This is a genomic window from Flavobacterium sp. (assembly GCF_031537875.1).
GTDB lineage: Bacteria > Bacteroidota > Bacteroidia > Flavobacteriales > Flavobacteriaceae > Flavobacterium.
In genome coordinates this window covers 57,672-115,342 of sequence record NZ_JAVKNB010000007.1, presented here as the reverse complement: position 1 = coordinate 115,342, position 57,671 = coordinate 57,672, and the positions used below count along the sequence as shown (strand labels likewise).

Here is a 57,671-nt window from a genome sequence, read left to right as displayed (position 1 = left end):
GCGGAATTTCGTTTTCATTTGTCTTCTCATCAAGTGGAAGAAGTTAGCTGGAGTAGTACAATCAGCTACATACATATTATGACGAGAACACAATTGTAAGTAACGCTCCATTCTAGCCGAAGAGTGCTCAGCACCTTGTCCTTCGTATCCGTGAGGCAATAACATTACAATTCCGTTTTGGTTATTCCATTTATCTTCACCACAAGAAATGTATTGGTCAATCATAATTTGGCAACCATTAGAAAAATCCCCAAACTGCGCTTCCCAAATCGTTAAGGCATTTGGATTAGCCAACGCATATCCATAATCAAATCCTAAAACTCCATATTCAGAAAGGAAAGAGTTGAATACATTGAATTTTCCTTTTTTCTCTTTTACTGCGTTCAAAAGAATTACTTCTTCCTCGCTATCTTCTACTTTTACCACGGCATGACGGTGAGAAAAAGTTCCTCTTTCTACGTCTTGTCCTGACAAACGAATATCATATCCTTCTTGTAACAACGACCCGTAAGCCAATGCTTCGGCAGTACCCCAATCAATTTGATTGTTGTCGTACATCGTTTTTCTGTCCGTTACAATCTTAGAAATTTTATTGATGAATTTTTTATCCGATGGCAAAGTAGAAATCGTTTCTAAAATACCGTCTAATTTTTTCTTATCGTAAGTAGTATCTACTTTTTGCAACATTACATCATCAGAAACCTGTACAAATCCTTTCCATTCATCTTGCATAAATGGCTTGATGATAGTCAAGTCTTTCTTACGGGATTCTTGCAAATTTTCATCCAATTTCGATTTGTAATCACTTTCGATTTTGTTTACATACGCTTGGTCGATAATGCCGTCAACAATTAATTTCTCAGCATAAATATCTCTTGGATTTTTATGACGCGCGATGATTTTGTATAAAACAGGTTGGGTAAAACGAGGCTCATCCCCTTCGTTATGTCCATATTTTCTATATCCTAAAAGGTCGATGAATACATCGCCTCCAAAAGTCATTCTATAATCTAAGGCAAACAACATCGCATGAACCACGGCTTCTGTGTCATCTGCATTCACGTGTAATACTGGCGAAAGAGTAACTTTGGCCACATCCGTACAATAGGTTGATGAACGTGCATCTTGGTAATTAGTTGTAAAACCAACTTGGTTATTAATCACTAAGTGAATAGTTCCTCCTGTTTTATAACCGTCCAATTGTGCCATTTGCACAATTTCGTACACGATTCCTTGTCCTGCTACTGCAGCATCCCCGTGAACGGCGATTGGCAATACTTTTGAGAAATCGTCTGGAAAATATTTGTCTTGTTTAGCACGGGTAATTCCTTCAATAACGGCTCCAACAGTCTCTAAGTGAGACGGGTTTGGCGCCAAATTAATATTGATTGATTTACCAGATTTCGTTTTTCTTTCTGAAGTTAACCCTAAATGGTATTTAACGTCTCCGTCAAAATATTCTTGGTCGTAATCTTTTCCGTCAAATTCCGAGAAGATGTCTTGAGTTGCTTTTCCAAAAATATTGGCTAAAATATTTAACCTTCCACGGTGTGCCATTCCCATTACAAATTGCTCCACTCCTTTTTCGGCAGCTGCTTCAATCAAAGCATCAAGTGCAGGGATAATACTTTCTCCTCCTTCTAATGAGAAACGTTTTTGACCTACATATTTGGTATGAAGAAAGTTTTCAAACGAAACCGCCTCATTTAATTTATCAAGAATATTTTTCTTTTGCTCTACGTTAAAGTTTGGCAAATTGTCATTAACATTCAAACGGTCTTGAATCCACTGTACCACTTCTGGCTTACGGATGTACATATATTCTACACCAATCGATTGGCAATATAAGTTTTCTAAACGACGGATGATCTCTTTTAACGTAGCAGGCTGATGTCCTAAAATTTTAGCTGCATCAAATACCGTATCCAAATCAGCGGTTGACAATCCAAAATTCTCAATGGCTAGGTTAGGCGAATAGGTTCTTCTATCACGAACTGGATTGGTTTTAGTAAACAAATGCCCGCGAGTTCTATACCCATCAATTAATTTAAGAACGTTAAATTCTTTTAGCACTTTTTCAGAAACTTGTCCTGAAGCTACTGCTCCTGAAGAATAATTTGCCAATTGTTCTACGGCATTTTCTTCATTGTATGTAGCCATTCCAAAATCAAACCCTTGGAAAAAACTTCTCCAACTTGGTTCAACACTGTCTGGACTGGTTAAATATTGATCGTATAATTGGGCAAAAAATTCGGTATGAGCTGCGTTTAAAAAGGAAAACCTATCCATAATTATTGATTAATATGCTTTTTGTTTAATTTGTTGACAAAAGTACAATAAACCAATCTATATAATCCTATTTTTAACCTACTTTTACGTTAAATTTTGTTAAAAATCTTTAAAATAATCATGAAAAAAAACGTTTTCGACCTCGTTTTGAACCCAAAATTAATTCTGTCCGTCCTATTTGCGTTTTGTTTTTCTTTTTCGTTTTCGCAAACGATTGCGAAAAACACGCCAAATGATTTTTGGAAACAAGTCCAATTTGGAGGTGGTTTTGGATTGAATTTTGGAACTGGATATACTGAAATCACATTGGCTCCAAGTGCTATTTATCCTGTAAATGACTATGTGAGTTTAGGCGCTGGACTATTAGGTAGTTTTACCAATTCGAAAAATTACTATACTACAGGTGTTTACGGTGTAAGTGCCATCAGTTTATTTAATCCCATCGAAAAAATACAGCTTTCATTGGAAGTCGAACAAGCAAGAGTCAATACCCAATTGCAAATGATTCCAAATCCTGTTACCAAGAACTACTGGAATACGGGATTGTATGTTGGAGCGGGTTATCGGAATGGCAATGTAACTCTTGGGGCGCGTTATAATTTGCTTTTTGACAAAGACAAAAGTATTTATAGCGATGCGCTAATGCCTTTTGTGCGGTTTTATTTTTAATGAATACCGTTAATATTTATTCCTGAACCAAACTTTCATCCATTCGCGTTTCAATACTAAGAAAGCGACTTGCTTTGACAATTCTGCAATATCAGAACCATCTAGTTTTTTGACTTGATCTTCGGGGACGTCTACTATATATAATAGGTTTAAATATTCAGCGAATTTATACTGAATCAACCGATATATTTTTTCATGCAATTCAGATTTCAACTCCTCCGGCTGAATCGTTAAAGGCAAATCAATCGCTTCATTAGCAAAATTAAAATCCTTATTAATTTGCTCAATCAATTTTAGGTACAAGTCTTCCTTTTCTGCTTCAGAAAGAAGTCCATCTGTAGTTACAGGCGGAGTGAACACAATACTATTAGACATTGCGATTCATTAAATTTTCTCCAAACGCCTTTAACATGGCTTTTTTATCTGAGCTGATATTCATTTTATCTAAAGTAGCAAATGCTTTCAAAGTATAGTCTTGGATCGCTTGTTGCGTCGCTTTTGACGCTCCCGTAGCATTGAAAAGAGTTTTAACTTCTTCGATTTTAGACGAATTATCTTCTAGTGAAACCGAAAACAATTGAAGTAACTGCTTTCTTTCTTCGCTTGACGCAAATTCAATGGCTTTAAGGTACAAATAGGTTTTTTTATTCTCAATAATATCCCCTCCTACTTGTTTGCCAAAAGTGGCTGGATCGCCAAAAGCATCTAAATAATCATCCTGTAACTGGAATGCCAATCCCAAATTCAGTCCAAAATCATAAATTAAATCACCATTTTCAGCAGAAGTTTGAGCTACAATGGCTCCCATCTTCATCGCTGCTGCAACCAAAACTGCCGTTTTGAATTCAATCATTTTTAAGTATTCTGGAATAGTCACATCCGAACGCGTTTCAAAATCCACATCCCATTGTTGTCCTTCGCAAACTTCCAATGCCGTTTTACTAAACAATTTAGCTAAATCTCTAAAAACAACTGGCTCATAGTGTTCAAAATATTGGTACGCCAAAATCAACATCGCATCTCCTGAAAGAATTCCCGTATTGACATTCCATTTTTCATGAACCGTTATGTTTCCTCTTCGCAAAGGTGCATCGTCCATAATATCATCATGAACCAAAGAAAAATTATGAAATACCTCAACGGCTAATGCTGCTGGAAGTGCTTTTGCATAGTTTTCATTAAAAATTTCAGCACTCATCAAAGTCAATACTGGACGCATTCTTTTACCACCCAAATCTAATATATAGTGTATTGGTTCGTACAAATTCTTAGGTTCTCGAACACAATGTTGCGCCTTTAAATAGTCCAAAACAAATTCTTGGTATTGCTGAATAGAATGCATAACTAATTTAATTCCTGTTTACAAAGGCTCAAATATACAATTCCATTGCGAATAAATGGGTTGAAAAGCACCACTGATTACTCGATTTATACTCTTTTTTCAAAAAAAACAATAAAAACATTGGAAACTTTTTTGGTATTCAAAGTTTCCGACTATATTTGCAAACGAAATTTAACAGTAAAAATGATGACAAAAATCGCTCTGGTTACAGGAGGCAGTAGAGGATTAGGTAAAAACATGGCTCTACGATTAGCAGAACAAGGAGTAGACGTTATAATTACTTACAATACTCAGAAAGAAGATGCTCTAGCAGTTGTGAAATCAATTGAGTCAATAGGAAGAAAAGGAATAGCACTTCAACTTGATGTCAATTCTATTGATACGATAGACGCTTTTGTTAATGAAATTACTGAAGTATTAAAGACCAACTGGAATGTATCTACTTTTGACTTTTTAATAAATAATGCTGGAATTGGTGCTACAATTCCTTTTTTAGAGGCAACCGAAGCTGACTTTGACAGAATGATGAATATTCACTTCAAAAGTGTTTATTTTTTGACTCAAAAAGCACTACCAATACTTAATGACGGTGGAAGAATTATAAATATTTCAAGTGGTACAACTCGTTTTTGTGTTGCAGGTTATTCTATTTATGCTTCTATGAAATCTGCCATTGAAAATTTCACAAAATATTTAGCTAAAGAAGTCGGATCGAGAGGTATCACGGCCAATGTTGTGGCCCCAGGTCCAATAGAAACCGATTTTAATGGAGCTGCAATTAGAAACAATCCACAAATGAAAGGATATTTAAGTAATCTAACTGCTTTAGGAAGAGTAGGAGAAGCGAATGATATTGGTGGAATTGTTGCCTTTTTATGTTCAAAAGATGGATACTGGATTAATGGTCAAAGAATAGAAGCTTCTGGAGGAATTTCTTTATAAGACAAAAAAAATGAAAGATAAAATCATATCTAAAGCAAGTAACCTATTTTTAAAACTCGGTTTTAAAAGTGTAACAATGGATGACATTGCCAACGAAATGTGTATTTCTAAAAAAACGATTTACAAATATTTCTGTAACAAAGAAATCCTAATTGAAGAAACGACTGAAACTGGATTGAAACAAATCAACCAGACTATTGCCAAAATTGTGGCTAATAACCACAATGCCATCGAAGAAAATTTTGAAATCATCAAAATGTTCAAGGAAATGTTCAATTCAATCGAGACTTCGCCATCCTATCAATTAAAAAAGCATTACCCTGAAATTTATCAAAAATTAATTTCGCAGTCCAAAACAGAATGTCATTCGATGTTTCAACAAAATATTGAAAAAGGCATCCAAGAAGGTTTGTATCGAAATGAACTAAATATTCAAAGCCATGTCTATTTCTATTACGCCTTAATTTCATCTATTAATGAAAATATTGTATCAGAAAAGGAATCAAAAAAATTAGAATTAGAAGCCTTAGAATACCACATTAGAGCTATGGCAACCCCAAAAGGAATTATTGAACTCGAAAAACATTTAAAAACCCCTCACCTATAATTGTATAATGAAAAAAACACATTTAATTGCGCTACTTGCTTTTACCGTAAGTATAAGTGCACAACAAAAAAGCACCAAACAATCCTATTCGTATAATTTAAACGAAGCGATTGAATATGCATTAGCACACAACTACAGTGCTATTAATGCCGGAAGAGATATCGATGCTGCCAAAGCAAAAAAATGGGAAACAACCACTATTGGTTTACCTCAAATCAACGCAGCTGTTGGCTATCAAAACAATATTAAACTGCAAAAATCGTTGATTCCTGCTGAGTTTTTTGGAGGACAACCGGGTGAATTTGCGGAAGTAGCTTTTGGAACCAAACAAAATATGGCGGCAACTGCAACATTAAGTCAGCTTATATTTAATGGATCGTACTTAGTGGGACTACAATCCGCCAAAGTGTATTTGCAAATTTCTGAAAATGCAAAAATCAAAACCAATCAAGAAATTCGCGAAATGGTAATTAACGCCTATGGAAATGTATTGTTGGCAGATGAAAGTAGCACTATTTTAGAAAAAAATAAAACTAACTTAGAAAAAACCTTAAACGAAACCAACCAAATATTTAAAAATGGTTTGATTGAGGAAGAAAATGTAGAGCAACTCCAAATTACATTGGCTACAATAAAAAGTGCTCAAGAAAATGTAAAACGCCAAAAGACGATTGCAACCAATATGCTAAAATTAGTATTGGGAATTGCAATGGAAAACGATTTGACTTTGACTGATAAACTGAGTACGTTAGCACAAAACAACATCAACTTAGGATTAACTCAAGAGCCCTTTTTAGTAGAAAACACTATTGATTATAAAATCCAACAAAACGTAGTTGAAAGCAACAAACTGTTAGTGCTTTTACAAAAAAGTAATGCTTTACCAACCTTGGCAGCCGCTTATAACTTTGGATACAATGCCTTTGGAAACCAATTCCAATTCTTTAATTCCAACCAACACTGGTTAAACTATTCTAACGTAGGATTAAGTTTAAACGTCCCTATTTTTAGTAGTTTGGGTAGAAGCGCTAAAACACAACAAGCCAAAATTGCTTTGGAACAGTCTAAAACAAAAATGCTACAAGTGGAGCAAACGCTTAAATTACAATTCGAAAAAGCAAAAAGTGATTACGAATACAGTTTAGAACAATTAAATACTACCAAAAGCAGTTTAACTCTAGCGGAACGTATTGAAAATAAGCAACAAATCAAATTGAAAGAAGGCTTGTCGTCTAGCTTTGATTTGAGCGAAGCACAACGTCAATTGTACACTGCACAACAAAATTATTTACAAGCTATGCTTGACGTTATCAATAAAAAAGCCACTTTAGAAAAAATCGTAACTAAGAACTAATCTCAACATCAATATGAAATCTAATAGAACACTTATGACTACTAAAATACTTCCACTAATCATTGCATCAGCACTAGTTGTTTCTTGTGGTGATAAGCAAAACAATCAAACGGTTGACCAATTGATTGCATCAAAAAACAATAAAGAATTACAAGCTAAAAAAGCTTTAATTCAAGCTGACTTAGCTAAAATTGACGCGGCCTTAGCTACTTTGAATGTAAAGAAAGAAGAGGCGTTAGTTTCAGTATTAACTTTAAAAGACACTCTTTTTAATCATTATTTGGACATACAAGGAAGTGTAAATACTAAAGAGAATATCTTGATTCAGCCAGAAATGCCTGGAACTCTGGTAATGTTAAATGCTAAAGCAGGTCAGCATGTAAGCAAAGGACAAATTTTAGCACGTGTTGACGACGGAGGCTCTAGCCAGCAAGTAGCGAGTTTAGAAACACAATACCAATTAGCTAAAACCACTTTTGAAAGACAAAAAAATCTTTGGAATCAAAAAATTGGTTCTGAAATCCAGTACCTACAAGCGCAAACACAAATGTTGAGCTTACAACGTTCTGTGGCACAAGCCAAAGCGATGTTAGCTAAAACCGTAATTCGTGCACCGTTCTCAGGAACAATCGACGAGGTATTTGTAGAAAGAGGACAGGTAGTTTCAGCAGGCGCTCAAGGGTTAATGCGTATCGTGAATTTGAATAATATGTACGTTTCAACTTCTATTCCAGAAAGCTACATTGGCAAATTAAAAGTAGGAACTCAAGTAGATGTTTTCTTGACTTCGTTGAATAAAAATTACAAAGGGAAAGTACGTCAAGTGGGTAATTTCATCAATCCAAACAACAGAAGTTTCGGAATTGAAGTAAGCATTCCAAATCCAGAAAATTTATTGCGCCCTAATCAAGTAGCAAAACTAAAAGTAATTGACTACAGTTCTAAAAATGCTATTGTAGTCCCAACCAATGTGATTCAAGAAGATGGTGATGGAAATAAATTTGTTTTTGTAGCCATCAATAGCAACGGAAAAACAGCAACTGCTAAAAAAGTAATTGTAACTGTTGGGAAATCATCTGATAATGTAACTGAAATCCTAAATGGTTTATCAGCAAATGATATCCTTGTAACCGAAGGAGTAAATACGATTTCTGAAGGAATGAAATTAAATTTCTAAATGTAAAACAGTTGTCATTTTGAGTTGTCATTTTTTCCGACAACCAACAACCGACAACCAACAACTATAATTATGAGTCATCAAAATAAAGAATTCAGCATTTCAAGTTGGGCAGTAGACAACCGAGTTACCGTCTATATCTTGACCTTCATTATTGTTATTGCAGGGTTGACTGCATATATCAATATGCCACGTGAAGATTTCCCAGAAATCATCGAAAATAAAATTTATATCTCGTCTGTATTTCCAGGAAACTCAGCCGAAGATGTAGAGAAATTGGTTATCAAACCCTTAGAGAAACAAATCAAAAACATCAGCGGAGTTGACAAAGTAACTTCAAGCTCGTTCCAAGATTACGGAATGATTATCGCTGAGTTTTCAGATGATGTTACTATCGAACAAGCCAAACAAAAAATAAAAGACAAAGTAGACAATGCTAAAGCCGATACCGATTGGCCCAATATGGACAACGGAAGCAAGGTAGAGCCGAATGTTTTTGAATTGAACATTTCAGAAGAAGTGCCTATTTTGAACATCAATTTGCAAGGTAATTACACTACCCAACAATTGAAAAAATACGGAGAATTATTGCAAGATGATATCGAAGAAATTTCGGAAATCAAAAAAGTAGACATCCTTGGGGTAGACGATAAAGAAGTGGAAATTGCGGTGGACATTTTTAAAATGACGGCTGCACAAGTTACTTTTGACGAAATTCAGAATGCGGTGAAATATGAAAATATGACGCTTTCTGGAGGTAATTTAACTTCGCAAGGTTCTCGAAACAACATCCGAATCGTGGGTGAATTTAAAGAGCCTAAAGAATTAGAAAATATCATTGTCAAATCGTTTGGTGGCCCTGTATATCTAAAAGATATTGCAACAATTCGTTTCAAAGAAAAAGAAAAAACCACCTACGCTCGTGAAAAAGGTGCCGAAGTGGTGATGTTGAACGTGAAAAAACGTGCCAACCAAAACATGATTTCGGCTATTGATCAAGTGAAAGAAGTAGTTAAAAAAGCACAGGAATCTTATTTGCCTAAAAACTTAAAGGTAGAATTAACCAGTGATCAATCTTCGAGAGTAGAACACCAGGTAGACGAGCTATCGAACCACATCATTTTCGGAATTATTTTAGTAATGATTGTATTGATGTTCACCATGGGATTGCGTAACTCTTTATTTGTTGGGGCGGCCATTCCGTTATCAATGATGATTGCTTTTGCTATTTTATCTATGTTTGGATTAACCCTAAATACGATGGTATTGTTTGGGTTGGTAATGGGATTAGGAATGCTCGTAGATGATGGTATTGTGGTGGTTGATAATGTGTATGCCAATATGCAAAAAGGAATGACCCGAATTCAGGCTTCAAAAGTGGGAATTGGAGAGATTGCTTGGCCAGTTATTTCGTCTACAGCGACTACTTTGATGGCCTTTTTACCTTTTGCCCTTTGGCCGGGAACTATGGGTAAATTCATGAAATATTTCCCAATTACATTGACGGTAACATTAACCGGATCTTTGTTTGTAGCTATGGTGATTAATGCGGCTATGACGGGAGGTTCAATGGCTTTAGAAGATAAAAACATAAAGAAAAAAAGCTTGCGCTTTTACACTATTGTATTTGTCGCATTGGGAATTTTATTTGCTGTTCCAGGCAATCTTTACGACAGTAAATTATTGAGAGGAATTGGCCATTTATTATTAATCTCTGTCGGATTAATGTGGTTGTATTATTGGAAAGTGTTCCAATGGACACAAGATTTTCAGTACAGCTTCTTCCCAAGAATGGAAGAGAAATACAAAATCTTTTTAGCTAAAATCTTAACGGGTAAAAATGCTTGGAAAGCCTTGGGTGGAATTATCGTTTTGTTATTCTTCTCCTTCATTCTTTTAGGAATTTTCCCAAGAAAAGTATTGTTTTTCCCTGATAATATACCGAATCAAGCGATTGCTTATATCGAATATCCTCAAGGAACTTCTATCGAAAAAACAAATAAGGCTACTTTGTTTGTAGAAAAACAAATTATCCAAATTTTAGAAAAATATGTCGATCCAAAAACCAACAAAAACTTCATGGCGGAATCCATTATTTCGCAAGTAGGTGTCGGTGCTGGAAATCCAAATGTAGATGCTGGTTCGGCTTCAGAAACACCATTTAAAGGAAAAGTAACCGTAAGTTTCTCCGAATTCAAATTTAGAAAAGGGGTCAACACTTCGGATATTTTAGAAGAGATCAGAAGGAATGTAACTGGAATTGCTGGCGCAACTGTTACCGTTGAAAAAGATTCTAACGGACCTCCTGCGGGTTACCCAATTAGTATCCAATTAACTGGTGCTGATTACGATCAGATGTTGAAAGAAGGTGATAAAATGATTGCGTTCATTGATTCGAAAAACATTCCAGGTATCGAGAAGTTAAGTATCGATATCAATAAAGAAAGTCCAGAATTAGAAGTAAAAGTAGATCGTGCCAATGCAGGAAGTATGGGAATTTCTACAGGACAATTAGGTTTCAATTTACGTCGTTCCGTTTACGGACAAGAAATCTCGACTTATAAAGAAGGTGATGACGATTACAACATTGTAATGCGTATGCAAGACGACCAACGTAAAAATGAAAATATTCTTTTCAACCAATCGTTGACGTTCCGTAACCAAAACAATGGTCAGATTATGCAAGTACCAATTTCTGCAGTTTCAAAAACAGAAAAAACAATGACTTATAATCAGATCAAGAGAAAAAACCACAAACGAATTATGACTATTTATTCGAATGTGTTGACTGGATATAATGGAGATGAAATCACCAAACAAATTAAGGAAGAATTAAAAAATTATGAGCTTCCTAAAAGTGTAACTTATTCGTTCTCTGGAGTGCAAGAAGAACAAGGCAAAAACCAAAGCTTCTTGATGTATGCTTTATTTTTAGCACTAGCTGGAATTACCATCATCATTGTATTGCAGTTTAATTCGGTTTCAAAAACATTGGTGATTATGTTTACCGTATTACTAAGTTTTAGTGGTGTATTTTATGGTTATGTGATTGCTAATATGGATTTTGTCATCTTAATGACGATGATGGGAATCATTTCGCTCGCGGGTGTTGTGGTGAAAAACGGAATCGTATTAATGGACTTCTTTGTATTATTATTAGACAAAAAAGTGGCCGAAAACAAGTTGGAAAATCACGACGATTTATCACTAGAAGACATCAAAGAAGTAATTATCGAATCAGGTAAATCAAGATTACGTCCAGTACTATTGACGGCATTAACGGCAATCTTAGGATTAATTCCACTGGCTATTGGATTGAACTTTGACTTCTTTACTTTGGTAACTGACTTTAATCCGCATTTCTTTATGGGAGGAGATAACGTAATGTTCTGGGGGCCTTTGGCTTGGACTATTATCTTCGGTTTGACTTATGCTACGGTATTGACTCTAGTAATGGTTCCTGTAATGTTCTATTTAGTAAAACGAACTAAATATTGGTTGAGAGACCGAAGAAACAAAAGAAATCAAGATGCAATAGCGGAATAAAAATTGTTTTAAATAGAGTGAATGAAGAACCTGCAAAGTAAAATTTGCAGGTTTTTTTATTCTGATAACTTTATCCTTAATATATTCATAATTAGTCCTAAATTTGCACACAAATATTTTTAATCATGTACAGAAGTCATAACTGTGGCGAATTGAACGCCTCACATATCAATACAGAAGTTACACTAGCGGGTTGGGTTCAAAAATCGCGCGATAAAGGATTTATGAATTGGGTCGATTTACGCGACCGTTATGGAATAACGCAATTGATTTTTGACGAAAGTCGTACTGAGAAATCGGTTTTTGAATTAGCCAAAACTCTTGGACGTGAATTTGTTATTCAAGTAAAAGGAACAGTTATTGAGCGTGAAGCCAAAAACAAAAATATCCCAACAGGTGAAGTAGAGATTTTAGTTTCAGAACTAACTATTTTAAATGCTGCTTTGACTCCTCCTTTCACTATCGAAGATGAAACAGATGGTGGTGAGGATATCCGAATGAAATACCGTTACCTCGATATTCGAAGAAATCCAGTGAAAAACAGTTTGCTTTTTCGTCACAAAGTGGCAATGGAAGTACGTAAATACCTTTCGGATTTGGATTTTTGCGAAGTAGAAACACCTTATTTAATTAAATCAACTCCCGAAGGAGCACGTGATTTTGTAGTACCTTCTCGAATGAATGAAGGACAATTTTATGCTTTACCACAATCGCCACAAACCTTCAAACAATTATTGATGGTGGGCGGAATGGACAAGTATTTCCAAATCGTGAAATGTTTCCGTGACGAAGATTTACGTGCTGACAGACAGCCTGAGTTTACTCAAATTGACTGCGAAATGGCCTTTGTAGAACAAGAAGATATTTTGAATATTTTCGAAGGACTTACCCGTCATTTATTAAAAGAAATTAAAGGTGTTGAAGTAGAAAAATTCCCAAGAATTACCTACGACTATGCCATGAAAACTTACGGGAATGACAAACCAGACATTCGTTTCGGAATGCAATTTGGTGAGTTAAACGCCGTAGCACAACATAAAGAATTTCCTGTTTTCAATACTGCCGAATTAGTGGTTGGAATTGCCGTTCCGGGTGCTGGAAATTATACTCGAAAAGAAATTGACGGATTGATTGATTGGGTCAAACGTCCTCAAGTAGGTGCCTCAGGAATGGTGTATGTAAAATGCAACGAAGACGGTACTTTAAAATCATCAGTAGATAAATTTTACGACCAAGACGATTTAACGAATTGGGCAAAAGCAACGCAAGCGCAAGCTGGCGATATGATTTTTGTGTTGTCTGGCCCTGCTGACAAAACTAGAGCACAACTTTCCGCTTTGCGTATGGAATTAGCCACTCGCTTAGGATTGAGAAAAGCAGATGAATTTGCTCCATTATGGGTAGTCGATTTTCCATTATTGGAATTTGACGAAGAAAGTGGCCGTTATCATGCAATGCACCACCCGTTTACCTCTCCAAAACCAGAAGATATCCGTTTATTAGAAACGGAACCAGGAAAAGTACGTGCTAATGCGTATGATATGGTATTGAACGGAAACGAAATTGGTGGAGGTTCTATTCGTATTCACGACAAAGCCACACAAGAATTGATGTTCAAATATTTAGGATTCACTCCTGAAGAGGCTAAAGCACAATTTGGATTCTTGATGGATGCTTTCCAATTTGGCGCTCCACCTCACGGCGGATTGGCCTTTGGATTGGATCGATTAGTCGCTATTTTAGGCGGTCAAGAAACCATTCGTGACTTTATCGCTTTCCCAAAAAACAATTCGGGAAGAGATGTTATGATTGATGCGCCTTCAACAATTGACGAATCGCAACTAAAAGAATTACACATTCAATTGAACCAATAATTGTAGTTGAACGAGTATTTTGGTCAGAAAACGTTGAATATCAATATTTTTACAAAATAAAAACCAAAGAACGCATTTCGTATTATATTAAATGCTACATTTGTCTTATTATAAATTATTATTACTATTACAATGCGTACAGGTACAGTTAAATTTTTTAATGAATCTAAAGGTTATGGATTCATTACGGACGAAGAAACAGGAAAAGACATCTTCGTTCATGCATCAGGAATCACAGCGGAAGAATTACGCGAAGGTGACAGAGTGAGCTACGTAGAAGAAGAAGGAAGAAAAGGAAAAGTAGCTGCACAAGTAGCTGTTATCTAAGCTGAAAAAGATATTTTTTTAGCCTGAGAATGGTCTAAACGCCTCGATTTACATCGAGGCGTTTTTTTTGTTTATTATTTTTTAAAACCCCTTAAACACAATTGAAATTCATTCTTTATTTATAATCAATAAAAATAAGCTATTTTTTAGATTTACAGTACTATTAAATTCCGATTTCTGCTTGTGTTTTAAATACTTGAAAGTTATCTTTGTGGCTAAAATTCAATAAAAATACCAAATAATTATGCAATCAGAACAATTGAATTATATTCCAATTTTCATGCAGCTGCTTTTAGCTGTTGGTTTTGTGGCAGGTACCATATTTGTTTCAGGAAAATTAGGTCCAAAAAGAAACTCTCAATCTAAAGATAAAAACTTCGAGTGCGGTATTGAATCTGTTGGTAATGCACGTATCCCGTTCTCTGTAAAATACTTCCTAGTAGCTATACTTTTCGTCTTATTTGATGTGGAAGTTATTTTCTTATACCCTTGGGCAATTAATTTCAAGGATTTAGGAATAGAAGGAATGATCAAAATGGTAGTTTTTATGCTTTTGTTGTTGGTTGGATTTTTCTACATCATCAAGAAAAAAGCACTAGACTGGGAATAATTAATTATAAATTCAAAATTACGAATTCAAAATGAGTGATTCAAAAACTAAAATGGTAGCACCACCGGAAGGAGTTGTAGGAGAAGGATTCTTCGCCACAACGCTAAATGATGTAGTAGGTTTGGCTCGTGCCAATTCGCTTTGGCCGTTGCCTTTTGCAACCTCTTGTTGTGGAATTGAATTTATGGCCACAATGGCTTCGCATTATGACTTAGCTCGTTTTGGTTCTGAGCGTGTGAGTTTCTCTCCTCGTCAAGCCGATATGTTGATGGTAATGGGAACTATTTCTAAAAAAATGGCGCCAATTTTACGTCAAGTATACGAACAAATGTCTGAACCTCGTTGGGTAATTGCTGTTGGAGCTTGTGCTTCTTCAGGAGGTGTTTTTGATACATATTCTGTTTTACAAGGAATTGATAAAGTAATTCCTGTTGACGTGTACGTTCCAGGTTGCCCTCCAAGACCAGAACAAATCGTAGACGGTGTAATGAAGTTACAAGAAATCGTTAAAAACGAATCGGTTAGAAGAAGAAGTTCTCCTGAGTACCAAGAATTATTAGCTTCTTATAATATCAAATAACAAGATGGCTTTAGAAACAAACGAAATACAAGAAAAATTAGTAGCTACTTTTGGTGCAGACGTTTTTCAATTCAATCAAGAAAAAGATATTTTTTCATTTGAAGTAGCCGCTGATAAAATTACAGCTGTTATTCTCTTCTTAAAAAATGATCCCGTTTTACGTTTTCACTTCTTGACTGATTTATGTGGAATTCATTTCCCAGATAACGAAGAAACAAGACAATTTGCAGTGGTATATCATTTGCATAATTGGTACGAAAACAAAAGAATTAAAATCAAAGCGTTCATCAGCGGGAACAATCCTGAAATCAAAACCGTATCGAATATTTTCTTAAGTTCTAACTGGATGGAAAGAGAAACCTACGATTTTTACGGAATCAATTTCATTGGTCACCCACAATTGAAACGTATTTTAAATATGGATGAAATGGTTTCTTTTCCAATGCGAAAAGAATTTCCAATGGAAGACAGTGGAAGAACCGACAAAGACGATCGTTTCTTCGGAAGAACAACAGCAAATTGCTAAAAAAACAATATATAATTTTTCACATTCACTAAATGTCAGAACTATTATTACCACCAGAGCATCGCTATGCTAAAATAATCAAAGAGCGCCATAACGAAGACGGAAGTGAGCTTTCTATTCTGAACTTGGGGCCAACTCACCCAGCAACACACGGTATTTTTCAAAATATCTTGTTGATGGATGGAGAAAAGATCTTGGAAGCAGAACCAACAATTGGTTACATTCACAGAGCATTTGAAAAAATAGCTGAAAATAGACCGTTTTACCAAATTACACCGCTTACTGATAGAATGAACTATTGCTCCTCTCCTATTAACAATATGGGATGGTGGATGACTTTAGAAAAACTATTGGATATTGAAGTGCCAAAAAGAGCGCAATATTTACGCGTTATCGTAATGGAATTGGCTCGAATTGCCGATCACTTAATTTGTAATTCAATCCTTGGTGTAGATACTGGAGCGTATACTGGTTTCTTGTATGTATTCCAATTCAGAGAAAAAATCTACGAAATCTACGAAGAAATTTGTGGTGCTCGTTTAACAACTAATATGGGACGAATTGGTGGTTTCGAAAGAGATTGGTCACCAGAAGCTTTCCGTAAATTAGAAGTGTTTTTAGAAGAATTTCCAGTAGCTTGGAAAGAATTTGAAAACTTATTCGAAAGAAATAGAATTTTTATTGACAGAACGGTTAATGTAGGAGCTATTTCAGCTGAACAAGCTATGGCGTATGGTTTTACAGGGCCCAACTTGCGTGCTGCAGGTGTTGATTATGACGTTCGGGTAGCACAACCTTACAGTTCTTACGAAGATTTTGACTTTATTGTTCCTGTTGGAAAATCAGGAGATACTTACGATCGTTTTTGCGTTCGTAATGCCGAAGTATGGGAAAGTATTAGTATTATTCGTCAAGCTTTGGCGAAATTACCAGAAGGACCTTACCACGCTGATGTTCCTGAATATTACCTTCCTCCAAAAGAAGATGTATACCATAATATGGAATCGTTGATTTACCACTTCAAAATTGTAATGGGAGAAGTTCCAGTTCCAGTAGCTGAAATTTACCACCCTGTTGAAGGTGGAAACGGAGAAATTGGATTCTATTTAGTAACTGATGGAAGTCGTACTCCTTATAGACTACATTTCCGCAGACCTTGTTTTATATACTACCAAGCTTATCCTGAAATGATAAAAGGCGCCATGCTTTCGGATGCCATTGTAATTTTATCAAGTTTAAATGTTATTGCCGGAGAATTAGACGCATAAATTATGGAACGTACCTTTCACAAACAAGAAATAAACATGACCGAAACCTTGATGAATCGCATCAATGAATTGATTGGTCATTATCCTGAAGAAAATAGAAAATCAGCTTTGATTCCTGTTTTACACGAAGTACAAGATGCACACCAAAACTGGTTAAGCATTGAATTGATGGATAAAGTTGCCGAAATACTAAACATTAAACCTGTTGAAGTATACGAAGTCGCTTCCTTTTATACCATGTTCAATTTGAAGCCAATTGGGAAATACATGTTTGAGTTTTGCCAAACTTCTCCTTGTTGTTTGAACGGAGTAGAAAACCTAATGGATTACACTTGTGAAAAATTAGGCGTAAAAGTGGGCGAAACTACTGCAGACGGTCTTTTTGAAGTTCGCGGTGTTGAATGCCTAGGTGCTTGTGGGTATGCCCCAATGATGCAATTAGGCGATTTCTATAAAGAGCATTTGAACGAACAAAAAATCGATCAAATTATTGAAGATGCAAGAGCGGGTAAAATAATCTTACACGATAAATAAGATGTCACAAAAAATATTATTAGACAAAATCAATATTCCAGGGATTAAAACCTACGAAGTATACCGTCAAAATGGTGGATACGCTTCTGTAGAAAAAGCCTTAAAAACATTGACCCCTGACGAAGTAGTTGAAGAAGTAAAAACTTCTGGTTTACGTGGTCGTGGTGGTGCAGGATTCCCTGCTGGAATGAAATGGAGTTTTATTGATAAAAAATCAGGAAAACCAAGACATTTAGTGTGTAATGCTGACGAGTCAGAGCCAGGGACTTTCAAAGACCGCTACTTGATGGAATACATTCCGCACTTGTTGATTGAAGGAATGATTACTTCAAGCTACGCCTTGGGTGCTAACCGTTCGTATATCTACATTCGTGGAGAATACATGTGGGTTTTCAAAATTTTAGAAAGAGCCATCGCCGAAGCTAAAGCTGCTGGTTGGTTGGGTAAAAATATATTAGGTACTGGTTACGATTTAGAACTTCATGTTCATTGTGGTGCTGGTGCCTACATCTGTGGTGAAGAAACCGCATTAATTGAATCATTGGAAGGAAAACGTGGAAATCCACGTATCAAACCACCTTTCCCTGCGGTATCAGGACTTTGGGCTAACCCAACAGTAGTAAATAACGTAGAAACTATTTCGGCTGTGCCTTGGATTGTCAATAATTCAGGTGCTGATTATGCTAAAATAGGTGAAGGACGTTCTACAGGAACTAAATTAATATCCGCTTCGGGACATATTAAAAACCCAGGAGTATATGAAATTGAATTAGGATTGAGCGTGTATGAATTCATGAATTCTGACGAATATTTAGGAGGAATGAGTTCTGACCGACCTTTAAAAGCATTTGTGCCAGGAGGAAGTTCTGTGCCTATTTTGCCAGCCAATTTAATTTATAAAACCGCCAATGGCGACGATCGTTTAATGACCTACGAAAGTTTGTCAGATGGAGGTTTCGCCACAGGGTCGATGTTGGGTTCTGGAGGATTTATCGTGTATGATGATACTGCTTGTATTGTTCGTAACACCTGGAATTTCTCTCGTTTTTACCACCACGAAAGTTGTGGACAATGTACCCCTTGTAGAGAAGGAACAGGTTGGTTAGAAAAAGTATTGCACCGAATCGAAAACGGTCACGGTCGTGAAGAAGATATCGAATTGCTTTTGAGCATTCAAAGTAAAATCGAAGGAAACACCATTTGTCCTTTAGGTGACGCTGCTTCTTGGCCTGTAGCCGCTGCAATTCGTCATTTTAGAGAAGAATTTGAGTACCATATTCGTTTCCCAGAAAAAATAAAACATAGAGACCATTTTGTCAATGAACCATTTGAAAAAGTGAGACATTTAGTAGCAAAACAAACAGTATAAAAGTTGAAGGATGCTAGTTGCTAGTTCAAAACTAACAACCAACAACCAACAACCAACAACTAATAATATGAAAGTAACAATAGACGGTCAGTCAATAGAAGTAGAACCAGGAACAACGATCCTGCAAGCCGCTCGTATGATAGGTGGAGATGTAGTTCCGCCAGCGATGTGCTATTATTCTAAACTAAAAGGAAGCGGTGGAAAATGCCGTTGTTGTTTAGTGGAAGTTTCTAAAGGAAGTGAAGCCGACCCAAGACCCATGCCAAAATTAATGGCGTCTTGTGTAACGGGATGTATGGACGGAATGGAAGTGAACTCTAAATCTTCGGAACGAGTTACTGAGGCTAGAAAATCAGTTACTGAATTCTTACTGATTAACCATCCTTTGGATTGCCCAGTATGTGATCAAGCGGGTGAATGTGATTTGCAGAACTTAAGTTTTGAACACGGAAAATCAGAAACACGTTATATTGAGGAAAAAAGAACTTTCGAACCAGAAGATATTGGTCCGAATATTCAATTGCACATGAACCGTTGTATTTTATGCCAACGTTGTGTTCAGGTTGCTGATCAATTAACAGATAACAGAGTACATGGTGTAATGGATCGTGGCGATCACGCTAACATTTCGACTTGTATTTCTAAAGCAATCGACAATGAATTCTCTGGAAATATGATTGATGTATGTCCAGTTGGTGCTTTGACTGACAAAACATTCCGATTCAAATCGAGAGTTTGGTTCAGCAAACCGTACAACGCACACAGAGATTGTGATAAATGTTGCGGAAAAACAACCGTTTGGATGTTTGGAGATGAAATCCAAAGAGTTACTGGAAGAAAAGACGAGTACCACGAAGTAGAAGAATTCATCTGTAACGGATGTCGTTTTGACCATAAAGAAGTAAGTGATTGGACTATCGAAGGCCCAAGAGCTTTTGAAAAAGATTCGGTTATCAATCAAAATAAATACAACCACAAATTAGAAAAAGTGGTCATCAATACCGAAGAGAAAATCCTTTTAGGTAGAGAAGAAGATCGTAAAAAAATCAGTATGGCTGAAATTCCATTGGATACCAACAACAAAAAATCATAAGAAATGGATAGTACGTTTATTATAGAAAAAAGTGTTGTTATTGTAGTAGTTTTTGCTGTAACCATGATTATGGCGATGTACTCTACTTGGGCAGAACGTAAAGTAGCTGCTTTTTTACAAGATCGTGTTGGTCCTAACCGTGCTGGTTTTGGAGGGTTATTACAACCGCTTGCGGATGGTTTGAAATTATTCTCAAAAGAAGAATTTGAACCGAATACACCCAACCGTTTTTTATTCTTCGTTGGGCCGGCCATTGCAATGAGTACGGCTTTAATGACGAGTGCTGTCATTCCTTGGGGAGATAAATTGCATTTGTTTGGGCGTGATATTTTATTACAAGCTACCGACTTAAATATTGGTTTGTTGTACTTCTTCGGAGTAGTTTCTGTTGGAGTATACGGAATTATGATTGGAGGTTGGGCATCGAATAATAAGTTCTCTTTGATGGGAGCGGTTCGTGCTGCTTCGCAAATGGTATCGTATGAAGTAGCCATGGGATTATCCATGATTGCTTTATTAATGATGACAGGGTCTTTAAGCTTACGCGAAATTTCGGCGCAACAAGCGGGAATGAACTGGAATGTATTTTATCAACCCGTTTCGTTTTTGATTTTCTTGATTTGTGCTTTTGCCGAAACAAATCGTACTCCTTTTGACTTGGCAGAATGTGAGAGTGAATTGATTGGGGGTTACCACACCGAATATTCTTCGATGAAGATGGGATTCTATTTGTTTGCTGAATACGCGAACATGTTTATCTCTTCTACCATTTTAGCCATTTTATTCTTTGGAGGATATAATTATCCAGGGATGAATTGGGTAGTTGAAAATGTAGGTGTAAACATTGGAAATATCATCGGAATTGGAGTGTTATTTATCAAAATATGTGGATTTATCTTTTTCTATATGTGGGTGCGTTGGACTATCCCAAGATTCAGATACGATCAATTGATGCATTTGGGATGGAGAATATTAATTCCGCTTTCCATTATTAATATTATGATTACAGGAATTGTAATTTTAAGAGCGGATATCGCTGCTTATTTAGGATTCTAAACTATATCAATTTTAGGGGTGCCAATTGAAAACACCTTAAGAAATAAAAAAATAAAAAATGTCAATAGAAACAATATCCTTATCGGGAAGAAAAAAAGTGGTCTCCAACAAAGAGATGACTTTTTTGGAAAAAATGTATCTTATCGCAATTGTCAAAGGATTGTTCATTACGATCAAGCACTTTTTTAAGAAAAAGGCAACGATTCATTATCCAGAGCAAGTGCGAGAAATGAGTCCGGTGTACCGTGGCCGTCACATGCTAAAACGTGACGAACAAGGCCGAGAAAATTGTACGGCTTGTGGACTTTGTGCCTTGTCTTGTCCAGCTGAAGCCATCACGATGAAGGCTGCAGAACGCAGACCAGACGAAAAACACTTGTACAGAGAAGAGAAATATGCTGAAATCTACGAAATCAACATGTTGCGTTGTATTTTCTGTGGATTGTGCGAAGAAGCTTGTCCGAAAGATGCTATTTATTTGACTATTTCGAAAGAATTAGTTCCTTCTAATTACGATAGAGAGGATTTCATTTTTGGAAAAGATAAATTGGTCATGCCTTTGGAAATGGCAATTCAAAATGCTCAACTTAAAAACGCGAACTAATGTCTATATTACTTATCCTTTTTTGCGTATTAGCCGCAATTACATTATCAACCGCATTTTTGACCGTTTTTAGTCGAAACCCTATTCACAGTGCTATTTACCTTGTGATTTGTTTCTTTTCTGTGGCGGGACATTATTTATTATTGAATGCACAATTTTTAGCGATTGTACATATTATTGTGTACTCAGGTGCTATCATGATTTTGTTCTTATTTACCATCATGTTGATGAATTTGAATAAAGAAAACGAAGTGCACAAACCAAGAATTACCCGTTTAGGAGCAATTGTTTCTTTCTGTTTGGTATGCTTGATTTTGATTGCGATTTTCATCAATTCAAAACCAATTGCTGGAGAATACATTGCTACTGGCGAAGATTATCAATCGATTCAAGTCTTGGGTAAAATCCTATTGAACGAATATATGGTTCCTTTCGAATTTGCATCTATCTTGCTATTAGTAGCGATGATTGGTACAGTTCTATTGTCTAAGAAAGAAAAATTAGAGAAATAAAATGAATAATATTTTAAATCAAATTGGTATAGAAAACTATATCTTCCTGAGTGTTATCCTTTTTTGTATTGGAATATTCGGAGTTTTATACAGACGCAATGCCATTATCGTTTTTATGTCCATCGAAATTATGTTGAATGCGGTGAACTTATTGTTTGTTGCTTTTTCAACCTATCACCAAGATGCACAAGGACAGGTTTTCGTGTTTTTCTCGATGGCTGTTGCTGCTGCAGAGGTTGCTGTTGGATTAGCCATTTTAGTATCGATATTTAAAAATTCAGGTTCGATTAGTATCGATACCCTAAAAAACTTAAAAGGATAAATGGAAATGAATACCAATATAGCTTTACTATTAGTCCTAGCTCCTTTTGCAGGATTTTTAATCAACATTTTCTTCGGGAAAAATCTAGGGAAAACCGTTTCTGGAATCATCGGAACACTTGCTGTAGCGATTTCTTTTGCTACTGCTATCTATTTCTTTAGTGCTTTGTCTGCTGAACCAAAAGGATTCAACATTACCCTTTTTGATTGGATTCATGTGAGTAATATTAAAATCGACTTTGGGTTTTTATTAGACCAATTGTCTGTTTTATGGTTGCTTTTCGTTACTGGAATTGGTTCGCTAATCCATTTATATTCGATTAGCTACATGCACGACGACGAGAACATGCACAAATTCTTTGCTTACCTCAACTTATTCGTTTTCTTCATGATTACGTTAGTAGTAGGTAGCAACTTGCTAGTTTTATTCATCGGTTGGGAAGGTGTAGGATTGTGTTCTTATCTATTAATTGGATTTTGGCACAAAAACCAAGACTACAACGATGCGGCTAAAAAAGCCTTCATCATGAACAGAATTGGAGATTTAGGATTGTTAATCGGAATCTTCATCTTAGGTCATTTGTTCTCTACATTAGATTATGCTACTTTAAAAACAGCTATTGCTGGCGCAACCAACCTTGATGGCTATTGGCTTTCAGCTGCTGCTTTGTGTTTATTTATTGGTGCGACAGGAAAATCAGCACAAATACCTTTATACACTTGGCTACCTGATGCGATGGCAGGACCTACACCAGTTTCGGCATTAATTCACGCAGCTACAATGGTAACAGCGGGTATTTTTATGATTACGCGTTTGAATTTCATCTTTGATTTAACGCCCGACGTTCAAAGTATTATTGCTGTAATTGGAGCTATAACTGCTCTAGTAGCCGCAACGATTGGATTGGTACAAAACGATATTAAAAAGGTCTTGGCCTACTCTACTGTTTCGCAATTAGGATTAATGTTTTTAGCATTAGGATTAGGTGCTTACGAAGTAGCTGTTTTCCACGTAATTACTCATGCGTTTTTCAAAGCGTGTTTGTTCTTGGGTTCAGGATCAGTTATTCACGCTTTGCATGGCGAACAAGACATGCGCAAGATGGGTGGACTGAAAAAAGTGATGCCAATTACGTTCATCACCATGTTAGTTTCTTCATTAGCGATTTCAGGGGTGCCAGTGTTTTCAGGATTTTTCTCAAAAGACGAAATTTTATTAACGGCTTTTCATCATAATATTCCGTTATGGGTAGTTGCTTCTGTAGCTTCCATTATGACGGCTTTTTATATGTTCCGTTTGATGTTCTTGACTTTCTATAATGATTTTAGAGGAACAGAAGAACAAAAACACCACTTACACGAAAGTCCTGCTTTAATTACTTTTCCTCTAATTGTTTTGGCTATTTTGGCAACTATAGGAGGATTGATTAGCTTACCAGGGAATTCTTGGTTAAATGAGTATTTGATTCCAATTTTACCAAAATTAGCTTCAGAAGAACACCATTTAGGCAACACAGAATACCTTTTAATGGCTATAGCTGTTGTTGGAGGTTTAGTAGGAATTGGCATTGCTTATTCAAAATACAACAAACAAAACACAGTTCCTGGAGACGATGCAAGCATCACAGGATTTGCAAAAGTATTGTATAACAAATACTACTTAGACGAAATTTACGATTTCTTGTTTGTTAAATCGATTAACGAATTGTCTAAATTCTTCAGAGATCAAGTAGAAACTGCTTTGTCTGCTGTAGTCTTTGGATTCGGTAAAATAACCAATGAAATTAGTTTACAAGGGAAGAAAGTACAAAACGGAAGTGTGGGATTATATCTTTTTGCTTTTGTTTTAGGTCTTTGCGCCATTATTTCCTTTTTATTTTTAGCTCAATAACTACTACTATGAACGTATCTCTTATATTAATTATCCTTTTAATTGGTGCTTTAGCAACCTATACTGTAGGTGATAAATTTGCATCCAAAGTAGCCTTACTTTTTGGACTCGTTTCCTTGGGCGCTTCGATTGTATTATTGAACCACTATAATTTGGGCGAAAATATTGGATTCATTTCACAATGGATTTCAAAACCGAATATCTCTTTTGCATTACAAGCTGATGGATTGGCTTTGGCAATGCTGTTGTTGACTACCGCTTTGACACCAATAATTATCTTTTCAACTTTTGGTAACGAACCAAAAAATGCGAAAACATTCTATGCTTTGATTTTATTCATGGCATTTGCTATGGCGGGAACTTTCTTAGCGGCAGACGGGTTGTTGTATTACATCTTCTGGGAATTGTCATTATTGCCAATTTATTTCATTGCTCTAGTTTGGGGGAATGGCGATGCCGAAGAACGTAAAAAAGCAGTAGTAAAATTCTTTATCTACACATTAGCTGGTTCGTTGTTCATGCTAGTAGGTTTTGCCTATTTGTACCAAAAAGCAGGAAGCTTATTGATTGAAGATTTATACCAATTGAACTTAAGTGGAACAGAGCAAGTTTGGTTGTTTGTTGGGTTTTTCTTGGCGTATGCCATTAAAATTCCGATCATTCCTTTTCATACTTGGCAAGCCAATGTGTACCAAAAAGCCCCAACTGTTGGAACCATGCTTTTATCAGGTATTATGTTGAAAATGGGATTGTACAGTGTCATTCGTTGGCAACTGCCTATCGTTCCATTAGCTGCCAAAGGTCATGTAACTATCATGTTAATCTTAGGTATTGCGGGAGTAATTTATGGATCCATTGTTGCTTTAAGACAAAAAGACTTGAAAAAATTATTGGCGTATTCTTCCTTGGCACACGTGGGATTGATTGCTGCAGGTGCTTACACTTTAACTGCTGATGGTATTAGTGGTGCAGTATTACAAATGATAGCACACGGATTTGTAGTAGTAGGTTTGTTCTTTATTGCTGAAATCATTTACAGAAGATACGAAACCAGAGTCATTGCTGATATGGGCGGCATTCGTTCTCAAGCACCAAAATTTGCTTCGCTATTTTTAATCTTGGTACTAGCATCTGTTGCTTTACCAACTACTTTTAACTTCGTTGGAGAATTTACCGTTTTATACAGTTTATCACAAGTGAATATTTGGTATGCCGTATTTGGCGGTACCACCATCATTTTAGGTGCTTACTACATGCTAAAAATGTTTCAATCAGTTATGTTAGGCGAAACCAATGCAAAACTATTTGCTGATGTTACGGTTAATGAAGGTATTGTTTTGGTAATCATAATTGCAGTATTGTTCTTTTTTGGATTGTATCCAAAACCAATCGTAGAATTGATTGCGCCAAGCATCGAAGGAATTTTAAACCAAATTAATAGAATCAAATAAGTCCACCACAAAATGAATACATTAATAGCTATAATAGGATTAGGTGTTTTATGCCTTTTATTTGAAATTTTTAATTTAAGAAAAGCCATTGTGCCTATCACCATTATTGGATTATTGGCCGTATTGGGATTGAATATCTCTGAATTTGGTTCTACTCAAAGTTACTATGGTAATATGATTGTAGTGAGTAAATTCTCAACTGCTTTCTCATCTTTATTCATAGTCTTGACTATTTTCTTAGTGGCATTGGGACATAATTTTTATGAAAATCATCAAAACAAAATCTCCGATTACATTGCCATCAAAGTGTTTTTGTTATCTGGAGCGGTTGCTATGGTTTCTTTTGGCAACTTAGCCATGTTCTTCTTAGGCATCGAAGTATTGTCTATTTCTTTATATGTTTTAGCAGCAAGCGACCGTTTACTTTTAAAAAGTAACGAAGCCGGAATGAAGTATTTCTTGATGGGATCTTTTGCCTCTGGGATTTTACTTTTCGGAATTTGTTTGGTCTACGGAGCAATGGGAAGTTTTGATGTAACTGAAATTAGCGAATTATCACAATCAGCAGAATTGCCAGTTTGGTTCCCAATTGGAATTGCCTTATTAACTGTGGGAATGTTCTTCAAAATCGCAGCGGTTCCTTTTCATTTTTGGGCACCAGATGTGTATGAAGGTTCTCCAGCTTTAACAACGGCATTGATGAGTACGTTAGCGAAAGTAGTAGCCATGGCTACCTTATACAAACTATTGTCTGTGATGAACGCTGATATCTCTGATGCCTATAAAATGGTAATCGTTGCCGTTTCTATGGCTTCTATGACCGTAGGAAACATCATGGCATTGAAACAAACCAATGTAAAACGTATGTTAGCCTTTTCAGGAATCTCACATGCTGGTTTTATGTTGATGACTTTATTGAGTTTGTCGACTTCAGCAAGTAGCTTGTTATATTACACTACAGCCTATGCTTTAGCGGGAATTGCTGCTTTTAGCGTGATTTTATACGTTTGTAAAAACAAACATAACGAAGACATTACCAACTTCCACGGACTAGGAAAAACGCATCCCTTTTTAGCAGCTGTATTAACGGCTTCTTTGCTTTCTATGGCCGGAATTCCAATTTTCGCAGGATTCTTTGCGAAATTAGTTTTGTTTACTCAGACTATCGAAAATGGCTTTATAGCTTTAGTGATTGTTGCGGTAATCAATTCGATTATTAGTGTAGGTTACTATTTCAAATTGATCTTGGCTATGTATACCAAAGAATCTAACGAAGAACGTACTGGAAAACCTTTCTTACTTTATGCCGTAGCGTTTACTGCTATTGCTTTGAATATCATCATTGGTTTGTTCCCTTCTTTGGTATTGGACTTATTAGGATAAAATATTTTACTATTATAATGAACAACCCGTCAAGAGTAATTTTGATGGGTTTTTTATTTTGCCACGAAGTCGCTAAGGCACAAAGTTATTGCTGGGAGAAACTATGATGCAAACTAACTACCGATTCGCAGAGTAATAGAAATTTGAAGTCATTTTTAAAATTGATATTTGAATTGATTATCAGCAAAATAGTTATTATGAAAATACTGGAATCTATATTTTCTTTTGATTTTGTATAAAAAACAAACAATTTATTATTACTTTTCCTACTTGCAATTTTTATCCCCAAAAAATGAAACCAAAACAGATACCATTTTTAGTTATTGCTATACTATTTTCGTTTGCTAGTTATACACAAACCTGGAACTTCAATGACCGTGTAATATTGTTTATTGAAGCAAAATCACAAAAATCGATTGTATTTGTAAACGACTCACTATTCTATAAAAATGGAAAACGTTTTCAATTAAAAACAACCGAATTTCCAGGAAAAATAAGTGAATATCTAGCCTTTTCCATAGCTAAAAAAACGTATTTAGTTCACTCAGGTTGCGGACCCGTTTTAGAATTTAGAAATGATTCTTTAGTTAGAATAGATAATTCGTATCTACACAATAGCCAGTTTGGCACTACACCGTTTGTTTACAACAACCAGATTCATTATTTTGGAGGGTATGGGCTTTTTACCTATAAAAATATCATTACTCGTTTTGACTTTAAAAGTGGTGAATGGAATCAAGAGCAAACCTATGGAGAAGAATTTCCTGAACCTAGATGTTGTGAAGTGTTTAGTTTTAGAAAAAAGAACAGTTTGTATTTATTTGGCGGAATCGCCAATGACCCAAAAAATATAAGAGAGGTTCATGATGTAAAACCACTATTTTGGAAATTAGATTTAGCTACAATGACTTGGAAAAATATCGGCTCTTACAACAATAAACTGATTACCTCTAATTACAATTCCATCCAGATTAAAGACAAATTATATCTATTTAATGAAATTCTTCTAGAGGTAGATTTTGAACAAAATAGTGTAAAAAAGTACGACTATACAAATCATATAGTTCCAAAAAAAATGTTGGCAAAAAATGACACCATTTATGGCATATTTGAAAATAACAAACGAAAAATTTATTTTTCAAAAAAGACAATTCAAGATATAAAAGGCAAATATTTAGGTAGCGAACCCTTTATTACATCATATGAAGGATTGATTGATAAAAAATATATTGTGTGGTGCGCATTCTTTCTTATCTTAAGTATTATAATTATAGTTTACACTAAAAAAAGATTCCAGAGAAATTTTGACATTGCCATTGTATACAATTCAAAAACAAACGAATTTGAATTCAAACAAAAGAAAATAACTTCTTTTGAAGATAATGAAAAGAAAGTCCTTTACTTTTTGTTAGAACATCCGAATGAATTTGTTTCGTTGAATCAACTAAACGAACTCTTTGAAAACTCTAAACAAACAGAATCGGTAACTACTATTATTAAAAGACGGGAATTAACAGTTAATAGCTTGATTGCAAAAGTGGCACTAATAACTGAAATTCCAGAATCTAATTTACTGTTAGAACGTAAAAATGCAGAAGACAAACGCTTAAAGGATGTGATGTTATTACCTAATTTACTTAAACAAATCTAAGCACAACAAACCGTTTTTTTAATTAAATCCCTACCAAAACTTCACATACAATGCAAAAATAGTTAAGACTAATAAAACAATTAAGATGGTAGTTTGTGGTTTCATTTTGAACATGGCTTTATCTAGTTCAAACGCTTTTTCGTTTATTTTAGGCCCAGCCAGACTCACTCCAATCATTAGGATCATGGTGAAAATAAACGACAAGCCCATACAAATCAAAAATGGAATTTCGTAACTGCCTTTACCGTTAGGGTAAGCCGTGTATAACCAAGTATCGTTACCAAACCATGCTGGTGCCAACTCATTAAACACCACTGACAAAACAAAACCAGCTAAAACTCCTACTACTGCTGCTGCTCCTGTAGTGCGTTTCCAAAACATTCCTAAAATAAACATAGCAAACACACCCGGGCTAATAAAACCCGTATATTTTTGAATATAGGTAAATCCACCTACTCCACCAATCCCTAAAGTATCATTCCAAGTAAAAAGTACCGCTAAGAACATCGCAGCAAAAACGGCATATTTTCCAATATTCACTTGACTGGAATCCGAAGCTGTTTTTTGAATGTATTTTTTATGAATGTCTAAGGTATAAATGGTAGAAATACTATTGACTTTTCCTGCTAAAGAAGCTACAATCGCTGCAGTTAATGCCGCTACTGAAAGTCCTTTTAACCCTGTAGGTAAGAAGGTCAATATTGCTGAATAGGCACCGTCTTTTCCTCCTACTAATTGTGGTAAATGACCACTTTCGTGTAAAACATAAGCAGCTATTCCAGGCAAAATCACTATTAAAGGCATGAACAACTTAATAAATCCGGCAAATAGAATTCCAGAACGAGCAGTATCCAAATCGGCACCCAAAGCGCGCTGGGTAATGTATTGGTTACATCCCCAATAATTTAGATTAATTATCCAAATTCCTGCCAAATACGCCATCAATCCCGGAATGGTTAAATACTTATTGATTTCCTCTTGTGAGGAAGTAGCGGTTGGCTCAGGCATAATCATTTTAAAATGCTCAGGCGCTTGTTCCATCAAAACTTGAAAACCGGCAATAGCATCTTGTCCAAAACCAAAATAATGACTCACCGTAGTTAATGCAATATACGAAGTCACTAAACCACCAATAATTAAAACTGCTACCTGAATCACATCGGTATAGGCCACCACTTTCATGCCGCCGAGCGAAATTAACAAAGCAAAAAATGCCAAGCCAATCATAATTACATGTAAGTATTGACCGCCCGCCAAACCGTTAATGGCAACTGCACCTAAATATAAAATGGAAGTCAGGTTCACAAAAACATACAAAAACAACCAAAACACCGCCATAATCAAAGCAGTCGATTCATTGTATCGCGTCTTTAAAAACTGTGGCATGGTATAAATCTTATTTTTCAAATAGACTGGTATGAACCAAATCGCAACAATAAGCAACGTAATGGCTGCAATCCATTCGTAAGCCGCTACTGCAATACCTAAAAAGAAGCCTTCTCCACTCATGCCGATGAATTGTTCGGCAGAAATATTTGAAGCAATTAAAGAAGCGCCAATAGCCCACCAGGTGAGTTTACCTTCAGCTAAAAAGTATGCTTTCGCGTCATTTTCATTTTTTTCGCGTTTGCGGTAAATGGTGTATCCATAAATTGAAACTACTAAAAAGTAGATAATAAATACAATATAATCGGTTAATTCAAGGCTGTTTTGGTTCATAATAGTTATAGGTTAAATAGCGGTAATAAATATAGTGGTTTTTGGTTTAAAGTTCGTTAGATTGTATTCTTTTTAGTTCGTAAATCCAATATTGTATGTCGGAAATCATCTCAACTTATAATGCACATTGGATTGTTCCCTCAGCATCGCGGCGCTTTTTTCTGGTATGATGTCACGTTGCGATTCGCCCATCATTTCGTACCCCACCATGAATTTTTTTACTGTTGCCGAGCGCAACAATGGCGGATAAAAATGCATGTGAAAATGCCATTCTGGATGTTCTATACCATCAGTGGGTGCTTGATGAATCCCAGATGAATACGGAAACGAGGTTTCGAATAGATTGTCGTATTTCGTAGTCATTTGTTTTAAAATTAGAGCAAAATGACTCACTTCCTCAGCAGTAAAATCCGTGATTTTAGCAATAGCACGTTTACTTACAATCATCGTTTCGAATGGCCAAATCGCCCAAAACGGCACCAAAGCTACAAAATGATCGTTTTCAATCACAATGCGTTCCTCTTGGCGCAACTCTTCCTGAATATAATCGTGCAAAAGAGTGCGTTGATGCTGGTCGAAATACGCTTTTAAATTGTTTTGGGTTTTCTCGACCTGTGTAGGCAATGACGATTGCGCCCAAATTTGCCCGTGTGGGTGCGGGTTGCTACAGCCCATTACACTTCCTTTATTTTCAAAAATCTGAACATGATTGATGTAGTCTATTTTTCCTAAATTGGTATATTCTATTTGCCAAGTCTGGATGATATTTTCAATCGCCTCAGCTGACATTTCTGGTAACGTTTCATTATGATTGGGCGAAAAGCAAACTACTCTTGAAATGCCTCTTTCGGGTTGTGCTTTAAAAAAAGTAGCTTCCTGATTGGCTTCAAAAAGAATTTCATCTTGCTTTAAAGCGGCAAAATCGTTATCAAAAACAAAAGCTTCCTGGTAATCTGGATTGTGCATTCCATTAGCACGAACATTGCCCGGACACAAATAACAACTTGGGTCGTATTGTGGTAGAGCCGTTGTAGCCAATTTTTCGTTTTGACCTTGCCAAGGGCGTTTAGAACGATGAGGGGATACTAAAACCCATTCGTTAATTAATGGATTATACCTTCTGTGCGGATCTTCGTTTATGTCAAATTTTCTCATTATGATGGGTGGTAAAGTGAGGTTCCATTACTAATAGTTACCTCGTATATTTTTAATTCGATGCCAAAAGTTTCTTGGTACAATTGAGCTAACTTCGTTTTAATAGCTTCTTCTTGTCCTTTTTTAATTAAGTTGATGGTGCAACCGCCAAAACCGCCACCCATGACGCGCGAACCCACTACGGCAGGTTCTTTTTTAAGGGTATCAACAATCATGTCTAATTCGGCACAACTCACTTCATACTCTTTAGAAAGTCCTTCATGCGTTTCAAATAGCAACTGCCCCAAAGTCTCAATATCGCCTCTATCTAAAGCTTCACAAGCTAAAGTAACTCGTTTAATTTCTTTAATAACATAGTGACTTCGTTTGAAAACATCCTCAGTCATTGTATCTTTAATGCTTAGCAGTTGAACTTCTGTAGCCTCTCTAAAACTTTTTACTTCTGGAAAATGAGAAGATAAAATAGCCAATCCTTGTTCGCATTCTTCTCGACGTTGATTGTAAGCCGAACTGAAAAGCGAATGCTTAACATTACTATCAAACAACACTAAAGAATAATCACTAAAATCAGCCTTATGGTATTCGTATTCCAAGGTACGACAATCAATTTTAATTACTTGATTGGTTTTTCCCATCACACTCGAAAATTGGTCCATAATGCCGCAGTTAATTCCTACCCAATGCTCGGCGCTTTGTCCCATTAAAGCAATATCAACAGGTTTTATATCAAGATGAAATAATTCGTTCAAACCAAATAAAAAGCCACATTCTAAAGCTGCCGAAGAAGACAAACCTGAACCTACGGGAATGGAACTGCTAAAGACACAGTTGAAATTACCAATGACTAATCCTTTATTTTGTAGTTGTTGTAGTATCCCTCTGAAATAATTCGTCCAAATCGTATCTGAAAGTTTGGAATCGGCCGTTACGTCAATTGTAACGCTTTCGCCCAAATCAATCGCAACAATTGTTGAGGTTGTTGAATTGGTTTTCTCAAAAGCAAAACAAATCACTTTATCAATGGCAGCGGGCAATACATAGCCGTCATTATAATCAATATGTTCTCCAATAATGTTAATTCGACCAGGAGAAAGCACTATTTTTTGTGGGGTGTTCCCAAAAGTCTTTTCGAAAAAAGCCTTTGTAGATTGTATTAATTGAGTATTCATCTTAGGGTGTTAGAGTAAGTGTATTTGTTGTTGCCAATTTTATCGTAATAAATTATATATTCAATAGGTATAATTTAATATCATATATTACTTAAAAGCGTCTAATGCTGGAGAGGGTTTACCATCCGATTGCCAAGCGCTTAACGAATAGCCGCTCCAGCTTTTCTCTCCTTGTGGTTCCCAATACATTACTCCTAACCCTCTGTTATTAGGTACATTTTTTACCGCTTGAATGGTGGCGCGTAACATGTCAAAGGTATTTTGCACTTTGTCATACTCACCTCCCACTTCAACTACCATCACATCTTTGTTATAGCGAATTACCATATCGTTCAAATTAGCGGCTAAATCGCCAATTGTTTCTTTATAATCTTTCTTAATCCAATACGGGTAATAAGACAGTCCAATTATATCGTATTTGACATTTTGATCAGTCGCGGCATCAAAAAACCATCTGAATTTCGCACCATTGTTTCCTTCATCTACATGAACTACCACTTTAATTTTAGAATCGACAGCTTTGACTGCATCGTAACCACTATTTAAGAATTGCGCCAACTGACTCCAATTATTGGTACTGCCCTCAGGCCATAACATTCCTCCAGGAATCTCATTTCCCACCTGAACCCATTCAGGAGTAACTCCTGCCGTTTTCAAAGCAGTTAACACTTCAAATGTATGATTATAGACATCTTGCTTCAATTGAGCTACGGAATGATTGGCCCAAGCCAAAGGTTTGTTTTGTTTGGCAGGATCAGCCCACGAATCGCTATAATGAAAATTAATCATGATACGCATCCCCATTTTTTGAGCGCGAACTGCCATAGCCACAGTTTCTTCTTTGCTGCAATGCCCATCAATTTTGTGATTAGAAGGATTTACCCAAACGCGCAAACGAACTGAATTAATTCCTCTGTCTTTTAGCAACTGTAAACCATCTTTTGGCGTACCGTCTTGATCCAAAAATCGATACCCAGTAGCTTCCATTTGGGGTAGCCAACCTATATCAGCGCCTTTTACAAAAACATTAGCCCTGTTTTTTGATTGTGAAATTCCCATAACACAAGTCAACAAGATTATTATATTTAAGAAATTCGTTACTAAACGTCTCATATTAAAAAGATTGAAATTGGTAAATAGTTTTTTGAAAATAGATTTCTCCTTGCTTTAATACAGCACTAGGAAAATGAGTATGATTAGGTGCGTCAGGGAAATTTTGGGTTTCAAAACAGACACCACTTTGCGAATGGTAAGACGTCCCTTCTTTGCCAATTATCTGATTAAAACAATTTCCTCCTACATATACATGAACTGCTGGTTGATTTGTAAAAACCAACATCCTTAAATTATTTTTTTTACTTAATAGTGATGCTACCTGCACTTCTTTTACATCCAAAGCAAATGTAGTATCAATAGATTCTGGGCAAGATTTTGAATTTCTAAAATCAAAGCTGGAATTGGCTGTAGGTAGAAGTTTGCCTGTTGGAATCATATCTTCAGTCTCAAGAAATTGAGAAGCATTGATTTGTAGGTCTTGGTCCAAAACACTGGCATATTGCCCATCCAAATTAAAATAACTATGATGGGTTAAATTCACTACCGTGTCTTTGGTGGACAAGCCTTTATACTCTATAACCAATTCATTTTCTTCGGTAAGTAAATACGTGACTTCTACTTGTAATTCTCCCGGAAAACTTTCTTCTCCATCTACACTAATATAACTCAACGTTATCGAAGGATTAGTCCCTGTAGTCAATTGTTTTAGCTGCCAAACCTTCTGACTAAAGCCTTCTACTCCGCCATGTAAAGTATTTCCATTATTGTTTGGCTGTAACGAAATTTCTGTTCCATTCAACTCAAATCGAGCTTGAGCAATACGACCAGCATAGCGACCTATAGTTGTACCAAAATAAGGAGCGCTTGGCAAAGAATACGAATTCACATAATCATTCAAATTGTCAAATCCCAAAACAACGTCTATAACTTCTCCATTTTTCAATGTTTTTTTTAAGGCAACTAATGTCGCACCATAATCCATTACATTCAGAATCATTCCTTTGGAATTCGAAATTTCATATGCATGAATTTCTTGTCCATTTGGCAAAACCCCAAATAATGAAGTACAAGATGCAGATGTAACCAGTGGTTTTGATTTCATAACAATCCCATTTTAGAAGATAGTGATTTCAAAAATAGGAGGTATTTTATAAAAAACATACCAGTACCTACCAGTTTTTAGTATCTTGCAAAAAAAATAAGCATGAACTTGATTAGCATTAAGAACAATATTGGAATTCCAAAATACAAACAAATTGTGCTATCTATTGAAAAGGCCATTGAAGGAGCACTACTTCGTAAAGACGAGAAATTGCCTTCCATAAACAAAGTATGCCTCGCCCACTCATTATCGAGAGACACTGTCCTACAAGCCTATGATGAATTAAAAAAAAGAGGTGTAATCTACGCTATATTAGGCAAAGGGTATTTCGTAAAAAGCACCGAAATAAAACCCAAAGAACGGCTGTTTTTACTCTTTGACGAGTTGAATATTTTTAAAGAAGATCTCTACAACTCCTTCTTAAACGCAATGGGTACAGAAGCTGAAGTGGATATTTATTTTCATCATTTTAATGTTTCTCTTTTCCGAAAATTAATTCAAGAAAGTAAAGGAAATTACACCAAATACATCCTCATGCCAACTAATTTATCTGGAATAACCCCTATAATAAAAACCCTACCAGTACAGGAGGTGTTTATATTAGACCAAACTAATCCTGAGCTTAAAAACTACCCTGCCATTTATCAAAACTTTGTTAAAGATATGTATGAAGGCTTGTTAAAAGGAAAGTCACAGCTCGCCAAATACACTAAATTAATCTTATTATTTCCTGGTTTTAGAGAGCCTATCGGTATGAAAATAGGGTTTGAAAAATTTTGTAATGAGTTCCGTTTTAATTACGAAATAATTGCTGAATTCACCCATGAAAAAATAGAGCTAGGAAGCGTTTATATCATACCCAGCGACCGAGATTTAGTTCAAGTTATCGAACAAGCCAAACGACAACAATTGGAATTAGGCAATGACTATGGAATCATTTCTTATAATGAAACCCCTCTCAAAAAATTAGTTGAAAAGGGTATCACAACAATCTCTACCGACTTTGAAGCAATGGGAAAAACACTTGCTGAAATGATTTTGAAAAACAAAAAAATACAAATTGAAAATCCGAGTCAATTGCTTTTACGGAATTCTTTATAAACTTAAGAATCAAAAATGTAGAAAATTTTCAACAAACTAACTCATTTAAAATACAATTTATTGTAAGTTTGACTACTTTAGTTCCTACTCCAAAAACATAACATTCAATGGACAAAAAACCAGACAATATCGTATATTCTGAAGAGCAAGGATACAACGCCAGCCTACTTCCGTATGCTACGAATGTGGGAGCACCTGTCATTAAATCAGATGATCTTGTAGCTTGGAAAACTCGTGGCATTCACAATGTCAACAAAGCATTTGAAAATAAGTTTGCCGAATTGAAATTGGAATACCAAAAATTAATGGAAGAATACCATTGGAATGAATTAGTGTACAATGCTAAGTTCTCATTTGAACCCGTAATTGGCGAAACGTATCACATGTATTTAGGAGATGATGGAATAGAATTCTTATCATTAATTGGCCCTAACGAATGGAACAAAGAGTTTATCGGTTCGTTTAAACTCAATAGCGATAAAAAATGGATTGTTGTTGAAATCAAAAACAGCGACCTCTTTTAAATGGCTAACCACAATTTTCGAAACTCCATTTTTTTGTCATAATCGGCTGCTTGTTTCTCAATATTGAAGTAGCGATGTCCTCTTGGATCATTGCCAACTCCAGCCAAGTACGCCCAATTACCCCAATTGTTACACACATCATAATCAATTAGTTGTTGTTCAAAATACGCAGCTCCAATTCGCCAATCCATGTTGAGTTCGTTGCAAAAATAACTGGCGACGTTTTGCCTGCCGCGATTACTCATAAATCCTGTGAGCTGCAATTCCAGCATATTGGCATTGATAAAATCCGATGGAGTTTCACCATTAATCCATTGATTAAGCAATTTTTCGTTCAAGGATTTCGAATTCACTTTTTCCGTTTTTATACCTTCATACAAGAAAAATTTCGTTTGGTATTTTTTAAACATGAATCTAAAAAAGTCCCTCCAAAGCAATTCGAAAATTAACCAATAGGTAGAATCATTGGCTCCAAATTGTGCTTCATATTGCTTCACTTCGGCATGAATATACCTTGGCGAAATACATCCCAAAGCCAACCAAGCTGAAAATTTAGACGAATAATCAGCGCGTATCATTCCGTTGCGGGTCTCTTTGTAAGTAGACAAACACTGCGTATCATAAAAATAATGTTGTAATCGTTGAATCGCTTCCGTCTCGCCACCTTTAAATTGAAGTACCGCACGAGAATCCATATTGATTTTTGTCAAACCTAATACTTCTAAAGTTGGTAATTCCAAAGGAGAAATTTCAGGCGAATTGATTTTCGTGGGGGCATCAAATGGTTTTCGTATTTCGGAATCTTTTTCTGTTTTTTTTCTAAAATTGGTAAATACATCCGGAATGTCTTTGATAGAAAAAGGCAAATCTTCAGCATGGTACAAAGTGCTGGTGCTGAACGTTTCCAATTCACATCGCAATTTGAATAATTCACTTTGTACTTTTTTCTCGGTTTGTTTTTCTTCAAAAGCCACTTCGCGCTTGGCAAATACTTTTTGTACTTTGTATTCTTGTACCAATTTAGGTATTTCTATTTCGGGCTTGCCCTTTACAATTAGCAATCCCGAACCCAATGCTCTTAGACTAGCATCCAAATCGTGAAGTGATTCCAATAAAAATTGCGCTCTAAAACTACCAGTTTTCTTGAATCCATATGACGTGGTTTCAAAATGAGATTCATCAAAACAATAAACGGGAATCACTTTTTCGCTTTGTGCAATGGCTTTTAAAAGTGTTTCGTTATCTTGAATTCGTAAGTCGGTTTTAAACCAAACTAGTGCATTCTTCACCATACTTGTGTTTTTTTCGTCACTGATACATATTTATTTAACCATTTTGGAATAAAGGTTATCAAGATATTTTAAATACTTTTCTAATTACTATTAACTATTCACTTCGAAGACCTACATTTATCACTACAATATTTTACTTCGTCCCAAACTTTTTCCCATTTTTTGCGCCAAGTGAATGGTTTTTGGCAAACCAAACAGATTTTAGTTGGTAGGCTTTGTTTTTTTACTCCTCGCATTTTTAGGTTTATTGGGGTTACTCACGTGTTTTTGTAAAATTCGTTTTCCTTCTATTTTTACTTCGTCTTTTTTTCGAAAACTCCACACAATATCGCTTGCATACTTCCGAGTTTCTTCAATATTTATAATAGGTGCTGGATAATCTTTTCCGATACTACAATTGTAAAATTGTTGTTCCATTTCGTTCATTTTCCAAGGTTCGTGAAGCAAATGAATGGGTACTTCTGCTAATTCGGGTAGCCATTGTTTGATAAAAATGCCTTCTGAATCGTGTTCTTCGGAGTTTTTTATCGGGTTGTAAATTCGTATCGTATTAATTCCGGTTGTACCGGATTGCATCTGAATTTGAGGATAATGAATTCCGGGTTCGTAATCTAAAAATTGCCTTGCCAGAAAATGCAATTCGCGCCAATCTTGCCATAGATTAAACGTGAAAAACGACACCACCATCGCACGCATTCTAAAATTGATATAACCAGTTGCAACTAAACATCGCATGCAGGCATCCACAATTGGCACACCCGTTTTTCCTTCTTGCCAAGCTTTGATATAGGTTTCGTTTTTGGGTTTCACCAAAGAATTATAGGCTTTGTTCACATTCTCAAATTCCATAGAACATTCGTCTTCGAATTTTTGCATGAAATGGCAATGCCAATGCAAACGCGAAACAAAATTGAGAATGGCGCGTTTGTTTTTGGATGATTCGTAATGCTGATTGGTATACTGATAGACCATTCGCATACTGATATTTCCGTAGGCCAAATAGGGAGACAATCGACTACAGCCTTTTCTACTCAAAGCCGGTTTTGAAATGTGTTTGCTGTAATTGACATAGCGCTCTTTGACAAAGCTATCCAAATAACGCCAAGCCCAATATTCCCCACCGCGTTGAAAGTTGGAATTGGGAGTAGTAATTTCAATGGGTAAATCGACTCCTTTTATTTTCTCATAAAAATCAGAATCTAATTCTATAGTTTTTAAATCAGATTCTTTTATCATTTTAGGAGTGTCACGCATGACTTGTTCCCATCGTTTGTCCCAATCTTGTCTCGATTTTAATTTTCGAATGACGCCGTGCATTTGAAATTCTTTCCAAATGATGTCATTGGATTTGAAATATGCTTTCATTTCCAAATCGCGGTCATAGGTCAATTTGTTCCCTATTTCTTGATGGGAGAAAACGGTTTTGACGTCAAATTTTTGAATTAATTCTGAGAAAACAGTTTTCACTTCGTTGTGAAAGAAATATATTTTGGAATTGAAAGGTTGTAGTTTATTATTCAAATCTTGAATGGATTCATATATAAAGCGCCAATGACGCACATCTGAATCATCGTAGTCCATCACTGACGGTTCGAAAACATAAATCAACAGTAGCGGTAAATCGGATTGATACGCATGAAATAGTGCCTCGTTATCTACTATACGCAGGTCGCGTTTGAACCAAACAATATGTACGGGATGTTTTTTCAAGTCTATTGAATAGTATTTTGTTTAATTATTTAATTAAAACAATAAACAAATATACTGTTTTTAGCCTCACAAAAAAATAAAAAGTGAATATGAATTGAGAAGTTAGCAAAACAAAAAAGCCTCTTCTTTCGAAGAGGCTTTTGTACCCGGAGCCGGAGTCGAACCGGCACGGTTTCCCACAGGTGTTTGAGACCAGCGCGTCTACCAATTCCGCCATCCGGGCTTAGCAGACATAAAATAACAACAGTTATTTTAACGCAATAAAAGAGGAGATTGTAATAAATCAACCATCGATTCCTTTAACACGGTGCAAATGTAAAAAATAAAATTAAAAACGCTAAAAAAAATACTTAATTTTTTCCTTTCAGAGTTGAATAAATTTTCTAAATTTGCAGCTCGTTAAAACACAACACACTAACTAACTACGTTCGAGGCGAATACAATTAATAAGCTGTAACACAGTAAAACGATTCGAAGCGCAGCGGAATAAAACAACAGATTATCAATGTCACACCAAGAACCAGAAGCTAAAATTTTTGCCTGTTCACAAAGTGTATATCTCGCCGAGCAGATAGCAGCAGCTTACGGAGTCCCTCTAGGAAAAGTAATTACTTCTACCTATAGCGACGGGGAATTTCAGCCTTCTTATGAAGAGTCTATTCGAGGATTGCGTGTTTTTATCGTATGTTCTACGTTCCCAAGTGCTGATAATTTGATGGAATTGTTATTAATGATTGATGCGGCTAAACGCGCATCAGCTCGACATATTACTGCTGTTATTCCTTACTTCGGTTGGGCAAGACAAGACAGAAAAGACAAACCAAGAGTGCCAATTGGAGCTAAATTAGTAGCTAATCTATTGGATGCTGCTGGAGCAACAAGAGTAATGACTATGGATTTGCATGCAGATCAAATCCAAGGGTTCTTTGAGAAACCAGTAGATCACCTTTTTGCTTCTACTATCTTTTTACCGTATGTAAAAAGCTTAGGTTTGGACAATTTAACCATTGCATCTCCTGATATGGGAGGTTCAAAAAGAGCTTACGCCTACTCTAAATTTTTAGAATCTGATGTAGTCGTTTGTTACAAACAAAGAAAAGTAGCCAATGTAATTGACACAATGGAGTTGATTGGAGAGGTGAAAGGTAAAAATGTAATTCTAGTAGACGACATGATCGATACTGGTGGTACATTGGCAAAAGCCGCCGATTTAATGATTGAAAAAGGAGCATTGAGCGTAAGAGCTATTTGTACTCACCCAATCTTATCTGGTGATGCCTACGAAAAAATAGAAAACTCAAAATTAAGTGAGTTAATAGTTACCGATTCTATTCCGTTGAAGAAAAAATCGAACAAGATTAGAGTGTTGAGTTGTGCGCCTCTTTTCGCTGAAGTAATGCACATGGTGCACCACAACAATTCCATTAGTGGAAAGTTTATTATGTAATATTTTTAATAACTATATTTTTTTACAATGAAATCGATTACAATTAAAGGATCAGAAAGAGAAAGCGTGGGCAAAGTTGCTACTAAAGCCTTACGTAATGCTGGAGCGATTCCTTGCGTATTATACGGAGGAGATCAACCAGTACATTTTTCAGCAGAAGAAAAAGCATTCAAAACATTGGTTTACACTCCAAACGCGCACACAGTTGTGATCGAATTGGGTAACGGAAAATCATATAATGCAATTCTTCAAGACATTCAAGTTCACCCTGTAAGTGACAAAATTTTACACATTGACTTCTTCCAATTATTTGACAACAAAGAAATTACTATGGAAGTTCCTGTGAAAATTGTTGGTACATCTAAAGGTGTTCTTGCAGGAGGTGTTCTTCGTTTGAACACTCGTAAATTAAAAGTGAAAGCTTTACCTTCAAATCTTCCTGATTTTGTTGAAGCTGACATCACTCCACTTGAAATGGGTAACAAGTTGTATGTTACGAAATTAGTTTCTGACAAATACAAATTAATGCACCCAGACAACACTGTGGTTTGTCAAGTAAGAATTTCTCGTGCGGCTATGAAAGCGGCTCAAGAAGCTGCAAAAGCTGCAAAAGCACCTGCAAAAGGAAAGAAAAAATAATCTTTTTTCAATCATACGAAAAGCATCAGTTCTACAACTGGTGCTTTTTTTTTGGAATCTATTTTTCATTCAAAGCTTCTAGCCTTTTGAAGGCTGGAAGCTTTATTATTAAAAATTAAGTTTATTTTTGCAGTATGATACGATGGATAACCCAATTATTTGCATCAAAAAAAACAGCAAGTGATACTGATACTGTCAAACCGGAGGTTCACGAACACCAAAAAAACAATATGAAAAGCGTAAGTAATAAATTTTTAATTGTAGGATTAGGTAATATTGGAGCCGAATATGTCAATACACGTCACAATATTGGATTTAAAGTGTTGGATTTTTTAGCCAAAAAAGAAAGCCTATCTTTTGAAACGGTAAAACTTGGGACTCTTGCTGAATACAAATTCAAAGGGCGTACTTTTTTCTTGTTAAAGCCTAATACCTATATGAATTTGAGCGGTAAAGCCGTAAAATACTGGATGGATAAGGAAAATATTCCTTTGGAAAACATCCTAGTCATTACTGACGACTTGAATTTGTCTTTTGGCACCATTCGCATCAAACCTAAAGGTAGTGATGGTGGTCATAACGGATTGAAAAACATCAATTTGATTTTGAACACTCAAAATTATACGCGTTTCCGTTTTGGAATTAGTGACCAATTCAAAAAAGGACAACAAGTTGATTATGTACTTGGCGATTGGGACGAAGAAGAAAAAACAAAACTTCCTGAACGACTAGAACTCGCCTCAGAAATTATCAAATCATTTGGAACAGCTGGATTAGAAAATACCATGACCTCATTTAACGGTAAATAAATCACTATTTATTCTATCACTATTTTTTGCACAGTGCGTTTGTAACCATCAATTACTGTTAATAAATAAACCCCTGCCTGAACCGCACCCATTTGAATAGATTCGTTAAATATTGGCGCGCTTGGAAATTCTCTTGCGTATATATTTTTTCCGGTCAAGTCGTGAATCAAAATCGTAACTCCTGAAGTTAACAAGCTTGAAAAAATCACATTAAACTCTCCCTTACTAGGATTAGGATATATCATAACATGACTTAAATCAATTGAAAATGTATCTATTGGGGTATACGACTTAGTGCAAATAGTTATCGAGGCAGAATTTAATGTACCCACATCTCCTATAAATTGATCTCTAATTCGTAAAGTCCAAATTCCAGCAGGATTAAAATCATTAAATAAATCCAATGAATCATATGGAGCAATGGTTTGAAAGGTTGATTTTCCACAAGAAATAGCACCTCCTAAATCATCATAATTCAACGCTAAACTCCCATTTGTATCCGCGCAAGTTTCTTCTAATAACTTCACTGTTTTACCCTGTGGGTTAACAATTTCTAGTTGAACATCCGACATATATTCATGAGATATATTCACCGCTACATTCACATCCGAAACCGTAACTGATGTATCTGGTACCGTTATTGTTTTAGCGGTATATGAAGATGATTCGGGTATTGGAAAAGGCGTTGGAAAATTATAAGTGGTACAAGTGGATTGTGACATATAACCAATAGCAAATGGCTCTTGATTAATTGCATAATAAATATTTCCTATTGGTTCAATTAATAGTCTGCAATTTTTTCCCGAAGCATTCTTAGGAACTATAATAAGTTCTGAACCATCATTTGGAGTATTTGACTTTAAATTTATAGGAAAAGTCAAGCCACCATCCACAGACAACTTAATATTTATATGAGTTGAACCCGGTAAACTTGTAGTATTATTTACTGCCCAAGTAATGGTTTGAAAACTCAGTGGCGCCCAAGAAATATCTGATGTGTTTTGCGAAGTTATTGCAAAAGGTCCTTTGGTAGCATCGACCGAAACTGTCATAGCGTCTGTATTGGTTTGTGCTAAACCAATTGTAGCATTATCTCTAGTGGTACAAGTGAAATGTAATACTCGAGACACATCTGAAACCGATTCCCAGGTTGAACTCAACCTATTTGCCAATACTTTCTTAAGAGATGGCATATAGCGTATGGGAGAAATTGTAGGAGGGAATGATCTAAAAATTGGACCGCCCGTTTTAGTAGCAAAGGCAACACTAGTAGCCCCTATTTCACTAATAGCAGAATCATTTTGCTCCCAACAATAACTCAACACATTCCCGTTAGGATCTGAACCAGAACCTTTTAATACAAAAGCAGTTCCTTTAGGAATAATGTAATCTGCCCCAGCGTTTACAACTGGAGTTTGATTGGATAAAATAGTTATTGTTGGACAGGATTTTGTTGCCAAATTATTTTGTATTTGCGCAATACTCACATAGGCAAAATAATCATCCGAATGGCTCTGCACATTATAATCGGTAACTCCTGCATACGCCATAATGGTAGACCCTCCTCCTGGCTCAACATTGACTCCAGTACCTTCGGATTCATGCGAAAAGGTATGATTAGCTCCCAATTGATGGCCCATTTCGTGTGCTACAAAATCAATATCGAAAGTATCTCCTTCAGGCTTACCATCGGCAGGAGAAGTATAACCACTCCCTTTCGCAAAATCATTTGATGAAGTTGGATTTCGACAAACACAACCGATACATCCTGCATTTCCACCTCCTCCAGAAGCTCCAAATAAATGGCCAACATCATAATTAGCATTCCCTATTTTAGCCGTTAAATCATGTTGTAATTCCAAATTCCAAGCGCCGTTAGCTCCACTATTTGCAGGAGAATATGGGTCGGTGGCTGCGTTAGTATAAATCAAAATGGTGTTGTTAGCAATCAAATTCAAATGCAAAGCTAAATCTCTATTGAATATCCCATTCACTCTAGTTAAAGTGGCATTCATAGCAGCCAAAGCCTGAGGCACTCCCCCAAAATAAGTCGTATATTCCGCTGTACAAGCTAATGCTAAACGCAATGTTTTGTAAACCCCATTGTTAGCCGAAGTACTACTTGATTTACTCAATAATTGCTGACTTAATGCTACGTCTTTAGTGGAACAGCTTAAAGGCAAATCTTCTTTATTTCGACTATTAGAATCAAACAATTCATATACGGACTGATTCCCTGAAAATCGTTCGATGAACTCCGTTGCACTGTCAGAACGGAATACCATCGTTTGAATTCCCTTTGGCGACAAGCTAAAATAAACAGTGGCATTTTTATCTGTCAAACCCACCCCAGTATACGATCGAATGTCTGGAAATTGAGCTTGTAAATCTGGTTCAAAGTTAGAGAACTCTCGAACCTTAAATGTTTCCAAATCACCTGCAGTATTTGGAATTTCAATTTGGATTTCAATAGGAGAGACAGCGTTTTGAAGCGGAGCTAAGGATTGTTTTAGAGACACCTCATCCAACTCATACAATAGTGCGTTTTTTTCTTTTATTCTAGTGCTTTCAGTGTAAGCAATTTTGCTTTGAGGGATTCTCTTCCACGGAGATACATTTTGGGCTTGTATCAGCGAAAAAGAAAAGATAAGGAGTAAGAATCGAAAATATCTTTTCATAGATTTGGTGTCTTTGGAATTCCAAAATTAGTTTTTTTGATTTAAAGTTAGGTTTCAAAAATCTTAATTTTATTTAAAAAATGACGATTTAACTTACTTTTGACTGATAGTTTAAAATTGCAATGAAAAGGTATCCGTTTTGGAACGAAATTTCAAATAGATTAGCTTAAATTTGCAGCCAAAATAAACGGAAACCGACTTGAAAATTTTTCATTCTATAAACGAATTTCATTCTAACAAAAAAACCATACTTACCTTGGGGACTTTTGACGGAGTACATATTGGTCATGCAGCCATTCTGAAAAAATTGACTCAGAATACTGCTGACGGAAAATTTGAAAGTGCCGTGCTTACCTTTTTTCCGCATCCCAGAATGGTATTACAAGGGAAATCTGATTTGAAATTACTCAATACCATCAATGAAAAAATTGATTTATTAGAAAAAATCGGAATTGAAAACTTAATTATTCACCCTTTTGACGCCAACTTTTCTCAACTAAGTGCTGAAGAATTTGTAAAAACTGTTTTGGTGGATCAATTACATATTCAAAAAATCATCATTGGCTACGACCACCGCTTTGGAAAAAACCGAACCGCAAATATTAATGACTTAACTGCTTTTGGTTTGAAATATGGTTTTGAAGTAGAACAAATATCCGCTCAAGAAATCAATGACATTTCTATTAGTTCCACTAAAATTAGAACGGCTCTTGAAGACGGCGAAATCAATTTAGCCAACGAATACTTAGGTTATTCTTATTTTTTAAGCGGGACTGTTGTAAAAGGAAAACAATTAGGAAGAACCATCGGTTTCCCAACGGCGAATATTGAATTAGAAGAAGAGTACAAATTAGTACCCAAAAACGGAGTCTATATAGTTGCAGCCGAAATAGATGGAAAATCTGTTTATGGCATGATGAATATTGGATTTAATCCAACTGTTCAAGGAAAAAAAAGGACAATTGAAGTTCACTTTTTTGATTTTGATTCGGATATATACGATCGTCACATCCGAGTGGCTATTTTACAGCGCATCCGTTCAGAAGAAAAATTTGAATCGGTTGAATTTCTCAAAATTCAATTAGGAAAAGACAAAGACTTTTCAATTCAATACATTCAAAATTTATAAAACAAGACCATTCATTTCAATAAGTCAAATTGCTAGTTTGAAACTATTTGATTACTTTTGACACTTAAAATCATACCCATGAGCATTACAAAACACGATTGGACAAAGGAAGAAATCATTGCAATTTACAATAAACCTCTAATGGATTTGCTTTATGAAGCAGCTTCAATTCATCGAGAAAACCACGATCCAAACGTGGTTCAGGTTTCTACCCTATTGTCTATCAAAACCGGTGGTTGTTCTGAAGATTGTGGCTACTGCCCTCAAGCAGCACGTTACAACACTAATGTTGAAGGAAATGATTTGATGACCGTAAACCAAGTAAAAGCTCAGGCTTTGAATGCCAAATCAGCAGGTTCTTCTCGTGTGTGTATGGGAGCAGCTTGGCGTAATGTAAAAGACGGACCGGAATTTGACCAAGTGTTGGAAATGGTGCGTACCATCAATAAATTAGACATGGAAGTGTGTTGTACTTTAGGTATGATTACCGAAAACCAAGCACAACGTTTAGCTGAAGCAGGTTTGTATGCTTACAACCACAATTTAGATACTTCAGAAGATTATTATAAAGAAGTGATTTCGACACGCGGTTTTGAAGACCGTTTGCAAACTATAGAAAATGTTCGTAAAACTAACGTTACTGTTTGTAGCGGAGGAATTATAGGAATGGGAGAAAGTATCGAAGATAGAGCAGGAATGCTTGTGGCACTTTCAACTTTGAACCCACAACCTGAATCAGTGCCGATCAATGCTTTAGTAGCGGTAGACGGTACGCCTTTGGAAGACGAAGAACCAGTTGAAATTTGGGAAATGATTCGAATGGTAGCTACTACTCGAATTGTTATGCCAGATACACAAGTGCGTTTATCTGCAGGAAGAACTAATATGAGTCGCGAAGGTCAAGCGATGTGTTTCTTTGCAGGAGCCAATTCTATTTTTGCAGGAAACAAATTATTGACCACACCCAATCCAGATGTGAATGAGGATATGAAAATGTTTGAAATGTTAGGATTGAAACCACAAAAACCATTTACCAAGATGGTACAACCACAAACCGTTGAAGCGGAAGATTCTCAATATGTTGCCTTAGGCGAAAAACCAAAATGGTCACGTCCAGGACACACTATCGAAAGAAATGTAGAAGCTTCTATAAAAGGAAAATAAAAATTGAACTCAAGTATAATAAAGCTTCCAGCCTGAAAAGACTGGAAGCTTTTTGCTTTTAAAAAACTAATTTATGAGTGACTTGCTCTCCCGTTGCTAAAGTAATTTGAATAATCAAGATTTTCGATTTCCAAAGAGCCGAATCGATTATTTTAGTTTTAGTTTCTAACTTATCTGCTTGAAAGAGCAATTTACCTTCAAGAGAATACACCCGAACTTCTTCAATTAAATCTACAGAAGAACTAATTTGAATTTGGTTATTTCGACACACTACTTTTACCTCTGGAGCGAGTTCTTCAGGAATGGTATTTTGGTTCTCATACCGCAAAACAAAACGATCGTCAAAAGTCCCTTTTGCAGTAGTAAATATATAATCACCTTTCTTTAAATCGACTATTTTAGCTCGTTCTTTATCTTCTAAAAAAATGTTCTGTTTAGCAAATAAGCCATCAAAATCATCTAAACTAATAATAAAATTACCTTCCTGCTTAGCTCGGTAACCCAAAGACACGCTATCCGAAGTATTAAATGGCAAAGCTCTGCCTTGAATTGTATTTTTAACCTCTCCATCCAGACTATAAAAATCCAACCATTCGTTGCCGTCTAAAGCAACTCCATCAAACAAAATATCCTTTTCATTAGTAGCTCCTGTCACATACCCTATTAAAATTTGTTTAAACATTCCTTGTTTGTTGGATAAATTGAGCCAAAATCGATGCTTTTCAATACTAGAAGAAGTGGTTGTTTTTTGAGCTAGACTACTTTTAAAAAATAAATTATTTTGTCCTTTTAAACGCATTTCATTTTTAAAAATAGCATTCCCCCCTTCTGGATTTGCACCTAAAACAAAAAATGCTTGTCCAGCAGCAATCTTGCCATTGGGTTTTTCATTATTTACTCCCATACTTATTGACGAAGTTCCGACGCCTCCCAAAATAGTATAGACGGCATAATCATCCGATGTATATTGGCCGTTGGCAATTGGAGTATTGTGTGTCCAAAAATACAAGCTGCCTTGCAATATACTTTGGTTTTCCAAAATAAACGCATCCGCATCTATGGCCGAAGGATAGGGATTTCCAATTAGATTTGGCGTTGCATTTTTAGCAATCGGAATAGTGATAAAACCATTATTGGGTATCCCAGAAAAAACCGACTCAAAAACCGTTGGTATCGTTTCTGAAAAAGTTTGTGGTGCTTGAAGAATATACCCTTTACCAACCACCATAGCAGCACTATTTGATTCTTTGAGCCAATTATTGGAATTCGCATCAAAAGAATAAAAACGATCCGAAGGGGAATCAGGAGCAAGTACATTTAATTGCTGACCTGCTACTGGCGAAGACCAATACGTATAATCTGATTTCCGAATAGGAGTTGTCTTTCTATTGAACTCAATACTTCCTGTATTCACAACCAAATCATCCGATTGATATAAAGAGGAATTGTTTTCAAAAACTAATTTTCCGGCACCCGAATAATTGGAAACTAATTCTAAAGTAGCTGCATTTTTTACCTTTAGTGTTTTTCCTGAATTGACCACACAGGAACACGCTTTGGTATCAGCCATAATATCAAAATTGGCATTAAAAACAACTGCTTTATCAATTGTTGGCATACCATTACTCCAAGTCAAGCTATCCCAAACCGTTCCGTCTTGGCAAAATAATAATTTGGCGATTCGATGCTTCGAAATTCCCGAGACCGAATTAAAATTCCCTCCAATTATGGCTCCTCCTGGAACCAAACCAAGTGATTTGAGTTCTCCATTGAGTACAATCGGAAAAGAGGTATCATAACTCCCATTGGGTAATAATCGCAGCATTCGCTTTACATTTATACCATTGTATTTACTAGAAAATGAACCTCCAACAAGTATGTTCCCATTGGATTGTAAAAGAATAGAACGTACAATTCCGTTACTAAATCCCGAACCTGAATTGAACGAACTGTCTTGGCTTCCGTCAGAATTGAGACGTAGAATTCGTTTATTGGGTTGCCCATTATAATTAGAAAACGAACCTCCAACAAGAATTTTGTTATCCTTTTGCAAAGTAAAGGCGTAGACTTTTCCATCAAACCCAGTTCCTACAGAAAAACTCGTATCCACAGATCCTTCTGAATTCAATCGAACTAATTTATTTGAAGCAACTCCGTTAAAAGTAGTAAAATCTCCGCCCACTAAAATCTTCCCATCTGGTTGAAGCAATACTAAATTAGGCGTGTTATTTAGGTTTGTATCAATATTGAAACTACTATCCAAATCGCCATTAGAAAGCAACCGAATCACTTTTTTGACAGTCATACCTTTATAAGAAGTAAAACTTCCTGCTGCAATAATTTTACCATCAGGCTGTAATGCGATGGAATAGACCGTGTAATTAAAACCTGTTCCAATATTCAACGAAGTATCTATGGTTCCATTGGAATTCAACCGGACTAAGCGTTTATTTGAAACCCCATTGTATTTCGTAAAATTTCCCGCCACCAAGAATTTCCCGTCGGGTTGAACCAAAACTTCTTTCACTGTATTATCTGCACCAGTTTGATTAAGGTTATAAGAGTTATCTAACTCGCCTTTAGGAGTAAGCTTAACAATATTATTAATTGGTTGTCCGTTAAATTGAGTAAAACTTCCAAAAGTAATGAAGCTCCCATCGGTCAACGGAATAACTTTCTCGACAGCTTTATCAAATCCTACACCAGCAGTCAAATAACCAGAATCCAATTCGCCTGTAATACTGATTTTAGCCAATTTACCTTGTTTCAAATCATCAAAAACAGAAAAAGATCCACCTACAAAAAAGCTGTCACTGGATTCACATAAAGTGTATATCGTAGCCGAAGAAGGTCCTGCTCCAATATCAAAATTAGAATTTATAGTCCCATTGGAATTTAATAACACTAAACGATTAACATCACTCGTTTTATATGTATCACTAAAATTGCCTCCAACAAGAATTCCGGCAGAAGTAATTTGAATAGTGTGTACCACACCATCATTAAACCCTGTTCCAGAAAGAAAGCTTGAGTCAACAGTACCATTAGTGTTTAGGCGAACGATTCGGCTTTGTGAAGTGCCTTTGTAATTCAAAAAGCTACCGCCAACTATAATTTTACCGTCTGGCTGAATAGCAATTGCTTCAACAATATCATCAAATCCAGTTCCTATTGAAAATGTAGTGTCAATGCTTCCACCGGCATTCAAACGAACTAATTTTGAATAATTAGAATTGCCATTGAATGCACTAAACGTTCCCGAAAGCACTATTTTACCATCGGGAGCAATGACCACATCATCAATTGTACTAGTTGCAGCAGTCCCTGTAACAAAACTGGTGTCTAATTCGCCATTTGAATTCAATCTCGCTATTCTGTTTGCGGTAGTGCCATTGTATTTGGTAAAACTTCCTACAACAATCAATTTTCCATCAGATTGCAAAGCCAAGCCATAAACAGTACCACTACTTACGGCGATTGTTGTATCAAAAGAAATATCTCTCGAACCATCAATGTTTAAACGAACCAAACGCCCTGCCGGAATTCCGTTATAGGTTGTGAAAGCTCCTGCTACAATAATTTTGCCGTCAGCTTGAATTACCGAAGCATAAATTTTCCCATTAAAAGCAGCTCCTAGATTAAATCCTGCATCTTTAGACCCATCCGTTTGTAATCGACAAAGGTAAGGGGTTGTGCTCCCATTGTAATTTAGAAATTCGCCACCCACAATGAGTTTTCCATCATTTTGAATAGAAAGGGTTCTAACAGTTCCGTCAAATCCATCGCCTAAAAGACCATCATCGTAGGAATTGAATTTAGGATCGACTTGTACCTCTTGGCTGTAGCCAAAACAGGAAAGAAAAAAGAATAGTACAAAAACTATCCTATTTCTGGATGTAATTGGGATAAAGAATAACATAAAGGGGGCGCTTTAAATTATGATTTTTAAGTACTAATTCAACTAGTAATCACAAACTTAGCCTTAAATAATTGGATTTGAAATACCCACTTTTAGTGATTTTTAATAAAATGAAGGTTTTTTAATTCAAATTAAAGACTTACTTTTCGAGTATAAAAACTACCTCAATGAGCGAAGTCAATTCCGTTAAAGAAGCGATTCATAAAATAGAACATTTCTGTGCCTATCAGGAGCGTTGCCACGACGAAGTGGTACAAAAGTTACGCACCATGAAAATGGATTCGAATGAAATCGACGAGATATTGGCTCATTTAATCCAAGAAAATTATCTTAACGAAAGTCGTTTTGCTTGTAGTTTCGCAAGAGGCAAACACCGCATTAAATTTTGGGGAAAAGTGCGCATCGTAAACGAATTAAAATTTAGAAACATCTCGACCTACAATATCAATTTGGCACTCAAAGAAATTACCGCTGAAGAATACGATACTAATTTTAATGCACTAGCCGAAAGAAATTGGCATTCCATTAAAGAATCAAACGGACTTAAAAAACGTAAAAAATGTTGTGATTTCTTATTACGAAAAGGCTACGAAAATAACTTAGTGTACGAGAAAGTGAAGGAATTAGAAGCTGGAAAAAATTAGTCTATAACAAGCTTAGACTAAAAGAACAACAAAATACTCACTGCATTACCACCAAAACGACCAGTGTTTAATAATATTTTTTGGATGAATTTTATGTTATTTAGTATTTATCTTCAAAAAAATAGATGTTTCATTTTGATTATTTTCCCCTTTTGACACTACAAAACCATTACTTTTTTTAAAATCAAAAATACTTCTAACTAATATTCTATTTGATTTGTAAAAAACATAAATGTTTTCTCCACCACTTTCAGAAATAAACAATCTTGAAACTGGAAACGAACGCTTTGTGTTTAATATTAAATAATTATGACTTGCCGATTGAATACTCCAATTTTTCTGTTTTGCTAGTTCTTTTATTCTTTCAATTAAAAAGTTACCATCTTCGTTAGTTTCGACAGATATAAGTTTTAGTCGATTACGTTGATAAAAAAAACTAATCAAGCATACGATTACAAAAAAGAAACTAATTTTAGTTTGAAAATTATTCAGGTCAAAATCTATTGTTGAGACATTCTGCAAACCATTTGTTATACTAAATATTGATACCAATAATAGTATAATAGAAAATCTATAATGAACTAAAGATTGATGAAAGTCCAATTGAATCCTCTCTTTTTCAATTGATTCATTTATTAAATAAGTTTCCATTTAGATTAGATTTTTATTGTTATTTTATAAGTAAAACAATTTAAAAAAACACTTGAAAATAATACTTCTTGTAAATATAAAAAATTACGATTTATTATAGGAATTCAAATTTGAAGTAATTATATAGACTTATAGAGATTTTGCTTTCAACAAAATACTCACTGCATTTCCTCCAAAACCAACAGCATTCACTAATACTTTTCGAATGGGTTTTGTTGGTGTTTGCGCTTTCGCAAAAGGAACGCCCACAAATTGATTGTGTTGCAGCATTAAAATAGCCAACTCCAAACTCAAAATCCCCGAAGCACCAAAAGTGTGTCCTATTTTCCATTTGTTAGTGGTCAATAAGGGACGGTTGTCTCCAAATACTTTTTCAATAGCTCTATATTCTGTCAAATCACCTTTAATAGTGCCTGGCGCGTGCATTACAATGACATCGACCTCGGACAAATCAGTATTGGCCAAAGCCATTTTCATTGATTTTTGGAAACAATCGGCTTCGGCTGAAATGGAAATATTGTGTTCTAAAATTTCGGTAGCATAGCCAATGCCTTCTATAAAAGCCAACGCATTTTCTTTTTTCCCAATCTCCAAACAACAAACACCCGCGCCCTCACCCAAAATCATCGTGTTTTGCGTTTTATCTAAATCCAAAGCGCGATTGGGGTACTCTTCTTCACTTCTGGAATAAATTTTTAAAGCGCGCATTTGAGCAATCGTAAAATCAGTCAAAGGCGCTTCGCTACCTCCAACTAAGAACTTATCTGCCATTCCTGAACGCAACCAAGCCACACCATTTAAAATCGCGTGTAACGCTGTCGAACAAGTAATAGAATGCGAAATTTCAGGGCCGGAACTTTGTAAATCATGAGCAATCCAAGACGAAATATTCCCTAAAGTAGTCGTAGGCGAAGCCAAAGTTTGTGCCTTGCCTGTTGTGATGTATTCCTGAAAATGTTGTTCAAATAAATCGGTCGCTCCACGAGAGGAACCCACATTAATTCCGAAAATATCATTAGTCGTCCAACCCGCTTTTGCAATGGCTTTGCGCGAAGCCAACATTGCATACAAAACGGAATTATCTAAAAATTTATACTTACTATCGGATTGTCTCAAAGCGTCAATCTCTTCCTTAGAATCAGCATCCAAAGGCGCTACTAAAGTATCTTTATGATCCAAAAAACGAGTTTGAAAACAAGTATTGGGATTTTGATAATTCGTCCAAATCGTATCCGATTCATTCCCTAAAGGAGAAACAGAAGCAATGGCGGTTATGGAGATCGTTTGTGACAAAGGAATATTTTTATGCAAAATTACACTATTTCAAGAGCATTTTCGACCACTTGATAGACTTTTTCCAATTGTTCGTCCGTAATAATATATGGAGGCAAAATGTACACAATATTGCCTACTGGGCGTAAAATAACACCGTTTTCAATAAAGAAATTATAGAGTTTATTACGCAAATTTCCGTAATAACTCGCGGCAGATTCGGTTTTGATTTCCAAAGCAAAAATAACCCCTAAAACACGGGTAGTAACTACTTTTGAATGCGTTTGAATTCGGTTTTGAAAAGCCAAATGATTGGCATTTACACGCGAAATATTGGCTTGCATTTCGGGAGTTTGTAACAATTCCAAACTAGCCAAAGCTGCTGCACAACCTGTTGGATTCGCTGTAAACGTATGTCCGTGAAACAAGGCTTTATTAATATCTTCGTCATAAAATGCCTCAAAAATTTCTTGAGTAAAAGTCGTGATTGCCATCGGAATAGTCCCGCCTGTTAAAGCTTTCGACAAGCACATCATATCGGGTTGTTCTACTAAATAATCGGTGGCAAAAGTTTTACCCGTTTTGCCAAAACCAGTCATTACTTCATCAGCAATCGTCAAAACATTATTGTCTTTACACATTCGGATTAAAGTATCTAATGCAGCAGGTTCATACATGACCATTCCCGCCGCACCTTGCACCAAAGGCTCGTAAATAAATCCCGCACAATTATGCTCTTTTATGGCTTTTGCCAAAGCATCAAAACTCGCTTTTTCTTGTCCAACAACAGGTACAGGAATTCGTACCACATCTATCATCATTGACTGAAAAGCCAAGGTGTAAAAGGAAATACCACTGGCAGCCATAGCCGCAAAAGTGTCGCCATGAAAGGCATTTTCAAAAGCAATTATGGTGGTTTTCTTTTCTCCTTTATTGAAAAAATACTGTAAAGCGACTTTAATTGCCACTTCTACTGCTGTCGAACCGTTATCTGAAAAGAATAATTTCTGTTGGTTTTGGGGTAAAATAGCCATCAATTTTTCAGCCAACACTACAGCGGGTTCATGTGTAAATCCACCAAAAAGTACGTGTTCCAAAGTAGTCAATTGCTTGTAGATTGCCTCAGCAATGTACTTGTTGGAATGCCCGTAGGGATTGACCCACCACGACGCAATAGCATCAATATATTCTTTGCCGTTTTCATCCCACAACAAAGCGCCTTTCCCTTTTGTTATTGCAATAGGGGCCGAGGCTGTTTTGTGCTGCGTGTACGGGTGCCAAAGATATTGACTGTCTTTTTCGGTTAAGCTCATAAATTGATTTATCTATTGAATTTTCAAAAGGTTTTCTCGAAACAAATCGGCGTATTCTACAATTACATTGGTATCGAAATACGGTTCTTCACCTATTCGACCAATACATATCACTCCTGTTCTATTCAAAATAATCTGTTCCGAACTTGTATTTTCTTCGCCAGAAAAAATAATTCCTGCGACTTGTATTTTTCTATTTTGCAAAGCCTCTACTGTCAATAATGTATGATTGATGCTTCCTAAATAATGACGCGAGACCACAATCACTTTATAATCGGGTTGAATAATATCCGCCACAGATTCCGTATCGTTCAGCGGAACCAAAATCCCTCCTGCTCCTTCGATAACCAAATGATTAGTAGTCTGAGGTTCTTTAATTTGGTTCAAATCAATTGTTATACCGTCTTTTGCAGCGGCTAAATGTGGACTTGCAGGTGTTTGCAACGCATAACTATTGGTGTGAAATTGAGACTGCGTATTGGTAATCAAAGATTGTACTTTATGCGTGTCTGAATGGCCCAAATCACCCGCTTGAATAGGTTTCCAATAGTCGGCTTGGAGTGCTTCCACAATTATTGCAGAGGCAACGGTTTTGCCTACATCGGTCGAAATGCCTGTTATAAATAATTTCATATTAACCACGGATAAAACGGATAGAACTGATTATCGCTGATTTTTTAAATTAATTTTTCTGTCGTTTGTATATATCATACGTTTGAATTCAGGTTCGTCACCAAAATTCAACAATAACCCGACTTCAATTTCTGTTGCTTTTAAATAATTCAATGTTTGTGCTACATGAGCATTCATCAGTAATTCAGTTGCTTTTAATTCAACAATAACTTTGTCTTCAACAATTAAATCAGCAAAATACTCCCCAACGAGTTGTTTCCTGAAATACACTTTAATTTGCTTTTGAGCTTCTACTTTAAAACCTTTATCCTTTAATTCGAAATACATTGCATTTTGGTAAACCTTTTCAAGAAAACCAGATCCAAGTTGATTATATACATCAAAGTATATTTTTAAAACTGCGTCTGTAATTCTTTTGTGTAATAATGTAGACATAATGATCTGTGTAAATCTGTAAAATCCGTTTTATCCGTGGCCAAAAACAAAAGTACTCAACAATTGTAACACTTCAGATATATCTTTCTCCGAATTGAAGCTGTGCAAACAAAATCGCAAGCGTTCTTGTCCTTCGGGAACAGTGGGAGATAAAATAGGTTTCACATCAAATCCTTTCCCTTGAAGTTGTTGAGCAATACTTTTGACTCTTTCATTCCCTGGAATTATAACGGATTGAATGGTCGATTTACTACGGACAAAAAGTGGTTTTAAACTCAATCGATTCTTTTCCTGATTGAAATGAGCGATATTATTTTTTAATTGTTGTTGATTGTCAGTCGCTTTTTCTAAGTGCTTATAAGCTGTTACAATAGTCGCCACTGAATGCGGTGAAAGTCCTGTGGTATAAATAAAACTTCGGGCAAAATTGACCAAATAACTTTTCAAGTCCTCACTCCCTAAAATAGCGGCTCCATGACAACCTAATCCTTTACCAAAAGTCATAATTCGGGCAAAAACAATATCTTGTAGTTGTAAGCTTTGTACTAATCCCTCTCCTTTTTCGCCAAATACCCCTAGAGCATGTGCCTCATCTACCACGACATAACTATTGTATTTTTCGGCAAGTCGAACTAATTCTTCCAAATTTGGTGTATCACCATCCATCGAAAAAACCGATTCGGTAACAATATAAATAGTAGTGTCTGGATATCGAATAAGCAATCGTTCCAAATCCTCCAAATCGTTATGTTGGAATTTATACGCTTTTGCATTAGACAATTGGATTCCATCCCGGATCGATGCGTGACACAGTTCATCAAACAAAATCAAATCTCCTTTTTGAGGAACGGCACTAAAAAATCCCACATTGGCATCGTAACCCGAATTGAAAATTAATGCTGCAGGTGATTGATGAAACTGAGTAATTAATCTTTCTGCTTCTTGATAAACAGAATGATTCCCCGAAAGCAATCGAGAACCAGTTGCTCCATTTTGTATTTGGTTATTCGCCACTAAATACTGATGTGTCTCCTCAAAAATAGATTGAGAATTGGAAAAACCCAAATAATCATTCGAGGCAAAATCAATTAAATTAGTTGCTTTAGGCAACTGCCTTAGTGCATTGTTTTGCAA

Annotated in this window: 50 protein-coding genes and 1 tRNA gene (2 of these 51 cut by a window edge); 31 read left to right on the top strand and 20 right to left on the bottom strand. The window is 35.9% G+C overall.

Annotated features, from left to right (window positions below; genetic code table 11):
• A protein-coding gene (locus RMR09_RS03570) for a 2-oxoglutarate dehydrogenase E1 component (RefSeq protein ID WP_310594445.1) crosses the window boundary here: on the bottom strand, positions 1 to 2,289 show its 5' portion. It extends 483 nt beyond the left edge of the window; the window shows 2,289 of its 2,772 coding nt (coding positions 1–2,289); the start codon lies at positions 2,287 to 2,289; its stop codon lies beyond the left edge, outside the window.
• A gap of 120 nt (positions 2,290 to 2,409) precedes the next feature.
• Here RMR09_RS03570 and RMR09_RS03565 point away from each other — a divergent pair, with 120 nt between their 5' ends.
• On the top strand, positions 2,410 to 2,958 hold the full coding sequence (locus RMR09_RS03565) for a hypothetical protein (protein ID WP_310594444.1): 549 nt from the start codon (positions 2,410 to 2,412) through the stop codon (positions 2,956 to 2,958).
• A 9-nt stretch (positions 2,959 to 2,967) separates the two neighbouring features.
• Here RMR09_RS03565 and RMR09_RS03560 read toward each other — a convergent pair whose 3' ends face one another.
• Together RMR09_RS03560 and RMR09_RS03555 are read right to left on the bottom strand one after the other, a co-directional pair.
• Entirely contained in the window at positions 2,968 to 3,333 is a 366-nt protein-coding gene (locus tag RMR09_RS03560; RefSeq protein WP_310594443.1) for a hypothetical protein, read from the bottom strand.
• Positions 3,326 to 4,300 carry a polyprenyl synthetase family protein gene (locus RMR09_RS03555; protein ID WP_310594442.1) on the bottom strand — a complete coding sequence of 325 codons (975 nt, stop codon included), beginning with the start codon at positions 4,298 to 4,300 and terminating at the stop codon, positions 3,326 to 3,328. Before RMR09_RS03555 ends, RMR09_RS03560 begins: the two co-directional genes overlap by 8 nt.
• A gap of 183 nt (positions 4,301 to 4,483) precedes the next feature.
• Between RMR09_RS03555 and RMR09_RS03550 the strand changes: the two genes are divergently transcribed.
• The 22 genes from RMR09_RS03550 (at position 4,484) to RMR09_RS03445 (ending at position 28,976) form a co-directional block, all read left to right on the top strand.
• Positions 4,484 to 5,242, top strand: a complete 759-nt coding sequence (locus tag RMR09_RS03550) for an SDR family oxidoreductase (protein ID WP_310594441.1) — start codon at positions 4,484 to 4,486, stop codon at positions 5,240 to 5,242.
• 10 nt (positions 5,243 to 5,252) lie between these two features.
• Positions 5,253 to 5,849 carry a TetR/AcrR family transcriptional regulator gene (locus RMR09_RS03545; RefSeq protein ID WP_310594440.1) on the top strand — a complete coding sequence of 199 codons (597 nt, stop codon included), beginning with the start codon at positions 5,253 to 5,255 and terminating at the stop codon, positions 5,847 to 5,849.
• 7 nt (positions 5,850 to 5,856) lie between these two features.
• Positions 5,857 to 7,203, top strand: a complete 1,347-nt coding sequence (locus RMR09_RS03540) for a TolC family protein (RefSeq protein ID WP_310594439.1) — start codon at positions 5,857 to 5,859, stop codon at positions 7,201 to 7,203.
• 34 nt (positions 7,204 to 7,237) lie between these two features.
• Positions 7,238 to 8,380, top strand: coding sequence for an efflux RND transporter periplasmic adaptor subunit (locus tag RMR09_RS03535; protein ID WP_310594438.1), 1,143 nt, complete (start codon positions 7,238 to 7,240; stop codon positions 8,378 to 8,380).
• A gap of 72 nt (positions 8,381 to 8,452) precedes the next feature.
• On the top strand, positions 8,453 to 11,926 hold the full coding sequence (locus RMR09_RS03530) for an efflux RND transporter permease subunit (protein WP_310594437.1): 3,474 nt from the start codon (positions 8,453 to 8,455) through the stop codon (positions 11,924 to 11,926).
• A 125-nt stretch (positions 11,927 to 12,051) separates the two neighbouring features.
• Positions 12,052 to 13,800: an aspartate--tRNA ligase gene (aspS, locus tag RMR09_RS03525; RefSeq protein ID WP_310594436.1), complete on the top strand. Its 1,749-nt coding sequence runs from the start codon at positions 12,052 to 12,054 to the stop codon at positions 13,798 to 13,800.
• Between the two features lie 132 nt (positions 13,801 to 13,932).
• On the top strand, positions 13,933 to 14,127 hold the full coding sequence (locus RMR09_RS03520) for a cold-shock protein (protein WP_229318156.1): 195 nt from the start codon (positions 13,933 to 13,935) through the stop codon (positions 14,125 to 14,127).
• A 244-nt stretch (positions 14,128 to 14,371) separates the two neighbouring features.
• Complete coding sequence (locus RMR09_RS03515) at positions 14,372 to 14,737, top strand: NADH-quinone oxidoreductase subunit A (RefSeq protein WP_310594435.1); 366 nt, start codon at positions 14,372 to 14,374, stop codon at positions 14,735 to 14,737.
• Positions 14,738 to 14,768: 31 nt separating this feature from the next.
• A complete protein-coding gene (locus RMR09_RS03510) occupies positions 14,769 to 15,317 on the top strand; it encodes an NADH-quinone oxidoreductase subunit B (protein WP_296687142.1) in 549 nt (182 codons plus the stop codon).
• Between the two features lie 4 nt (positions 15,318 to 15,321).
• Positions 15,322 to 15,843 (top strand): NADH-quinone oxidoreductase subunit C, encoded by a 522-nt coding sequence (locus tag RMR09_RS03505; RefSeq protein ID WP_310594434.1) that lies wholly within the window; start codon positions 15,322 to 15,324, stop codon positions 15,841 to 15,843.
• Positions 15,844 to 15,875: 32 nt separating this feature from the next.
• Positions 15,876 to 17,111: an NADH-quinone oxidoreductase subunit D gene (locus RMR09_RS03500; RefSeq protein ID WP_296687139.1), complete on the top strand. Its 1,236-nt coding sequence runs from the start codon at positions 15,876 to 15,878 to the stop codon at positions 17,109 to 17,111.
• Positions 17,112 to 17,114: 3 nt separating this feature from the next.
• A complete protein-coding gene (locus RMR09_RS03495) occupies positions 17,115 to 17,645 on the top strand; it encodes an NAD(P)H-dependent oxidoreductase subunit E (RefSeq protein ID WP_310594433.1) in 531 nt (176 codons plus the stop codon).
• A 1-nt stretch (position 17,646) separates the two neighbouring features.
• Positions 17,647 to 19,014 carry an NADH-quinone oxidoreductase subunit NuoF gene (nuoF, locus tag RMR09_RS03490; protein WP_310594432.1) on the top strand — a complete coding sequence of 456 codons (1,368 nt, stop codon included), beginning with the start codon at positions 17,647 to 17,649 and terminating at the stop codon, positions 19,012 to 19,014.
• Between the two features lie 67 nt (positions 19,015 to 19,081).
• Positions 19,082 to 20,107, top strand: coding sequence for a 2Fe-2S iron-sulfur cluster-binding protein (locus RMR09_RS03485; protein ID WP_310594431.1), 1,026 nt, complete (start codon positions 19,082 to 19,084; stop codon positions 20,105 to 20,107).
• A gap of 3 nt (positions 20,108 to 20,110) precedes the next feature.
• Positions 20,111 to 21,163, top strand: a complete 1,053-nt coding sequence (gene nuoH / locus RMR09_RS03480; RefSeq protein ID WP_310594430.1) for an NADH-quinone oxidoreductase subunit NuoH — start codon at positions 20,111 to 20,113, stop codon at positions 21,161 to 21,163.
• A gap of 58 nt (positions 21,164 to 21,221) precedes the next feature.
• Entirely contained in the window at positions 21,222 to 21,767 is a 546-nt protein-coding gene (locus RMR09_RS03475; RefSeq protein ID WP_310594429.1) for an NADH-quinone oxidoreductase subunit I, read from the top strand.
• Positions 21,767 to 22,279 (top strand): NADH-quinone oxidoreductase subunit J, encoded by a 513-nt coding sequence (locus RMR09_RS03470; protein WP_310594428.1) that lies wholly within the window; start codon positions 21,767 to 21,769, stop codon positions 22,277 to 22,279. Before RMR09_RS03475 ends, RMR09_RS03470 begins: the two co-directional genes overlap by 1 nt.
• A 1-nt stretch (position 22,280) precedes the next feature.
• The gene (nuoK, locus tag RMR09_RS03465) at positions 22,281 to 22,601 is read left to right on the top strand and encodes an NADH-quinone oxidoreductase subunit NuoK (RefSeq protein WP_229318145.1); all 321 of its coding nucleotides are present in this window, start codon (positions 22,281 to 22,283) and stop codon (positions 22,599 to 22,601) included.
• Positions 22,602 to 22,607: 6 nt separating this feature from the next.
• Positions 22,608 to 24,491 (top strand): NADH-quinone oxidoreductase subunit L, encoded by a 1,884-nt coding sequence (gene nuoL / locus RMR09_RS03460; protein WP_310594427.1) that lies wholly within the window; start codon positions 22,608 to 22,610, stop codon positions 24,489 to 24,491.
• An 8-nt stretch (positions 24,492 to 24,499) separates the two neighbouring features.
• On the top strand, positions 24,500 to 25,942 hold the full coding sequence (locus RMR09_RS03455) for an NADH-quinone oxidoreductase subunit M (protein WP_310594426.1): 1,443 nt from the start codon (positions 24,500 to 24,502) through the stop codon (positions 25,940 to 25,942).
• A gap of 12 nt (positions 25,943 to 25,954) precedes the next feature.
• Positions 25,955 to 27,325: an NADH-quinone oxidoreductase subunit N gene (locus tag RMR09_RS03450; RefSeq protein ID WP_310594425.1), complete on the top strand. Its 1,371-nt coding sequence runs from the start codon at positions 25,955 to 25,957 to the stop codon at positions 27,323 to 27,325.
• Positions 27,326 to 27,617: 292 nt separating this feature from the next.
• A complete protein-coding gene (locus RMR09_RS03445) occupies positions 27,618 to 28,976 on the top strand; it encodes a kelch repeat-containing protein (protein WP_310594424.1) in 1,359 nt (452 codons plus the stop codon).
• A gap of 30 nt (positions 28,977 to 29,006) precedes the next feature.
• Here RMR09_RS03445 and RMR09_RS03440 read toward each other — a convergent pair whose 3' ends face one another.
• From RMR09_RS03440 to RMR09_RS03420, 5 genes are all read right to left on the bottom strand, one after another.
• Entirely contained in the window at positions 29,007 to 30,695 is a 1,689-nt protein-coding gene (locus RMR09_RS03440; RefSeq protein WP_310594423.1) for a sodium/sugar symporter, read from the bottom strand.
• A 105-nt stretch (positions 30,696 to 30,800) separates the two neighbouring features.
• Complete coding sequence (locus RMR09_RS03435) at positions 30,801 to 31,850, bottom strand: UDP-glucose--hexose-1-phosphate uridylyltransferase (RefSeq protein ID WP_310594422.1); 1,050 nt, start codon at positions 31,848 to 31,850, stop codon at positions 30,801 to 30,803.
• Positions 31,850 to 33,019: a galactokinase gene (gene galK, locus RMR09_RS03430; protein WP_310594421.1), complete on the bottom strand. Its 1,170-nt coding sequence runs from the start codon at positions 33,017 to 33,019 to the stop codon at positions 31,850 to 31,852. Before galK ends, RMR09_RS03435 begins: the two co-directional genes overlap by 1 nt.
• An 87-nt stretch (positions 33,020 to 33,106) precedes the next feature.
• The gene (locus RMR09_RS03425; protein WP_310594420.1) at positions 33,107 to 34,132 is read right to left on the bottom strand and encodes a glycosyl hydrolase 53 family protein; all 1,026 of its coding nucleotides are present in this window, start codon (positions 34,130 to 34,132) and stop codon (positions 33,107 to 33,109) included.
• Between the two features lies 1 nt (position 34,133).
• A complete protein-coding gene (locus RMR09_RS03420; protein ID WP_310594419.1) occupies positions 34,134 to 35,177 on the bottom strand; it encodes an aldose epimerase family protein in 1,044 nt (347 codons plus the stop codon).
• A 102-nt stretch (positions 35,178 to 35,279) separates the two neighbouring features.
• Here RMR09_RS03420 and RMR09_RS03415 point away from each other — a divergent pair, with 102 nt between their 5' ends.
• Positions 35,280 to 36,278: a substrate-binding domain-containing protein gene (locus tag RMR09_RS03415; protein ID WP_310594418.1), complete on the top strand. Its 999-nt coding sequence runs from the start codon at positions 35,280 to 35,282 to the stop codon at positions 36,276 to 36,278.
• Positions 36,279 to 36,385: 107 nt separating this feature from the next.
• On the top strand, positions 36,386 to 36,802 hold the full coding sequence (locus RMR09_RS03410) for a DUF2452 domain-containing protein (protein ID WP_310594417.1): 417 nt from the start codon (positions 36,386 to 36,388) through the stop codon (positions 36,800 to 36,802).
• On the opposite strand, the gene RMR09_RS03405 is transcribed toward RMR09_RS03410, so the two are convergent.
• From RMR09_RS03405 to RMR09_RS03390, 4 genes are all read right to left on the bottom strand, one after another.
• A complete protein-coding gene (locus RMR09_RS03405) occupies positions 36,799 to 38,094 on the bottom strand; it encodes a DASH family cryptochrome (RefSeq protein WP_310594416.1) in 1,296 nt (431 codons plus the stop codon). The genes RMR09_RS03410 and RMR09_RS03405 overlap by 4 nt on opposite strands.
• A gap of 98 nt (positions 38,095 to 38,192) precedes the next feature.
• Positions 38,193 to 38,330, bottom strand: coding sequence for a DUF2256 domain-containing protein (locus tag RMR09_RS03400; protein ID WP_310594415.1), 138 nt, complete (start codon positions 38,328 to 38,330; stop codon positions 38,193 to 38,195).
• Entirely contained in the window at positions 38,296 to 39,804 is a 1,509-nt protein-coding gene (locus tag RMR09_RS03395; RefSeq protein ID WP_310594414.1) for a deoxyribodipyrimidine photo-lyase, read from the bottom strand. Before RMR09_RS03395 ends, RMR09_RS03400 begins: the two co-directional genes overlap by 35 nt.
• Positions 39,805 to 39,947: 143 nt before the next feature.
• A tRNA-Leu gene (locus RMR09_RS03390) sits at positions 39,948 to 40,027 on the bottom strand.
• Positions 40,028 to 40,309: 282 nt separating this feature from the next.
• On the opposite strand from RMR09_RS03390, the gene RMR09_RS03385 reads away from it, so the two are divergent.
• The 3 genes from RMR09_RS03385 to pth all read left to right on the top strand — a co-directional run bounded on the left by RMR09_RS03385 (position 40,310) and on the right by pth (position 42,699).
• Positions 40,310 to 41,251 carry a ribose-phosphate pyrophosphokinase gene (locus RMR09_RS03385; protein ID WP_310594413.1) on the top strand — a complete coding sequence of 314 codons (942 nt, stop codon included), beginning with the start codon at positions 40,310 to 40,312 and terminating at the stop codon, positions 41,249 to 41,251.
• Positions 41,252 to 41,278: 27 nt separating this feature from the next.
• Positions 41,279 to 41,890, top strand: coding sequence for a 50S ribosomal protein L25/general stress protein Ctc (locus tag RMR09_RS03380; protein WP_310594412.1), 612 nt, complete (start codon positions 41,279 to 41,281; stop codon positions 41,888 to 41,890).
• A 134-nt stretch (positions 41,891 to 42,024) separates the two neighbouring features.
• A complete protein-coding gene (gene pth, locus RMR09_RS03375) occupies positions 42,025 to 42,699 on the top strand; it encodes an aminoacyl-tRNA hydrolase (protein ID WP_310594411.1) in 675 nt (224 codons plus the stop codon).
• An 8-nt stretch (positions 42,700 to 42,707) separates the two neighbouring features.
• Here pth and RMR09_RS03370 read toward each other — a convergent pair whose 3' ends face one another.
• Positions 42,708 to 45,377 carry a reprolysin-like metallopeptidase gene (locus tag RMR09_RS03370; RefSeq protein ID WP_310594410.1) on the bottom strand — a complete coding sequence of 890 codons (2,670 nt, stop codon included), beginning with the start codon at positions 45,375 to 45,377 and terminating at the stop codon, positions 42,708 to 42,710.
• Between the two features lie 199 nt (positions 45,378 to 45,576).
• Between RMR09_RS03370 and RMR09_RS03365 the strand changes: the two genes are divergently transcribed.
• Together RMR09_RS03365 and bioB are read left to right on the top strand one after the other, a co-directional pair.
• Positions 45,577 to 46,506, top strand: a complete 930-nt coding sequence (locus RMR09_RS03365) for a bifunctional riboflavin kinase/FAD synthetase (RefSeq protein ID WP_310594409.1) — start codon at positions 45,577 to 45,579, stop codon at positions 46,504 to 46,506.
• Between the two features lie 78 nt (positions 46,507 to 46,584).
• On the top strand, positions 46,585 to 47,670 hold the full coding sequence (bioB, locus tag RMR09_RS03360; protein ID WP_310594408.1) for a biotin synthase BioB: 1,086 nt from the start codon (positions 46,585 to 46,587) through the stop codon (positions 47,668 to 47,670).
• A gap of 58 nt (positions 47,671 to 47,728) precedes the next feature.
• Here bioB and RMR09_RS03355 read toward each other — a convergent pair whose 3' ends face one another.
• Positions 47,729 to 51,589: a calcium-binding protein gene (locus RMR09_RS03355; protein WP_310594407.1), complete on the bottom strand. Its 3,861-nt coding sequence runs from the start codon at positions 51,587 to 51,589 to the stop codon at positions 47,729 to 47,731.
• A gap of 167 nt (positions 51,590 to 51,756) precedes the next feature.
• Here RMR09_RS03355 and RMR09_RS03350 point away from each other — a divergent pair, with 167 nt between their 5' ends.
• A complete protein-coding gene (locus tag RMR09_RS03350) occupies positions 51,757 to 52,233 on the top strand; it encodes a regulatory protein RecX (RefSeq protein ID WP_310594406.1) in 477 nt (158 codons plus the stop codon).
• Positions 52,234 to 52,329: 96 nt separating this feature from the next.
• Here RMR09_RS03350 and RMR09_RS03345 read toward each other — a convergent pair whose 3' ends face one another.
• The 6 genes from RMR09_RS03345 to RMR09_RS03320 form a co-directional block, all read right to left on the bottom strand.
• Complete coding sequence (locus RMR09_RS03345) at positions 52,330 to 52,884, bottom strand: hypothetical protein (protein ID WP_310594405.1); 555 nt, start codon at positions 52,882 to 52,884, stop codon at positions 52,330 to 52,332.
• 129 nt (positions 52,885 to 53,013) lie between these two features.
• Positions 53,014 to 54,177, bottom strand: a complete 1,164-nt coding sequence (locus RMR09_RS03340; protein WP_310594404.1) for a beta-ketoacyl synthase N-terminal-like domain-containing protein — start codon at positions 54,175 to 54,177, stop codon at positions 53,014 to 53,016.
• Between the two features lie 20 nt (positions 54,178 to 54,197).
• A complete protein-coding gene (gene bioA / locus RMR09_RS03335; protein WP_310594403.1) occupies positions 54,198 to 55,469 on the bottom strand; it encodes an adenosylmethionine--8-amino-7-oxononanoate transaminase in 1,272 nt (423 codons plus the stop codon).
• Positions 55,470 to 55,481: 12 nt separating this feature from the next.
• Positions 55,482 to 56,102, bottom strand: a complete 621-nt coding sequence (gene bioD / locus RMR09_RS03330) for a dethiobiotin synthase (protein ID WP_310594402.1) — start codon at positions 56,100 to 56,102, stop codon at positions 55,482 to 55,484.
• Positions 56,103 to 56,132: 30 nt separating this feature from the next.
• Positions 56,133 to 56,537, bottom strand: a complete 405-nt coding sequence (locus tag RMR09_RS03325; protein ID WP_310594401.1) for a GxxExxY protein — start codon at positions 56,535 to 56,537, stop codon at positions 56,133 to 56,135.
• Positions 56,538 to 56,567: 30 nt separating this feature from the next.
• Positions 56,568 to 57,671, bottom strand: the 3' portion of a protein-coding gene (locus RMR09_RS03320; RefSeq protein ID WP_310594400.1) for an 8-amino-7-oxononanoate synthase. 45 nt of this gene lie beyond the right edge of the window; only the last 1,104 of its 1,149 coding nucleotides appear in the window; the start codon falls outside the window, past its right edge; its stop codon occupies positions 56,568 to 56,570.

Coding starts and splice junctions, on each gene's coding strand:
- RMR09_RS03355 (WP_310594407.1), bottom strand. CDS start 51,589: ATGTTATTCTTTATCCCAATTACATCCAGAAATAGGATAGTTTTTGTA.
- RMR09_RS03425 (WP_310594420.1), bottom strand. CDS start 34,132: ATGAGACGTTTAGTAACGAATTTCTTAAATATAATAATCTTGTTGACT.
- nuoF (WP_310594432.1), top strand. CDS start 17,647: ATGTCACAAAAAATATTATTAGACAAAATCAATATTCCAGGGATTAAA.
- RMR09_RS03510 (WP_296687142.1), top strand. CDS start 14,769: ATGAGTGATTCAAAAACTAAAATGGTAGCACCACCGGAAGGAGTTGTA.
- RMR09_RS03515 (WP_310594435.1), top strand. CDS start 14,372: ATGCAATCAGAACAATTGAATTATATTCCAATTTTCATGCAGCTGCTT.
- RMR09_RS03370 (WP_310594410.1), bottom strand. CDS start 45,377: ATGAAAAGATATTTTCGATTCTTACTCCTTATCTTTTCTTTTTCGCTG.
- RMR09_RS03405 (WP_310594416.1), bottom strand. CDS start 38,094: ATGGTGAAGAATGCACTAGTTTGGTTTAAAACCGACTTACGAATTCAA.
- RMR09_RS03560 (WP_310594443.1), bottom strand. CDS start 3,333: ATGTCTAATAGTATTGTGTTCACTCCGCCTGTAACTACAGATGGACTT.
- nuoL (WP_310594427.1), top strand. CDS start 22,608: ATGAATACCAATATAGCTTTACTATTAGTCCTAGCTCCTTTTGCAGGA.
- RMR09_RS03325 (WP_310594401.1), bottom strand. CDS start 56,537: ATGTCTACATTATTACACAAAAGAATTACAGACGCAGTTTTAAAAATA.
- RMR09_RS03485 (WP_310594431.1), top strand. CDS start 19,082: ATGAAAGTAACAATAGACGGTCAGTCAATAGAAGTAGAACCAGGAACA.
- RMR09_RS03440 (WP_310594423.1), bottom strand. CDS start 30,695: ATGAACCAAAACAGCCTTGAATTAACCGATTATATTGTATTTATTATC.
- RMR09_RS03500 (WP_296687139.1), top strand. CDS start 15,876: ATGTCAGAACTATTATTACCACCAGAGCATCGCTATGCTAAAATAATC.
- nuoH (WP_310594430.1), top strand. CDS start 20,111: ATGGATAGTACGTTTATTATAGAAAAAAGTGTTGTTATTGTAGTAGTT.
- nuoK (WP_229318145.1), top strand. CDS start 22,281: ATGAATAATATTTTAAATCAAATTGGTATAGAAAACTATATCTTCCTG.
- RMR09_RS03420 (WP_310594419.1), bottom strand. CDS start 35,177: ATGAAATCAAAACCACTGGTTACATCTGCATCTTGTACTTCATTATTT.
- RMR09_RS03475 (WP_310594429.1), top strand. CDS start 21,222: ATGTCAATAGAAACAATATCCTTATCGGGAAGAAAAAAAGTGGTCTCC.
- RMR09_RS03350 (WP_310594406.1), top strand. CDS start 51,757: ATGAGCGAAGTCAATTCCGTTAAAGAAGCGATTCATAAAATAGAACAT.
- RMR09_RS03435 (WP_310594422.1), bottom strand. CDS start 31,850: ATGAGAAAATTTGACATAAACGAAGATCCGCACAGAAGGTATAATCCA.
- RMR09_RS03520 (WP_229318156.1), top strand. CDS start 13,933: ATGCGTACAGGTACAGTTAAATTTTTTAATGAATCTAAAGGTTATGGA.
- RMR09_RS03450 (WP_310594425.1), top strand. CDS start 25,955: ATGAATACATTAATAGCTATAATAGGATTAGGTGTTTTATGCCTTTTA.
- RMR09_RS03505 (WP_310594434.1), top strand. CDS start 15,322: ATGGCTTTAGAAACAAACGAAATACAAGAAAAATTAGTAGCTACTTTT.
- RMR09_RS03565 (WP_310594444.1), top strand. CDS start 2,410: ATGAAAAAAAACGTTTTCGACCTCGTTTTGAACCCAAAATTAATTCTG.
- RMR09_RS03400 (WP_310594415.1), bottom strand. CDS start 38,330: ATGCGAGGAGTAAAAAAACAAAGCCTACCAACTAAAATCTGTTTGGTT.
- RMR09_RS03545 (WP_310594440.1), top strand. CDS start 5,253: ATGAAAGATAAAATCATATCTAAAGCAAGTAACCTATTTTTAAAACTC.
- RMR09_RS03345 (WP_310594405.1), bottom strand. CDS start 52,884: ATGGAAACTTATTTAATAAATGAATCAATTGAAAAAGAGAGGATTCAA.
- RMR09_RS03385 (WP_310594413.1), top strand. CDS start 40,310: ATGTCACACCAAGAACCAGAAGCTAAAATTTTTGCCTGTTCACAAAGT.
- bioB (WP_310594408.1), top strand. CDS start 46,585: ATGAGCATTACAAAACACGATTGGACAAAGGAAGAAATCATTGCAATT.
- RMR09_RS03410 (WP_310594417.1), top strand. CDS start 36,386: ATGGACAAAAAACCAGACAATATCGTATATTCTGAAGAGCAAGGATAC.
- RMR09_RS03470 (WP_310594428.1), top strand. CDS start 21,767: ATGTCTATATTACTTATCCTTTTTTGCGTATTAGCCGCAATTACATTA.
- RMR09_RS03535 (WP_310594438.1), top strand. CDS start 7,238: ATGACTACTAAAATACTTCCACTAATCATTGCATCAGCACTAGTTGTT.
- RMR09_RS03530 (WP_310594437.1), top strand. CDS start 8,453: ATGAGTCATCAAAATAAAGAATTCAGCATTTCAAGTTGGGCAGTAGAC.
- bioD (WP_310594402.1), bottom strand. CDS start 56,102: ATGAAATTATTTATAACAGGCATTTCGACCGATGTAGGCAAAACCGTT.
- galK (WP_310594421.1), bottom strand. CDS start 33,019: ATGAATACTCAATTAATACAATCTACAAAGGCTTTTTTCGAAAAGACT.
- RMR09_RS03415 (WP_310594418.1), top strand. CDS start 35,280: ATGAACTTGATTAGCATTAAGAACAATATTGGAATTCCAAAATACAAA.
- RMR09_RS03540 (WP_310594439.1), top strand. CDS start 5,857: ATGAAAAAAACACATTTAATTGCGCTACTTGCTTTTACCGTAAGTATA.
- pth (WP_310594411.1), top strand. CDS start 42,025: ATGATACGATGGATAACCCAATTATTTGCATCAAAAAAAACAGCAAGT.
- RMR09_RS03455 (WP_310594426.1), top strand. CDS start 24,500: ATGAACGTATCTCTTATATTAATTATCCTTTTAATTGGTGCTTTAGCA.
- bioA (WP_310594403.1), bottom strand. CDS start 55,469: ATGAGCTTAACCGAAAAAGACAGTCAATATCTTTGGCACCCGTACACG.
- RMR09_RS03380 (WP_310594412.1), top strand. CDS start 41,279: ATGAAATCGATTACAATTAAAGGATCAGAAAGAGAAAGCGTGGGCAAA.
- RMR09_RS03495 (WP_310594433.1), top strand. CDS start 17,115: ATGGAACGTACCTTTCACAAACAAGAAATAAACATGACCGAAACCTTG.
- aspS (WP_310594436.1), top strand. CDS start 12,052: ATGTACAGAAGTCATAACTGTGGCGAATTGAACGCCTCACATATCAAT.
- RMR09_RS03555 (WP_310594442.1), bottom strand. CDS start 4,300: ATGCATTCTATTCAGCAATACCAAGAATTTGTTTTGGACTATTTAAAG.
- RMR09_RS03550 (WP_310594441.1), top strand. CDS start 4,484: ATGATGACAAAAATCGCTCTGGTTACAGGAGGCAGTAGAGGATTAGGT.
- RMR09_RS03445 (WP_310594424.1), top strand. CDS start 27,618: ATGAAACCAAAACAGATACCATTTTTAGTTATTGCTATACTATTTTCG.